Raw genomic sequence first — 57,671 nt, 5'->3', positions numbered from 1 at the left:
TCATATAGGACGACGTCATACACGTACTTTAATGAAGAAAATGGGCATTAATGCGTTATATTGCAAACCAAATTTAAGCCAGGCTAATCAAGCTCACCGCAAATATCCATATCTGCTCAAAGGATTGGCTATTCAGCGCAGTAATCAAGTGTGGTCTACGGATATAACGTATATCCCTATGGCAAAAGGCTTTGTTTATTTATGTGCTGTGATTGATTGGCATAGCCGCAAGGTACTTGCGCATAGAGTATCGATTAGTATGGAGGTTACATTTTGCATAGAAACATTAAATGAAGCTATTGAAAAATATGGTCGACCTGAAATATTTAATACAGACCAAGGCAGTCAGTTTACCAGTGATGCATTTATTGATGTATTGAAATCAAATGGCATTCAAATCAGTATGGATGGTAAAGGTCGATGGGTTGATAATGTGATGGTTGAACGATTATGGCGGAGCGTTAAATATGAAGAGGTGTATCTCAAAGCCTACAGCAATGTTTTGGATGCGAAGAAGCAATTAAACGCATATTTTGAATTTTATAATTTGAAACGACCTCATTCGAGTCTGGACAAAATGACTCCAGATGAGTTTTACTATGACCAGCTACCACAACAAAATAAGGTAGCTTAACTAGAGCAGAGTATCACTTATAAATAAGCTTTTAGTTGTTCAAACATGTGGGACCACCTCTCAACAATCAGTTGAGCAGTTAGTTTTTTAGCTGTGCAAGTGTTTGCACCATGAAGAATTGCGTTCATAGTCGTTTCCTTGTAGATAAGTTTTAATACTTACCTCCATTACTTCTCACGGTAATGGTGGCAGCAAAACAGGGGTGAGAATACCGTTCTACAAGGTACGGCCAGCCAAAAGCTGCCCTGTCAAGCTGCCATAACGACTGCTAAACAGTAGACAAAAAAATAGCCGCATAAGCGACATTAATTTGCGCTTGTAGAATATAACAGGTTCTCACGCCTGTACACAGATTTTGCTGTGTAAGATTAGCTTAACTGGGTATACCTTAACCTGTCAACGATTCAATTTGATGTTTTTACATATTTTAACATTAAATAATTTATTGATTAACCTGAAGATATTTTGGATTGCTGACGGCTAGGAAACTGTTTTCAGAAGTGTTTATGAACGATGGTCATTGTTCAATGTTTGTTGTTTTTCTTGCTTTGAGGACTCATCTGAATAGGTCTTATATGTGTTTAAGTCATAAAACTTAGAGTGACTGCTGTTAATCATGAGCTGAATTCATGATCGATTTGTCAGTGCCTCAACAATGTTTAAGGCTTTCACTAATCTTTTCTAATATGAATGGGTTGAATCAGAATACTACCCTTAGATGTATTGAATAAGTTCATAAAATGATAAGTCTATTCTGAATCATAACTTACATGACTAAACTCATTTCAATCAGCCAAATATTTAAAGGTGTGATTGGGAAATTTATTGATTTATTTTATTGTTTTATTTTACTAAAGAAGAAAAGTTCATTTTAGACCCATCCATAAAATCAAAATAAGCTAATCGTTTGGTTTAATTTGGTCTAATGCGAAAAATCAACAACTTAGATTAAATGCGTTTATTCCAAACTGATTGTCCAGATTTTAGTATTGCTAAAATTGACTAAAGCGCTGGATAAAATTAATATGGGCTCGCTGGCCTACATTGCCAGTCGGTTTTGACAGACCGTCCAACACAAGAACATTAAGGGACTTGTCCTTTAGTGTTTATCCCCTCGTGCCCCTCTGCGGTGGAACGGGAGGGGGACGTCTTCGGACGTGCTGGATTCTTGTGTTCCAGTCTGTCAACCCGCTCTCGTTCTGCCACCATTATTTGACAGTAATTGGTAGAACTTCTTTAACACAAGGAGCTTCTCATGCTGTATCTATCTTTTCTCATTTGTGCCACGCCACCTGTTCAACCTTGTTGTGCTTTTCAACGAGGACTATACGGCTAATTTAATTTTTAGGCTGTATTAAAAACTTTTAACAAGAACAATCCAACGGTGGATGGCTAAATCATGCCTATAAAAAAAATAGACCTTTTTATATTTATATCTGCTGGTGATTGTGAATTGCATTGAACATGCGGGGAACAACCATGACTGAATTAACCAAACCTAAAATCATTCCAATCGAAAACCGTCCTCAGAAATCCAAGCTATTTTTAAAGTGTGTGGTCTTGCCGATTGTGATCTTTCTGATCATTGGCAAAATCTTTTCCTTTGGTGCTTTCGGCTATATCTTCTTTGGATTTGACCTATTCTGGTTTGTGATCATTTACTACCTCTATCAATATGGAAATACCTATTTTGACGGAATGACCGAACAACTGAAACGTCAGGGTGAAACTTTTAATTATCAAAACCGTGGTGTCTGGATTAACTCTCAGGACAAAACCATCATCCTGTTTGATCAGCCTGATCAACGTCTAGTGAAATATCCTTTCGACTACATTACCTCTGTGGGTCATTACAATCTGGTTGAAGATCGCTTTAGAACGACAACCACGGTGATCAGTAACCCAATGATGGGAACTCATGTTAACCAACAAGTCCATCGGACACCGATGAAACGTGAGTTCCAAGTCAATATTGGAACACGGGATCAATTTAAACCAGATTACAGCCTTAAAGTGCTGTTTCCTTGGCGTAGCCCAAAAATGGCCAGTGAAATCCGTCAACTCCTTTCGGCTGATCATTATCAATAACAATATATAAATATAAGGCAGTCAATCATGATGATTTCAAAAACCTTTATGCCATCTGTGCTGATGATGGCAATCAGTACAGTCATGGTCGGTTGTGGAGGCGGTGGTTCGGGAGGAGAGTCCAGTTCATCCAATGGTGGTGGAACGGAAAATCCTAATAATGGCAGTACCAATCCTAAGCCTGTAACTTGTGCTGAAACTCAATATCTAGAAGAGGGGACATGTAGAAATAAGGCGCCGCAGAATATTCAGGCATTCTCATTGAGTAACCTGATCCAAGGTCAAAGCTATCCATTATCGCTGCAAACAGATCAAGGTCTGGCAGTGACTTTTAGCAGTAATACCCCCAACATCTGTAGTGTAAATGATAGTGAACTTAAAGCCCTAAAGGTTGGACAGTGTACTCTGGCACTGACACAGGCTGGTACAACAAAAGTTCTACCACTCAATAGCCGCATGACCGTCAATGTGACTTGTGCTGCCGATCAATATCTAGAAAATAATGTTTGTGTAACTAAGGTCGAGCAAACCATTACCCCACTCAAAATCAAATACATCCTGACGGATAGTGTGTATTCACTGGATACTGAATCCAGTGCCAAACTTCCCGTCACGATTAGCAGCCTTTCTTCATCAACCTGTACGTATAGTCAGGGCGAACTCAAGGGGATTGGGGCGGGTGTATGTACTCTTAAACTCACCCAAGAGGGTGATACCAAAACACTGGTAGCAGAGAGTAAAACCATCAGCTTTGATGTGTTTAAGGCTTCATCTATGAGTGATGCCCCCAATATTAATAACTGTTATGCGGGTAAGCTCAGTGCAAAGTTTAGAAATGAATTCTTGAGTGAAATCAATACAGTTCGCTCCTTGCATGGGTTGCCAAGTATTACATACGACGATGCCCGTGAAGATGAGATGATGCAGACCGCACTGGTTCTTGCGGCAAACAACATCTTGACCCATTACCCCGAAGCCAACACAAACTGCTATTCCGATATTGGTGCGGTGGGTGCAAGAACCAGTAGCCTAGAAATGGGGGTAAGACAGAATAAATATGACTATTCACCTGCGGAAAGCATTACCAATATGGTGCATGACAAATTAAATCTGTTTGCAGGAGATGTAGGACATCGACTCTGGATGCTCAATCCATTCTTGAAAAAATCGGCTTATGGTTCAGTCAATGCACCATCATTCAAGGATACCCGATTCCCTTATGTGGTCGGTACGTCCTACAAAGTGGTTTATCCCTTCGATAATCCAACCACTGCACCACTCGGTGTGATTGCCTATCCCTACCACAACTATCCAGCCAAATATTATATGGCGGGTTCAATTCTCTCGATTTCAGTTTTAACCGATCAAAAGAATTTCTTTGCCAATCGCAATGTGGACTACGCCAAAGCTAACGTTGTTGTCACTGAACGAAGTAGTGGTGCTAAACAGAAGATCAGTAATATCCGTTATGAAAATATCGGAGTTCCCAACCATATCCAGTTTAACTTTGACGATTTGAAATTGAACGTGATCTACGATGTCAAACTCAGCAATGTCTTGGTGAATGGTCAGCCTAAAGAATATTCCTACTGGTTTAACGTGAATGATCGGTAAGCGAAAATAAGGACAACAACAAAATGAGATGTATGATTAAAGAATTTCTTGTCACGAGTATCTCGCTGCTCATGATACACACCGCGACGGCTCAACCTATTTCTGCCTCATCTTTAACACTGGAGCAAGGCTTATCCTGTCTGGATTGGACTGAAAATGAACAATCTTTTAATAACCAACTGGCGTTGGGTGACAGGGCAGATATACCAACACCAGCGATCGCCAAACTTCAGAAACAATTTCAAAAGCAATATAGCAAGCAAAAGACGACCATTATCGATGATTCAGACGATGAAAATTTCTGTCAGGACTGCCCTGAAACAACCGTCTATCGTCCTAGAAACAAAAGCAATCCGATTCAACGCATTGAGACCTCAATGCATGTCAGTGTTGCAGGAGCAAGTACATCGATCTATCGTCGAGATGACATCGCCACAACTAAACAAAAAATTGAGAGCGGATTAAATATTAAATTCAGTCGCCATACAGGGCAGCAATTCAAAAGCTTTAAACAGCAGTGGGATAAAGCTTCTATGCATGATGATCAAAATAGAAGTAAAACCCAAAAAGTCTTTCAGCAATATCCACATTTAAAGGTCTTTAATGGCGAAGTCTTCCAAAATCAAAAGATCTATACACCCAAACAGATTTATATTTATAGCCAGCCCTATAAACGTGACACTTCTTATCTGAATGATATGATTGCTTTTATCAGTCTTTATGACAACCCAGTCAATTCTTCACAACACATTTTACAGTGTGGCTTTATTGACAATGTGTTTTAACTTCCAAATAAATAAAGAGTCAAATCAAATGAAAAAATTAATATTCGCAGGATTATGTTTAAGTCTTTCAACACTAGCTTGTGCTGGTGCAAAAGAAAGCCTAGTAGGAAAGCGTCTGGTCTTAGATTTGCCAGATACCGAATGTGCGGGATTATCTTTTGCCAAAAATGGTAAGGACGCAGCAATGTATGCCGAAATGGGGCAATGCCAAGATCCTTTACCACTTCGAGTAAAATGGCTAGATGACAAGACCTTTATTCTAATTGAGAAAGTACGAACGAATAATATTTCTCCACCACGTAGCTATTTATATAAAGTTCAAAGCGTTAATCAGCATTATGTAAAATTGACCCAGATATGGACGGGGTGGGGAGATTCAAAAGACGATACGCTAGGCTATTATTTTAAATAGCTTGATCTAAGGTAGGCTAAATATATAAAGCTAAAGCGATAATTGACCAGAGGTTTTTAAAACATGAATTACTACGCAGAGGATCCCTTCTAGATAATTTAAACTAGGAGGTAATATGCAAAAGCTGAAATTTCAGTACCAGCGCCCTGTAAAAATCGATCCTAATGATGGTATCCGAAAACGATATCCCCATATGAGGAATGCTTATTTTAAAAAGTTCAGTACATATCCAGAACGTAGTTTCTATTTTTTTCATTTGATCGAATATAAGGATTATCCTTTAAAACTTCGTGTTGCACGAGGTTCTGGTTTGCCAGAAGAATGGGATGATCTTCCATCTTCAGTCTACAAGGTAGCTAAAAGCTGGAAGCATAATTCCAAAAGAAAGCATCAGTACTTTAAAGAGGATGTTGCCTAAAATTTATTTTATCTAAAAATAAAGGAATAGTTTTTCCCTTATTTTTTGCTTAATGCCGAATTTAATAATTACATACTTATCTAGCAGTAGCGGATGATTTGACGACTGTAGAAAACTTAGCTCAAATTTAGCTTAATAGCTGCCCTAAAAAATGGGTAAGTATTAGATAGATCGGATTTGAGCTTATTCATACTCCTTTTGCTGATATTGGTAATAGTTTCGAACATATTCATTCTCAAATGTTGAGGAGAGAGATTTACTTTAATAAAACTTTTTAGTATTTTGTTAGCAAATCAGTAGTATTTCCATCGCTATGCGTTCAAGTAGGTTGTCTAAGCTTATACTCGCATTTATCCTGTTTTTGTTTACGATAACAATTACCGGAGTTCATGCGTGGGCGCCTGTCTTACTTGAGAATATTGAACACCAACATGAGTTAAGTATTGTCGTTGAGGATGATGCATCAAGTCATTGGTCTTTGCAGCATTATAGTGATTCTCTTAAAAACTCTACTGATCATGACGCTGAAGCACATAGCTGGAAGAACATTGATGAGCCAATTTATCATCATTCAGTAAAACCAATTTCTTCTGATAGTGATCTAAGCATAGATCCAGTCTTTATTCTGAGTTTCGCACTTCCACTAGTTTTATTCTTTTTCCAGCTTTTTGAAAAGCCTATTTATCGAGCCTTTTTAAAGCGGCGATCCCCTCTAATATTTAGTAATTCTTATACCTACTCTAAAAACTTAATCGTCCTACATAATTGATTTTTCTATACAAAAATTAATTTTAATTTTTTTGTATAGGTAAAGTCATGTCTAAAAAATATCAGATATTTCTTACCTGTGGATTTGTAGCAACAGCAGCAAATGTATTCGCAGAAACGAATTATGCTGAACTACAAAAGCAGGTAATCGCAAGTGATGCTGTACTCAATAGCTTAAAGCAGTCCGAGCAAGCTTATGAAATTAATCAAAAGTTTGCTGGTAGATTAAATAATCCGACTTTCAATGTGGAGTTGGATAATCTCGGTAATTCTAAACTGAAGGATTTGGATGGCCCAACAACCTTATTGGGACTGTCACAAGAGATTCCTCTTAGTAATAAACTTTCCTTGAGAAAACAGATTGCGAGTTTTCAAGGTGATCGTAATCAGTTCGAAATAGCAAAGCGTCAGGCTGAACTCAAAGCAGATTTAAGAATCTGTATGGCGAATTGGTATGTAGCTACTCAGCGTGCTGAAATTTATTCTTCTGAGAGTAAATTGAATGCCAGACAAGCTAACGTTCTTTCCGAACGGCTTAAGTACGGGCGAGTAATTCCTTCCGATGCTCAGCTAAGCATAGCACTTTCATCTGAGTCGAAATTGCGCCATCAAAATGAAGTGAAGAAGATTCAGTTCCAGAAAAATCTGTGTTCTAAGTTCACTTCCAACCTGCCAAGTAATGCATTGGAGGTTCCGTTAAGCTTTAATTTCACAAACAAAATAAGTTTGTCTGAGCAAGAAGCAACGCTGAGTTCGAAGCTGAAAAAGACTCAGTTTGAACTGGCCCGCAAAGAAGCAATACCAGATATTACTTTGGGAGTCGGGGTTAGGAACTACCAAGAAACCAATGACAAAGTCTTCCAAGTTTCAACGTCAATACCCCTCAATATCTTTAATCGAAATAAGGGCAATATTGCGATTGCTCAAGCAGAGCATACGAAAGCAGAAACACAGTCTATGCTTTTGAGTCGTAACTCTAAAATTGAATTGGAAAACAAATCTATTGAGGTTTCCAATTTAATTGATGCGATTAAGCAATATGATCAAACCGTTTTGCCCGCAACAAATGAAAGCCTGCGAATTGCAGAGATGGGTTACCAAGCAGGGAAAAACTCTTTACTTGAGTTCAATAACATCAAGCAAATTTGGCTAGACAAACATCTTGCTCGATTCGATTTGTGGTTGGCTTTGCAGACAGAAATTGCAGAAGTCGAGCGCAACTACATTACTCATTTAGATCAAGAATAAGGGCAAGAATATGAATAAACAAACCAATACATTGATTGCAACTGGTGTCGTTGCCTTACTTATCGTCTTATGTGCTATTGCTTGGTATAAAACCGGTAATAAGACACAAGTGAGTGGACATGGTGAGGTCGCCGAAGAAAAAGTAGCTGTAGCTGGAGATGAGAAAGGACCTCACGGTGGTCGGTTGTATCGAGATGGAGATTTCTCTGCTGAGGTTAAGATATTTGAAGAAGGAGTGGAACCACACCTCCGTGTTTATGGGTATTTGAATGACAAGCCGCTTAAACCTGAAGACTTAAAAGCGAATATATACATTAAGCGTTTAGATGCTGAGCAAAATATTCAATTTAAACCAGAGAGTGATTACTTGATTGGAAATGAAATTGTCTATGAGCCACATTCGTTTTTAATGGTTGTAAATGTCGATTATCAAGGGAAAAAACATACTTGGAAGTGGGATACGAAAGAAGGTCGTGTCACCATGTTAGACAGTAGTATTAAGAGCAGTGGTTTAGAGCTCTTAAAAGTTGAACCAATGATGTTTGAAAATGCTTTGGAACTGAAAGGTGAGTTGAAGTTTCCTGATAATTTTGAAAGCCTTGTTGCACCAAAAGCCAGTGGAACACTGATAAAAACCTACCGTAATATTGGGGATAAAGTAAGTCAAGGAGACTTACTTGCTGTTGTCCAAAGCCAAGATTTAATTCGTTTGAATGCGGATCGTAAAGTTGCTTTGGATACTCTACAGTTTGCTCGACAAAAAATGGAACAAGAACGAGCATTATGGCAAAAGCGTGTATCACCTGAGATTGATTATATTTCTGCAAAGAGAGATTTTGATGCTGCTCAAACTCGTGCAAATGAGTTGAATAACTTAATAAGCTCTTATGGCGGTTCAGGTAATGGAACAGTTGAAGTTCGTGCAGCAATGTCAGGAACAATATTAGAAATCCTTGGTGCTGTTGGATCTAATGTAAGCTCTTCAACCCCTATTTTTAAAATCGCAAATACTTCGCAACTCTTGGCGGTAGTAAATGTTCCTGCTGACAAGCTTAATGCTATAAACCCTACAAACAGAGTCAAAGTTAAACCTCAAAGTCCGACAGGCACAGAAGAGGCATTGGGCAAGATCAAATATATTAGTGATGTCATCGATACTAAAACACGTACAGCGAAGGTATTTATTGAGATACCAAATCAGTTTAAGTGGCGTTCTGGACAGTTAATCACGGCTCAAATTTTTGAAAATCAAAGTCAAAAGCCAATGGTTGTACGTGAAGATGCGTTACAGAATTTCCGTGATTGGGACGTGGTATTCATTCGTGTTGGTAACGATTTTGAAGCTCGACCTCTGGAGCTTGGCGATAAATACAATGGGTATGTGGAAGTTAAATCTGGATTACGAATAGGACAGGTTTATGCCGCAGGAAATTCATATCTTTTAAAAGCAGAGCTAGGTAAATCTGGCGCTACTCATGACCATTAAGGGGAGTAGCGAATATGTTTGATCAGATTGTTAAACTCTCGATTAAGAATCGTTGGCTTGTACTCATCGTATTCCTATTTGTCGGTGCATTGGGGGCTTATAACTATTTTAAGCTACCAATTGATGCTGTTCCCGATATTACGAATGTACAAGTTCAGATTAATAGTGAAGCTCAAGGACTCTCTCCAATGGAGATGGAGTCTCAGGTGACTTATCCTATTGAAACGGCTTTAGCTGGTATTCCAAATTTAGACTATACCCGATCAGTCTCTCGGTATGGCCTGTCACAAGTGACGGCAATTTTCAAAGAAGGGACGGATATTTATTTTGCCCGACAATTAGTGAATGAGAAGCTACAAGGGGTGACACCAAATCTTCCCGTTGGAATTGCAACTTCTATGGGGCCTGTTTCTACAGGACTTGGCGAAATCTTCATGTATACCGTTGAAAATGCCAAGAACAATCCTAATCCACTTTCACCAACGGAATTACGCACCTTACAAGACTGGGTGATTAAACCTCAGCTTCGAAATGTAGAGGGTGTTAATGAAATCAATACCATTGGTGGTTATCTCAAACAATTTGTAGTTCAACCTGATTATGCTTATTTACGTAGCATAGGGCTGGATCAGAAGGCGATTTTAGAGGCTATCTCTAAGAACAGCATGAATAAAGGCTCGGGGTATATTGAGAAAAATGGTGAACAGTATTTGATTCGTTCTGATTCTCAAATTAACTCAATTGAGCAAATCCAGAATATCCCGATTACGACGAGCAATGGTTATATCCTCAGATTGAAAGATGTTGCCAAAATATCTATTGGTCACGAATTACGTACAGGTGCCGCAACTAAAGATGGGCAAGAAATTGTACTGGGTACAGCATTCATGCTTATCGGTGAGAACTCACGAAATGTTGCTCATGCTGTTGATCAAAAACTACAGCAAGTTCAAAAATCATTACCAGAAGGTGTAGAAGCAAAAGCGGTCTATAACCGTACAACTTTGGTTGATGCAACGATACAGACGGTGAAAAAGAATCTTTTAGAAGGTGCGATTCTAGTAATCGTTGTTCTGTTTGTATTTCTTGGTCATTTCCGTGCTGCGCTGATTACAGCTCTAGTTATTCCATTATCCATGCTGATGACAATCACAGGTATGGTGAACCAAAAAATTAGTGCAAACCTTATGAGTCTTGGGGCACTAGATTTCGGGATTATTGTAGATGGTGCTGTTGTAATTGTTGAGGCTTCCTTAGCAAAGTTGGCAATTAAACAAAAAGAGCTTGGGCGAGTTTTAACAAGGCAAGAACGCTTTACGACTGTGTTTGAGGCGACTAAAGAATCCCGCAAAGCGATTCTCTATGGTCAATTGATCATTATCTTGGTGTATCTACCTGTAATGACTTTGACTGGTGTTGAAGGAAAGATGTTTACACCAATGGCTGCAACAGTGGTTATGGCTTTAGTGGCAGCAATGATACTTTCAATTACGTTTGTCCCTGCAATGGTGGCATTGGTCACTACCGGTGAAATTAAAGAAGAAGAGTCAAAAATCGTTCATGGTATCAAAAGGTTTTATAACCCAATTTTAGATTGGTCTTTAAATCACAGATATTTGCTAATTGCTTTTGTCTCTATTTTCTTTGTTTTTAGTGCAAGTCTTTCGACTCGTTTAGGTTCAGAGTTTATACCTTCCTTGGATGAGGGAGATGTGGCACTACATGCTTTGCGTATCCCTGGCACGTCGTTGACTCAAGCAATTGAAATGCAATACACGTTAGAAAAAGAGATTAAGAAAATTCCAGAAGTTCAGACTATTTTTGCCAAAGTAGGGACTGCTGAAATTGCGACTGATCCTGTTCCACCTAACGTTGCAGATAACTTTGTCATGCTGAAACCTCGTAGTCAGTGGCCTAATCCTGATAAGGAAAAGTCTGCGGTTGTTGCTGAAATTGAACGCGTATCTAAAGGCGTATATGGAAACAATTATGAGTTTACACAGCCGATTCAAATGCGTTTTAACGAACTTATTTCAGGTGTCAGAACCGATGTTGCCGTAAAAATTTATGGTGATGATTTGGAACAGTTACTTGAATCAGCAAACGCTGCCGCTAAGATTTTAGAGGGAGTCAATGGTACTGCTGATCTTAAAGTCGAACAGATGTCTGGTTTACCCATGGTTTCTGTTGAGCTGAAAAAAGACATGATTGCCAACTATGGGCTTGATGCAGAGGATGTGCAAAAACAGGTTTCTAGTCTAATTACAGGCGAGACAGCAGGTAAGGTGTTTGAAGGAGATCGAAAGTTCGACATTGTGGTACGCATGGACCAAAACTCGGTAACAGACCTAGAGAAGCTTTATCAGATTCCTGTGAGTTTAGCTGATGGTTCGAGTGTTCTTTTATCAGAATTGATCGAGTTAAAAAATGTTCAAGGACCAAACCAGATTTCTCGCGAAAATGGTAAACGTCGTATCGTCATTACAGCAAATGTTCGTGGAACTGATATTGGTAGTTACATTTCAGAAGCACAATCTAAGCTGACTGCTGATTTTAAATTACCAGATGGTTATTGGCTGACTTGGGGCGGTACGTTTGAGCAAATGGAATCTGCTTCAAATCGTCTTATGGTTGTAGTACCGATTGCTTTAATTCTGATCTTTGCCATGATCTATATGGCTTTAGGTAATGTTAGAAACAGTATCTTGGTATTCACAGGTGTGCCATTTGCACTAACAGGTGGTGTGATTGCTTTAGCACTACGTGATATCCCATTCTCCATTTCTGCGGCTGTGGGTTTCATTGCCTTATCGGGTGTTGCTGTGCTGAATGGTTTGGTTCTTGTTTCAGCCATTCAGCGACTTAGAGTTCAAGGTGAAAGTGTCATTGATGCAGTGAAACATGGTGCAATGGAAAGACTCCGTCCCGTGTTGATTACAGCTTTGGTCGCTTCATTAGGTTTTATTCCGATGGCCTTAAACGTAGGCATTGGCTCTGAAGTTCAGCGCCCAATTGCAACTGTCGTTATTGGTGGGATTATTTCATCAACCTTACTGACTTTGATTATTTTGCCAACCTTATATGTGTGGTTTAACCAAGGTAGGTCAAGAAAATCAAACGATGCTGCTGAACAGGTTGTTTAGGGGCATCTTTAATGACAAATATATTGCGAGATAAACAAAGCAAATTTGTGATGATGTGGCTAGTCTGCATGATCAGTCTCGCTTTATGTTTGCACTTTAATGAGCATGTAACTGTAAATGAATTTCAGAGACACGTTTCAATTGATGCAATTCACTCTCACCATCATGAGATAAGTCAACAACATTCACATAGTCACCAAGATAATTACTATGAACATTTTGTTGGCTATGACGCACTTAAATCGACCGCTTTAGCCCATCTCTTAAAGGGGATATCGATTCTAGATTGGTCAAAAGAATATGTTTATCTGATGGTGAGTCGTATTTTTAAACCGCCCAAAAAGTTAATGGATTTTCAATTCATTTTAAATTTTGGAGTTTGATATACATGCAAATTATTGCTTCACACATTGTGAAATTAAGTGCTTACATAAAGCTATTACTTGCTTTATTCATTACATTGGTAAGTCCTACACTTTTTGCTCATGGAGTAGCAGAAGGTGATAAGGGCTATATTCAAGAAATTTATGGCGTTCAAGTAATTCCATTCATCTATTTGGGTGCGAAGCATATGGTCACTGGATATGACCATCTATTATTTCTTGTTGGCATTATCTTCTTTTTATATCGAATGAAAGATATCGGCTTATACGTCAGCCTATTTGCACTTGGGCATTCGATTACGATGCTGGTAGGTGTTTATTACAACATCTCGATAAACGCCTACATCATCGATGCAATCATTGGTTTTTCAATTGTTTATAAGGCTCTTGATAACTTGGGGGCTTATCAACGTTGGTTTGGTTTTCAACCAAACACGAAAATCGCGACTTTAATTTTTGGTCTGATTCATGGTTTTGGACTCGCAGTAAAAATTCAGGAATATGAAGTTCCGAGTGATGGACTGTTGGCAAATTTAATCTCATTCAATATTGGGGTTGAATTAGGTCAGTTTATGGCTCTGTGCATCATCTTGTTATTAATGACGTTTTGGAGAAAGACACCTTATTTCTTTAAAACAGCTTATCAAAGCAATGTCTTCCTCATGTTTCTCGGTTTTTTACTTGTTGGCTATCAACTTACTGGCTTCATTACTCAATAAGGATCTAAATTATGTATAACGCTGAAATTCCAAAAGATATCGAATTACCTTCATCAAAAAAGTTAATTAAATCAAAAGCAATTGCTGCCGTAAGTGCTGTTGTTGTGCTAGTTACCTGTGTCATGCCTGCGGAGTATGCAATTGATCCGACAGGTATGGGTAAAGTGCTTGGTTTAACGAAAATGGGAGAAATCAAACAATCACTAGCTGAAGAGTCGGAAAATGGTATCAATGCTGCACAGGCAGTGAATAGTGTTGAACAAATATCAGTGGAAACTTCGACTCAAACGGCAGCTGATAATGCTCAAATGATTATGCCTGCTATTAATAAAGAGAGCATTAGTATTGAGCTTAAACCGGGCCAAGCAACCGAAGTGAAACTGACAATGCCACAAAGTGCAAGTGTCAACTTTGATTGGAAAGCAGTAGGAGGCGGTCTTAACTATGATACTCATGGTGATCCAGTGAATGCTCCTAAAGGGTTCTATCATGGCTATGGTAAAGGAAAGAATGAGACAACTCAGCAGGGCGTCTTAAAGGCAGCTTTTGATGGCAAACATGGTTGGTTCTGGCGTAACCGTACTGAAAATCCAGTGACTGTAACTCTACTTGTAGAAGGGCAGTTTAGTGAAATGAAGAAAGTCTTTTAAGTTTTGATCAATCTCCTTGGAATAATATTCCAAGGAGATTCAATTGCTAAAGAAGTCAGGTTCTAAAAGGAATCCATAAGATGCTAGAAGTACTAAAAAACACAACATATCGGCATTTGTTTTTGGCCCAAGTAATAGCGCTAATCGGAACGGGGTTAATCACAATCGCCCTAGCTTTACAGGCATACGATATTGCAAAGGGAGACGCAGCCCAAGTTCTCGGTATTGCATTGGCAATTAAGATGATTGCTTATATCGGTGTAGCACCTATAGCATCTGCATTTGCTGAGAGATTACCAAGAAAACAAGTATTGGTTGGACTAGATGTTATTCGAGCATTAACAGCATTGTGTCTACCGTTTGTGACGCAAATTTGGCAAATTTATATTCTCATTTTTATTTTGCAATCTGCTTCTGCTGCATTTACACCAACATTTCAGGCAATGATTCCAGATGTTCTTCCTGAAGAAAAAGACTATACCAATGCTTTGTCATTGTCTCGCTTAGCCTATGATTTGGAAAATATTATCAGTCCAATGCTGGCAGGTTTCTTACTCACTGTCATGAGCTACCATAATCTGTTTTTAGGAACAGTATTGGGTTTTATCGGTTCTGCTTTGTTTGTAGTAAGTGCAAAATTACCAGTTGCCAAAGTACCTGAATTTAGAGGTGTTTATAGTCGTATAAAGCAGGGAGCTAAAATTTATTTTAATACGCCAAGACTTAAGGCTTTGCTTGCTTTAAATCTAGCAATTGCATCGGCGAGTGCGGTTGTGATTGTAAATACTGTTGTACTGGTTCAATCGACATTTAAACTTACTGAAAATGCAACGACATGGGCATTTGGTTTATTTGGTCTTGGATCAATGTTATCGGCTTTTGTTTTGCCAAAGATATTGGATAAATTTCCTGATCGATCAGTTATGTTGACTGGTACAACAATTCTTGTAATCGGGCTGTTAAGTGGTTATTTCATTACATCCTATAATGGTTTGCTTGCACTCTGGTTTGTACTTGGTATTGGATATTCTGTTTCACAAACACCTACAGGCCGTTTAATTCGCAAGTCTGCATCGAGTGAGAATAGAACGTCATTGTTTGCTGCCCAATTTGCTTTCTCTCATGCTTGTTGGTTAATTACTTATCCATTAGTTGGATGGTTAAGTACCAATATAGGCACATTACAGACTTTTATTCCGATGGCTGTTATTGCGATTATTGCTCTCCTTCTTGCATTACGTTTATGGACAACTAAAGATGAAGATTTTCTAGCACATAGCCATGATGATTTACCCGCAGACCACGATCATGTGGTTCAGCACCAAGTCAATGGTGTACATGTGCATGAGTATGTGATTGATGACTATCATCAAAAGTGGCCTAAATAATTCTTTTCGACTAATGGCTTAGAAGTAACCCGTTTATTTGTTGTACAATTTCAAACTTGTTTTATCGTTCAATAAAAAAGGTGAACAACATGAAAAAACTAATCTTTGTATGTTTAATGGGGCTTGCGGTAACAAATGCTTTTGCTCATTCAGGTGGTACGGATTCTTCAGGCTGCCATACGAATAGCAAGACAGGGGATCGTCACTGCCACTAATGGTACAAAAAAGGAAGCTTAGCTCACTGCTGTCCCATAGTTAAACTTAAATAAAAAAACCTGAGTCCAAAGTAGTTAAAATATAAGTGCGAACAAACACTTCAACTACAAGGATTCAGGTTTTGTCACATCAGAATACCGTATTTCATCAATTACTCAAACCCATTCTAAGACAAGATTTTGAACGTCTGGCTAAACTGCACCACTCTGGGCAAAAATTAAGATCAGCCACCCGCTGGGATCAGTTTGTTGCCATATTGATGTCCCAACTTTCTTGTCGGCAAAGCTTAAGAGACATTCAATCCAATCTCGAATCCCAGCAGGAAAAGCTCTATCATCTTGGCGCGAAGAGAATTGCGCGAAGCACCTTAGCAAGACTCAACGAAGAACAGCCCGCCAGCCTGTATCAGCAATTGTTCACACAGCTGCTTCAGCGCTGTGAAAACTCTAAAACTGCACATAAATTTAGATTCAAAAATCCGCTGTATTCACTAGATGCCAGTCATATTGATCTTTCACTGTCATTGTGCGCATGGGCAAAAGTGCATGAATCCAAAGCCAGTATTAAACTCAGTGTTGGCTTAAATCACAGCAATACCATTCCTGAATTTGTAGCGCTTGGGGATGGTATTGAAAATGATATGGTGCAAGGCAGAGCATTTAAATTTCCTGCTGGCAGCATTATCGTCTTTGATAAAGGATATGTTGATTATCAATGGTTTGCTCAGTTGACACTTCAGAACGTCAGCTTTGTAACCCGGCTACGCCCAAAGACAGTTTATCAAGTTAAATCAAGCCGCAGCGTATTAGAGACTAAAGGGATTATTGCGGATGAATGTATTGAATTGAGCAGTGCGCATGCCAAGAAAAGAGGCGCACCTGAATTATTAAGACGTATAGAGTTTTATGATACAGATAAGAAAAGAACATTCGAATTTCTGAGCAACAACTTTCATCTGGCAGCATCCACCATTGCTGCAATTTATAAAGATCGCTGGAAGATTGAGTTATTCTTTAAAGCCATCAAGCAGAATTTAAAACTGAAGTCATTTCTAGGTCGAAGCCGCAATGCGATACAAACGCAAATATGGATTGCATTAATTGCCTATTTGCTGGTGAACTTCGCTAAACACATGGCACAAGAAGGATGGAGTGTTCAGCGTTTACTGAGAATTATTCAGGTCAATTTATTTGAAAGGAAACTTTTAAGGTCACTCTTTGTGCCTGATAAAAAATGGCGAAAACAAGAAGAACCTCAATTGAGGTTCTTCTTGTGATATTTGTGGGACAGCAGTGAGCTTAGCTTCCTTTTTTATTAAGAAATAAAACTATAAGTTTATGCACCAATATATAGAATCAAGCCACAGAATGCAGAGGCAAAAATCACATACATGACTTTGACTTCAAAATGGAACAAGGCGATGAATGCTGCAATTGCAATGAATGCGGCTTCATAGTTGAAAGAATGGTTGAATCCATTGGGCCATAAAACGTGATAACTGAAGAAGAGTGCTAAATTCAATATTACTCCTACAACAGCAGCAGTAATTGCAGTCAAAGGTGCAGTAAACTTTAATTCATTGTGTGTTGATTCAATCACTGGGGCGCCAGCTAGAATGAAAATGAAAGAAAATAGAAACGTAAACCAAGTAACAATGACAGCACCTAAGGCACCTGCTAAAAATACATGATCACTTCCTAAAAGTGCATGATTAAAGCCACCTAAAAATCCGACAAATGCAACAACCATAATCAGTGGGCCGGGTGTACTTTCACCTAGTGCTAAACCATCGATCATTTGTGTTGGACTCAACCAACCATAAAAATTTACAGCACCTTGATACACGTAAGGTAATACCGCATAAGCTCCACCAAATGTTAGCAGTGCCGCTTTAGTAAAGAACCAAGCCATTTGTGTATAGGCATGCTCCCATCCCAAGGTAAGAGTCAAACCTATAATGGGTGTAAACCATAAAATTGCACCGATAAATAAAATTTTTCCTAAGTGCTTCCAACTAAATATGGCATGTTCTGGGGTTGGAGTATCATCATCAATTAATGCTGGACCATAATCTTTTTTACCTTGCTGATGTGAACTTCCACCAGTAAAAAAGCTTGGATATTTTTTACTTGCCAAGTATCCAATGATTGCAGCGCTTAGAACAATTAAAGGAAACGGAAGGTTAAAGAAAAAGATAGCAACGAATGCAAGTGCAGCAATTGCCCATAAAAACTTATTCTTTAATGATCGGCTGCCAATCCGGTAAGTTGCATGAAAGACAATAGCAACAACAGCTGGTTTGATTCCATAAAAGAGACCAGCAATGATAGGAACATCACCAAACTTTACATAGACCCATGAAAGGGCGATCAGGATAAATAAAGAAGGTAAAACGAATAAGACACCAGCAACAATACCACCTATAGTCCTGTGCATTAACCAACCTATGTAGGTTGCTAATTGTTGAGCTTCAGGTCCGGGTAATAACATGCAGTAGTTGAGAGCGTGTAAGAAACGTTTTTCAGAAATCCAACGTTTTTGTTCAACGAGTTCTTGGTGCATGACAGCGATTTGTCCTGCTGGCCCACCAAAACTAATGAACCCCAATTTCAGCCAGAATAGAAATGCTTGCCAAAATGAAATTGACTGTATTTCTTGTTCTGGTTCTATAACAAGTTCTTGTTCCATGATTATTCTCTTGATAGGTTGGCATATAAGCCATCGAAAATGTGATTCGATAATGCAAATAATTGATCATCGTCACTTATCTGACTTCGAATTCCTTGAATAACTTTTTCAATACCGATTGCTTCGGGAGGTTCAATCCCACCTACATCAAGGTAATGAACAATTTCAGCGATTTTCTTTAATGCAGGTGTTTCTAGATCAAAACTATGTAAAAGAACTTCGAAGGTCACCCAATGATTGATATGACTGAAAGTTGCACCATCAAAATCGAATCCTAATGCCTCTTCTGGGCAGTCACTTGGCGTTTCTAACCAAATGAATGTTGGTGAGGTATCAATAAATGTCTTGATTAGCCATGCAGAAGCTAGGCGATCAATCCAAGGTCTTTTACGAGTTGCCCAAATTCTGTTTTGATAACTAGCTTTATCGAGAAGTTGAATATGAGCTTGTATTGCTAGTGGTTCATTCACTTCACCAAGACGTGCAATTGAAAGTTCTAAAGAGGAAAGCTCATTTAGAACCTGTGCTTGAGTTTCATCGGGGTAGTAGTCAATTTCTACAAGCGCATCGATACTTTTTCTTAATTTCCGGATTTGCTTGAGCAGCTCTTTCTTTTCATCTTTGGTCTGCCGATCTCTTAATTCAGACAGTTGTTTATAGAGAGCATCGTATTCTTCTTTCCGACTGAAAAAAGAAGCAAGCTCAAGATTTAAGGGTTGTTCTGCATGAAAGATATAAGCAGCCCCTTGTTCTGAGATAACATCATTAGCAATAGGATCAAACTTTTCACTATGGGAAATAGGGAGCAAATAGACGCCATCTCTTAGAATTGCTGCGCCGCTTGCTTTGAGAGATCGCCAGACTCTCATACGAGTGGTTGTATTCTGTGTAGGTAGCGAGGATATGAGCAAGGATATTTTCATGTAATATACTCAACTTATTTGTTTATTATATTACATTGCTTGTATCGTGGTACAAATATTAAGAACTGATTTCTTATATCAGGATAAATATTAAGACGGGCGGCAGACAAGCTTTGATTGAAGTAAAATTAAAGTTGAAAACTATTCGATGTGTTTACGTTACTGATCTATTGTGTTGAAAAAAGGCTCAGTCGTAGTTAGCTTGTAGAGATGGCAATTTCTATTTTGAAGATTATGTTAGATAGCTTTAAAAAGTTTATGCTTAAGTTGTATATTATTATTTTTAGAAATAATAATATCTTAGTTATTAAGCTATATTCATAGTCGAATTTTTAAAAGCTTAAAATAAATAATTGGGGATAATAATGCGCATTGAAAAAATTAAAGTAGAAGGTTTTAGGCTTCTTGAGAATGTCGAATTCGGATTGGAAGAGAATTCAACTGTAATTGTTGGACGTAATAATAGTGGAAAGACATCTTTTACCAGTATTTTTGATTGTTTTTGTGGTGAATCTGGAACAAGATTTCGGCTAGAGGATTTTTCAGTTTTATCACGAGAAAAATTTTTAAAAGCTAAAGAATTAAGAGAGGCGGGGGAAAGTTCAGAAGTAATATTCGAAACACTTCCTCGAATTTCTCTTATACTTACATTTCAATATAATAAACTTTCTCCTGATTTAGGTTCTCTATCCCCTTTTATTATTGATTTAGATGAAGACTCTACAACGGCTATTGCGCGAGTTGAGTATCGGCCTATTTTGAAAAATATGCATTTGCTTTTTGACCTTACCCCATCTTCCGCAGTGGTTGAACCTCGTACACATTTTTATAAAAATTTGAAGGGTAATTTGTCTAAAGCTTATGGGGTTCATGTAAGTGCAATTGATCCTACTGATAGTACAAATACGAGAGATTTTGAAGGCACATCTGCTTTAACAGCATTATTACAATGTAACTTTGTATTAGCTCAAAGAAATCTTGATAAAACAAAACTAGGGGATGCTGATGTAATAGGTAAATTGCTTAGTGAGCTATTTAAGACAGCTACAGCACCATCTGCTGCTGAGGCAGATCAAAATTTAGCTATAAGATTAAAGCAATCTGTTGAAAATATTGAGCATAATGTCCAACTCGACTTTGATGGCATGCTTAAAGAATTATTACCAGTTATGAACGTAATGGGATTTCCAAGTCTTAATGATACTGAGATAAGACCAGAGACATCATTAAACGTGGAATCATTATTATCAGGGCATACTAAGGTCGTTTATAGCGGAGTTGATGGAGTACATTTACCAGAAGGGTATAATGGTCTAGGAACCCGTAATTTGATTTACATGTTGCTACAGTTAGCAAGCTATCACAAAATCTATAGATCAAAATCAATTAGCCCCGCTACTCATTTAATATTTATTGAAGAGCCAGAAGCTCATTTACATCCTCAAATGCAGGAGGTTTTTATCAATCAATTAAATGTGGCTGTTCAAAAATTATCGGAAAATTATTCTAACAAAGATAAATGGAATATCCAGTTTGTTATCACAACACACTCCCCACATGTTGCGAATGCTGCAAAATTTGATGCTGTTAGATATTTTTATAATGAAATTCATAAGATAGAAAACGTACGTCAGACAAAGGTTAAAGATTTTAAGAAGGGGTTGAGTAGTATTTCTGTTAAAGATCAAAAATTTTTACATCATATGACCTTAACGAAATGTGATCTTTACTTTGCTGATAAAGCTATCTTAGTTGAAGGGACAACAGAACGTTTATTAATGCCAAAGTTATGTCAATTAGTTGATGAGTCTCTTGATGAACCACAAAAACTAGCCAGACAATATGTTACTTGTGTTGAGGTTGGTGGAGCACATGCGCATATTTTTTATCCACTCCTTGACTTTCTGGAGTTGAAAACGTTAGTAATCACTGATCTAGATTCAACAAAAAAAGGCAAAATAACTAAGAATGGAAAACAGGAAGATGCATGGGTGAAATGCCCAGTAGTTGATGGTCAGAATACATCTAATGCTGCCATTAAAAACTGGTTTTATCCTAAAGAAGTCGATGATACTGGTAAAGTTAAGAAAAAAGCTAAAAATGAGGATAGTCAAATTTCCCCGTCAGTCTTGATTGCTAAAACTGCTCAAGAGAAACAAATTAAGTTCCGTAGAATTGCATATCAAATACCAGAAGATCCAGAAACTAATATATGCGCTAGAAGTTATGAGGATGCTTTCATATTAGCTAATCTTTCTAAATTTGAATTACCTGAAGGACAAGATATTGCTGTTGCTGCTTGGGAAAAAGCACAAGGGCTTATTAAATCTGATTTCGCCTTAGAATATGCAATTCTAATAGAAGATTGGTCGGCACCAAGATATATCAAGGAAGGTCTAATTTGGTTATCTGAAATGGACACTATAAAAAAATCAAACTATGAATTAACTACAGGCGAATAAGTAGCATGAGTGAGATTCTAGACAATCCAGCAATAATTGCAGCTCAACTAGCTGAAGCAAAAATTAATGCAGCTATAAAAGCAGGACGAAGTTTCCGGCTAGAAGCTGGCGCAGGTGCGGGAAAAACATTTTCTTTAGTTCATGCTCTAAAATCCATTATTAAGGAGCGTGGTAGATCATTAACGCAAACAGGTAAAAAAGTAGCTTGTATTACTTATACGGAAGTTGCAAGAAATGAGATTGCCCAAGAAATTGAAGACCATCCAGCAATTTTAGTCGATACTATACATGGATTCTCATGGGCTTTTATGCGCCAATTTCAAAAAGCCATAAGAGAGATTCTTATTGAAGATGATTCAAGAAAAGAAAAAGTTGAACAAGGTGGTGGCATTGGGTCTAAATCAGTGGAATACGAGTTGGGCTTTTTTGGTGTTAATGATCAGAAAATTACACTGAGTCATGATGATATCCCAACGATGATGGCTAAATTACTAAGTAAAGAAAAGTTTCGGAAAATATTTAGCAATCAGTTTCCGGTAGTTTTTATTGATGAATATCAAGATACCAATCGCCAATTTATGGATGCTATTACAGAGTATTTCTTAAAACCAAAGGTGGGACCACTTTTTGGTCTTTTTGGAGACCATTGGCAGACTATTTATGGTAGTGAATATGAATTGGCAGAGTATCCAATCGAAGAGATTGCAAAGGGATCAAATTTTCGATCAGTTCCAGCAATTGTAGATATATTAAATAATTTAAGACTAGACTTACCACAAGCTGTCAGTTCGCCAGATGCAAAAGGTGAAGCTAGATTTTTTCATACTAATTCTTATAAGGGGAAACGAACAGATGAGAGAAGTTCTAAAGATGATTTACCAATAGATATAGCTCGATCTACTCGTACAAGTTTGATACAGAGGCTACAAAATGAGGGGTGGGATATTGAAAAAACTAAGATACTGATGTTAAGCCATAATGTTTTAGCATCTGAACAAGGATACCCTCAATTAATTAAAGTATTTGACGGACGTAATGATCAATTTGCTAAAAAAGAAGACCCTGTAATAAAATTTTTTGCAGAAATAGTTGAACCAATGAGTGTTAGCTATAGCTTATCAAATTATGGTGAGATGTTTAAAATCTTTGGCTCAAGGCCTGCAATAACGAAGCATGAAGATAAATCTTGTTGGCGACGGGATATGGATCAATTATTAAAACTAAGACAAGAGGGGACTATAGGGCAAGTGATAGATCATCTTAAGCAGACAAAACGTCCCTCCCCCCCAGATAGAGTGCTTAGACGAGACGATGAGCTTATTTCTCTAAGAAATTCACCTGACACGGAAATGTCTTCAACACTACTTCGTTATAATAAATTAAGAGAAATTCCATATAAAGAAGTAATCGAAGTTACAAAGTTTATTGAAAAGCAAACTCCATTTGCAACTCAGCACAGTGTTAAGGGGGCAGAGTTTGAGAATGTATTAGTAGTTTTAGGTGGTGGATGGAATAATTATAAATGGCCACAGCTTCTCGAGTTGCTTGAGACTAAAAAGTTGACTAATGCAAACACAAAAGGTTTTTATAGAGCTCGTAATCTTTTCTATGTATCGATTTCTCGCCCAATGACGAGACTGGCTGTGTTAGCTACTCAGACATTATCTGATACAGCACTTGTAACAGTGAATAATCTATTTGGAAGTGAGAATGTAATAGAATTAAGTTTAGATACATAGAGTTGTTTTCAACTTATGTATCTAACTTTTTAAACATATTTTTTGGGAAAAAATGAGCCTGTAAATTATTTTGTGTAAGTTCCATTTTTTATAAATGATCTTTTAATCGATCATCGAACTGAATCGTAAACCAATTCATTGCTAAACGCCAATTTTGAATTGGCATCGTCCATTTCTTCGCAGCATTTGATGTTGCTAAGTAAATGACCTTCTTTACTGAGTCATCAGATGAAAAGATTTTCCTTTTCTTCGTTGAATGGCGTATTACGCTATTCAACGACTCAATCGCATTTGTTGTATAAATTGCATGACGTATTTCGGCTGGATAGCTAAAGATCGTTCGGATATTTTCCCAATTGGCCCGCCAGGATTCTCCAATTTTGGGATACTGGTGATTCCATTGATCACAGAAGATGTCTAGGGATTTTAAAGCATTTTCCTCTGTACTTGCCTGATAAATCGCTTTCAGACCCGACGTAACAGCTTTGTAGTCTTTCCAGCTTACAAATCTCAGGCTATTGCGTACAACATGCACGATACACAGTTGAATATCAGTATGAGGGTAAACAGAGGCTATCGCGTCAGGGAAGCCTTTTAATCCATCTACACAGGCAACAAGAATGTCCTGTACTCCTCGATTTTTTAGCTCTGTCATGACTGACAGCCAGAATTTGGCACCTTCTGTCTGAGCAATCCACATACCCAGTAATTCTTTTTGCCCATCCATATTGATGCCTAAAGCAAGGTATACGGACTTGTTAATCACATTGGAGTGCTGACGGACTTTGACAACAATACAGTCAAGATAGACAACAGGATAAAGGCTATCTAAGGCTCTATTTTGCCACTCAGTCACTTGCTCAATCACAGCATCGGTAACTTTGCTGATGAGAGATGCTGACACATCGGCATCGTACATTTCTTTGAAGAAGGCTACAATTTCCCTATTAGTCATTCCTTTTGCATACAGTGAGAGGATTTGGTCATCCATACTGGTGATGCGTGTTTGGTGCTTTTTGATAATTTGTGGCTCAAATGAACCTTCTCGATCACGGGGAATATCTAAAGCCAGTTGTCCATCTTGAGTTGTAATGGTTTTAGAACTAAACCCATTACGGCTATTTGAGCCTTTCTTGGGCTGATGCTTTTCATAACCGAGATGGTCTGAAAGTTCAGTATTGAGTGCAGTTTCAATCATGAATTTTTTAAAGACTGCTGTCATTTGGTTTAAGTCTTCTGGTGTTTTTAGACCTTTAGCCAATTCGGCAGCCATACTTTTGATTGTTGCTTCATCCATGTGAAGTACCTTTTGTAATTATCCTCTGAAGGATAAATGAAAATTAAGTACTTACACAAAATTTAGAACAGTCCCGAAAAAATAAAGAATTTATACCTATACTATAGATTATTATTTTTATCCCAACTATCTACATGTTCAGCCCACCATTGCATCATCGTTTTACGATCATTTAACCATTGAGCATGATTGTACGATGCCCTTGTTTTATTATCTGAAACGTGGGCAAGTTGTAATTCAACCCAATCCTTATTAAAACCATTCTCATTAGCCACAGTGGATGCAGTTGCTCTTAGAGTATGCATCCTGAACTCTAATTTCATATTACTCAGGGCTGTATTCAATGTGGTTTTACCCATCATTTCCCCGTCTTCTCCTGCAAATATATATTCACTATCTGGATAAAGTGCAAATTGCTCTTTTATGATTTCAATGGCTTGGTCAGACAATGGTACAACATGCATTCTGTTCTTTTTCATATTGCGCTTGCCAGCCAAAATATCAGCCCTTGATACTGCTGGAATCGTCCATGTCTTATCTTCAAAGTCAATATATTCCTTTTTACCTCGACGTATCTCAATGCTTCTAAGCCATGTGTATATTGCGGCTTTAATAGCATTTCGTGTGCTAATTGAGCCACCGTATGCATTGAGCTTAAGCATAAGTACTTTTTTTTCAGACTCAGTTAATGGTCTGGCATGGGTTACATCTGGCTGTTTAATGTAACCCCTAAGAACATAAGTAGGATCTATAGAAATGCGTTTTGTGATAATTGCATATTCCATAACCTCACCAATGATTTGTCTTACAAAAATCCCTTTAACTTCTCCTGTGCCTCTTCCTGATTTTTTGATTCTTGCCATAGTGCTATCAAGCACAGTTTTAATATCAATAGAGTCAATCTCATGAATAGGTTTGTTACCAATAAGAGGGTAAACATCTTTCTCAAAATAACTGCTTCGGCGTTGTTCCCATTCCTTGGATTGTTGAGCTTTTCGGGAATTTATAAATTCACTTGCGACTAACCGAAATGTACCATTATTTGCTTTAATTGCTTCAAGGCGTTCATTTTTCTGGTGACCTATTGGGTCTACTCCTTTGGCAAGTTGCTCTCGATATTCAATAGTTTTTAATCGAGCATATGCTAAAGTAATTTCAGGATATTTACCGATTGTGAGCATTTTTGCTTTAGTAAGAAAGCGGTAACGATAACGCCAGAATTTGCTACCAGATGGGCGGACTTCTATACAGAGCCCTGAATGATCAGCCATGCGGTATAATTCTTCACGTGGTTTTAATCTTTTGATTTTTAAATCGTTCAGCATATGTTGTGAGTAACGCTATTTTTGAAAGGGCTTACTCACAATCTTACTCACAAAAATTGGTAATTGCATGTATTACATTGTTATGGAAGGTTAGAATAAAAATATCGTTGAATCAATTGGATAGGTTGTAATGTGATTTGTATTTATAGAAGGTTAGATTGTTAATTGGCATTATCCAATCTGGAATGCTTTCAGATTAATCCACTGATTAAGGATTATAACGGTCCTGCCTGTGCGTATGTTACTGGACCGCTAGGTGGCTACACCGCCAACAGTAAAGGTGAACGCTTTATTGAATGTGATTACTGGAGCGGACAGATGATGTGGGAATTTTATCAGGAACTTGAAAGTGGTAATGGTCCTGTATTCCTTAAAGTTGATCATCTGGCCGAAGAGACTATCCAGACGATTGAGGAGATTTTACATAGCAATGAGCGTCCGAGCCGAGGGCGTTTTCATCAAGGGCGAGGCACAAATTATCGTCAAGATATGGTCGAGATGCATATTTCCGAGATTGGTTTTTGTAGTGGGCACAGTGCATCCGGCGTATGGGTGAACGAGAAAGCGGAAACTTCGGTCAAAGGCTTATATAGTGCGGGTGATATGGCCGCTGTACCGCATAATTATATGTTAGGTGCATTTACCTATGGTTGGTTTGCTGGAGTCAATGCCGCGCAATACGTGATGGATGTCGAAGACAGCAAGCTAAATCAGGCGGAGATTGAACAGGAAAAAGCCAGAATCTATGCGCCGTTATCTCGTCAGGAAGGGTTATCACCTGAACAGGTCGAGTATAAATTACGTCGCTTTGTGAATGATTATTTACAGCCGCCCAAAACACGACAAAAGATGGAAATCGGTTTGCGCCGTTTTGAAGAAATCAAGCAGGATATTTTGCAGATTGCGGTCCACAACCCACATGAGTTGATGCGCGCCGCAGAGGTATCTGTGATTCGGGACTGCGCTGAAATGGCAGCTAGAGCATCACTCTTTCGGACTGAAAGTCGTTGGGGGTTATACCACTACCGTGCAGATTTTCCCGAAAAAAACAACGAAAACTGGTTTTGCCATGCGCATCTGAAAAAAGATGAACAAGGCAATATGGTGAGTTTTAAAAAGGCCATTGAACCCTATGTGGTTCCGATTCATGAAAGTGAAGCACAGTCCTATGATCAGCTTCGTATCCAGAAAACGCATAAAGAAACTGTGACAGGTTAAACAGAAGGATCATGACAAATGGCACTTATTTTTAAAGAAATTAATCATCGTAGCGTCGCTCCAGTTTTGGTCGATGAAGATAAATGTATTGCTGACAAGGGATGTACGGTTTGTGTAGACGTCTGCCCGCTGGATTTACTGGCGATTGATCCGCATACCCAAAAAGCCTTTATGCAGTTTGATGAATGCTGGTACTGCATGCCGTGTGAAAAGGACTGCCCGACAGATGCGATTCAGGTCAATATTCCATATTTATTGAAATAATTTATTGGAAGAATGACCTAGAGGGTTAACAGCTGCATTCATAACATCGAAAAAGGATAATACATGTCTATTCAATACCCACAAGTGCTTGATCTTGATGAAGATGATCAAGAATTTTTTAGGCAGTTGAACACGAATGATGAAAAAATTCGTTTCATTACCCTGATGCACATTGCAGAAGAAGAACGCGAAGAACTTTTACCATGGTTACATTATGCACTACAGCATGATCCCGCAGTGATCGTTCGTCAGGAAGCGGCAAAACGACTAGAGGGTTGGGAGGATTCAGCATCCTTACAGGCATTGGCAAATGCCTTGAATGATGACTCAATGATGGTGGTCGATGCGGCGACACAAAGCCTGAGTGAAGTAAAAAATCCTGAATCTGCCGAGATCCTTACACCTTATCTGGACTCCAATAATAGCATGGTAAAAATTGCCATATTGCGTGCGCTTAAACCATTACGATCAATTGCTTCATATGACCGTATTTTGCAACATACCCAACATCGCGATATTCATGTACGTCGCGAGGCAGTCAGTGCTTTAAGCTGGTTGCAACAACAGCAGGCCGTAGACATTCTGGCTGATATTGCTCAGAACGATATTGATCAAGAAACACGTCGTATTGCGACTGGGGGCTGAGCTATACTCAGCAGATATCGCCGCAAGTCAGCACTGCATTAGGAAGTGCTTTACACGCTCCTGATTGGCAATTGCGGGTCGAAGCAGCTTTGACCATCGGTAAACTTAGGGCAACTGCACTTGAGCAAGCCTTATTACCATTATTGCTGGATCCATACTGGCAGGTCAGAATTGCGGTGACCAGAAGTCTGGGATTGTTAAAATCAAGATTGGCGCTGGACGGTCTGGCAGAAAATTTCAAGCATGAGATCAGTAATTTACGTAAGGAAGTTGCACTGGCACTGGGTGAGATTGGTGGCGAGCAATCTACGCAACTACTCCGCGATCATGAACAGGATTCTGATCCTGAAGTGCGTAAAGCAATTCGTATCGGTCTGGATCAGATTCGGGAATATGCGCATGCAACTTAAACCGAATATCCATGTCGATGTACAACAACATACCGTTGCATTCAAATGGCCCGATAAGGATCTGTTCATCACCCATCAACAACTTCGCGAAATCTGCCCTTGTGGTTTCTGTAAGGCCAAACGTCTACGTCACCAAGCGGATGTAGATGCACATACTGTGCAAGTTACCGCTATGTTTGATCAGGGGTATGGCGCTCAAATCTGTTTTAGTGATGGACATGATCAAGGTATTTTTCCATGGGTATTTTTGAAAAATCTTGATCTATAGCTGATTTTTTGTTTTAGCCTATTGGCTAAAAGTTTAGGGTCTCCTTATTTACTTTTTTCCTTGCTAAACTTTGTAAAATATGGCTTTGATATTGGGATGTTTATATCTTACTTAAATAGGTATAAGCATCTTTGATTTTTTTGCCTTGCCCATCATAAAATTAGAGATATTATTTTTATCACCATAAAACAATCAACCAAGTGATTGCGATCAGGCTTAAGGCAACAAATTGAGCAGCGCTGCCCATATCTTTGGCATTTTTAGACAGTTCATGTTTTTCAAGTGAAATTCGATCCACCACAGCTTCAATCGCAGAATTAAATAATTCAACAATAATGGCAATGAAACCAACGCCAATCAGTAAAATCCGTTCAACTGGGCTGAAATCCAGACTGAAATTCACCACCAATAACACAATATTCAGCAAGATAATTTGTCTAAATGCGGCTTCGAGTTTAAATGCAGCTTTAAAACCCGAGATGGAATAGCTTGTCGCATTGAGAATGCGCTTGATGCCGTTTTGACCCTTGTATGGAGAAGGAGAGGTGGTTTTCATGGACATTTACCGTTATCAAATGATGCTTTGAAGTTTGAAGAATTTTACTTAAGACTATATGAGGAATGTAGAAATTTTTTGATGATTGTTATCGATCTTCAACAACCTGATTTAAAAAAAGGTTGATTGGGTAGCATGCCGATATAATTTGACAGGGTGATGACGTTTTGATGTTTTTTTGATGAAGAAAAGCCCTTAAAATCGCAGTCTTTATACATAATCTCCATGATTTATCCGTTTTTTTTCTGCTCTGAAAATTTATATTAAAAATACTTGTATTTAAATAAAGACTCATTGATTATCAATAGATTATTCAAGTTGATCATCGTTGCAACTGAACATTTTTATTTGACATTTCGCTCCCTTACATTGGAAGTAAAGCGCTCATGCTCTCCAGATTTTTTATTGATCGTCCCATTTTTGCTTGTGTACTTGCCATTATTGTCATGGCGGTGGGTTTGTTTTCAGTTTTAAATTTGCCTGTTGAGCGTTATCCAGATATTGCGCCACCACGGATTACGGTTTCTGCAAGCTATAGCGGTGCCGATGCACAGGCTGTTGAAGATAGCGTGACTCAAGTCTTGGAGCAACAGATCAAGGGAATTGATCATTTACTGTATTTTAGTTCCAGTAGTGATGCCAATGGTAGCAGTCGCATCAGTCTGTATTTTGCGCAAGGGACAGATCCTGATGAAGCACAGGTTCAGGTGCAAAATGCCGTGAATGGTGCGATTAATCGTCTTCCAGATGATGTACAGCGTCAGGGGATTACGGTTCGTAAATCCTTAAGTGATTCATTTATGGTGATTGGATTGGGTGACCGTTCTGGTCGCTCAAGCAATATTGATATTTCTGATTATTTAAGCAATAACTTTGAGCTGAATCTAAGCCGTATCGAAGGTGTCGGTGAAGTTAATGTTTTTGGTTCGCAATACGCGATGCGGATCTGGCTAGATCCAACCAAGCTTAGACAATATCAACTTATGGTCAGTGATGTCCGTACTGCAATTGAAAATCAAAATACCCAAGTTGCGGCAGGGGCAATTGGTGAATTACCAGCTGGTAATGATCAATATCTGAATGCCAAAGTGACATCGGGTTCACTGCTGCAAACGCCAGAACAATTTGAAAATATTATTATCAAAGCCAATCAAAATGGCAGTTTTGTTTATCTTAAAGATGTAGCAAGGGTCGAGGTCGGTGCTGAAAACTATCAGGTGTTTAACCGACTCAATGGTTATCCAGGTTCAGGATTATCGATTTCTCTTGCAGTAGGTGCAAATCTGATGCAAACCGCAAAAGCGGTGTATGCCGAAGTCGAAACTCTCAAGAAAAATTTACCAGACGGTTATTTTGTGATTTATCCACGTGATGATACACCGTTTGTCAAAGAGTCTATTTCCCAAGTCGTTTCAACATTGGTAGAAGCCATCGTATTGGTGGTCTTGGTCATGTTTTTGTTTTTACAAAATTGGCGCGCCACCTTAATTCCAGCCATCACCGTCCCTGTGGTGATATTAGGGACATTTGCGATTTTGTCCGTTTTGGGGATGAGTATTAATACTTTGACCTTATTTGCTATGGTACTCGCAATTGGTTTATTGGTCGACGATGCCATCGTGGTGGTTGAAAATGTCGAACGGATTATGCATGAGCAACAGGTCGATGCCAGACAAGCCAGTATTCAGTCCATGCAGGAAATTGGTGGTGCTTTGGTGGGGATTACTTTGGTACTCACCGCGGTTTTTATTCCGATGTCATTTTTTAGTGGCGCGACAGGGATTATTTATCGACAATTTTCGATTACCCTTGTCGCAGCGATGGCACTGTCTTTAATGGTCGCTTTGATCTTAACGCCTGCTTTATGTGCTGTACTTCTCAAACCTCAAAACAAGCAGTTCCGATGGGCGCAGTGGTTTAATCGCAGTCTAGATAAACTTAAAAGCCATTATTTAACACTTTCTAAAAAATCCATTGATTTTAAATATATTTCTGGTGCTGCTTTTATCCTCTTGATTGTCAGCTTTGTTTTAATTTATCGGGCATTGCCGACGAGCTTCCTGCCGCAGGAAGATCAAGGTGCCTTAATGGTTCAATTCACTTTACCTGAAGGGACGCCATTGAGTAAAACTGAAGAGGTTGGTAAACAAATCTCTGATTATTTTCAGACCACTGAAAAGAACAATACCAATGGCATTATGGTGATTAATGGCCGTAATTTCTCAGGAACAGGGCAAAATCTAGGGCAAGCCTATGTTTCTCTGAAACATTGGGATGATCGTAAGGGTAATCAAAATAGCGCACAACAAATTCGTGCCAGAGCTTCGAAATATTAGACTTCCTTCATAAATCATTTTTCAATCAATTTAATAGTTTATCTTTCACCCAATCTAAATTGTATATGCCAGCAAGTAAATTAAACCGCAGGTTTAATCGTTTACGACGATTTCTATATACACAAGATAAAATCTTAAAACATTTCATCCTTCCAAATACATGCTCTACTTGAATTCGTCTACGACCAATCTCTTTATTTAACTTTTTTAATTCAGAATCTAGTTTTTCAGTTTTCTTTGCTTTAGATGGCATGAGGCATCCAAAACCCAATTTCTTTATCCCTAAATACCCCTTATCAACGATAAAAAAGGGCTTAAATTTTAATTTCCTCATGCTTTTTTTAAATATTTTAAAATCATGCATGCTTCCATGACTTCCACATACACTCAGTATTTCACCTGTTGTATAGTGCATAGATAGCTGAAATTTAAAGGTATGTCGCTTTTTTTTACCGCTATACCATTTCTTCTGTTTTTTTTTGGACGTTGAACTAATATTTCAGTTGCATCAATCACAACAACTTCCCAATCCACTTCATCTCGATTAGGAAGTTGTTTTGGCAAGTTAAATTTTCCAGAACGGATTAAGGTATCTTCAATAACACGTGTGATACGAATTGCACTCGTTTCAGATACACCGTAACTCATACCAAGATGGAAAAATGTTCGATATTCTCTCCAATATTCTATACATAAGAGCAAACGATCTTCCAACGGTAATTTATGCGGTCGTCCTTTACCAATATGACGGGGTAACTGCTTATTTATCTCGGCCAGCATGAGGTTAAATGTAGCCCAACTAACACCGGTAAGCCTACGAAACTTAACGTCTGATAATTTTTGAATATCTTTGAATTTCATCCAAGGATTATCCCTTGAATTAAATAATTTTGCTGATTAATTTAAGATCAAATAAATTGTACGTTTTTTGATTTATGAAGGAAGTCTATTTTTCAAAAAATAATCAGGCACGAATTAATGTCTTAATGCCGTCAGTGATTCGTGGTTTGGGGAATTCAGATAAAGTGGATTTCTGGATACAGGATGTCAAAGGTTTGGGTCGTGACAAACTGATTGCTAGTTTTCAAAATCTGCAACAGCAAAGTGCAAAGAGTCAGCAAGTCAGCAATCTTGATAAAAAAGGTAATGATGATCAGGCGGTATTAAACATTAAAATTGATCATCGGATTGCGATGGCAAATGGTGTCAATGTCAATGATATCAATCGAACTTTATCGACTGCGTGGAGTGGAACCTATATCAATGATTTTATTGATCGTGGTCGTATCAAACGGGTTTATTTGCAAGGTGATGCACCGTATCGTTCTAAACCTGAAGATTTAAGTTACTGGTTTGTCAAAAATACCAAAGGTCAAATGATCCCGTTTAATCAGTTTAGTGCTGTGCAATGGCAAGGTGCACCGCCTTTGTTGGAGCGGTTTATGGGGTATCCTGCGATTGAACTGGAAGCCGATGCCGCTAATGGTTCCAGTACAGGTCAGGCGATGCAGCAGATCAGCCAAATGGTTGCTGATATGCCAGATATCGGTTTGGCATGGAGTGGGCTTTCATATCAAGAATTACAATCGAGTCATCAGGCGATCTGGCTATATATTATTTCGATTGCATTTATCTTTTTATGCTTGGCTGCACTCTATGAAAGTTGGTCGATTCCAACCGTGGTAATGATGGCGATTCCATTAGGCATTGGTGGAACAATTTTGTTTAGTTATTGGTTTAACTTTGCCAATGATATTTATTTTCAAATTGCTTTACTGACCACGATTGGCTTGTCTTGTAAAAATGCGATTTTGATGGTCGAATTTGCGGCGAACTTGCAAGAGCAGGGTGCCAGTGCAATTGATGCTGCCTTAAAATCTGCGGGTTTGCGCTTACGTCCTATTCTCATGACTTCACTGGCTTTTGGTGCAGGTGTAGTCCCGTTGATGTTTTCTACGGGCGCAGGTGCGCTCAGTCGTCAAGCCATTGGTTATAGTGTTTTTGGTGGGGTGTTATTCGGCACGATTCTGGTTCTTCTATTCATTCCATTGATGTATGTCGTGATTCGCTCTATGTTTAAATACCAGCCAGCTAAACGATGAAATCAAAAAGATTATCTGATGAAAAACAAAACCAAAAATTGAACGGCTGAATCTTGATTGAAAATTTGATAGCCGTTCAAGTCATCGTTACCTTTTTGATATGTATTCGATCGATTAATTCAGGTAAAAAATGAAATTAAGCCAGACAGAATAGTCTAATTTTTATTCGTGTCTACGCATACTTTATAAGCATAAACAGATGAAGTTTGAAGCACTGCTTCAGTTTTTGAGGGTCGATCATGAATGCTGCGCTTTTGTCTCAAGTCTACGAAGCGATGACTCAATTTGATATTGAGCGAGCTATTACACTGGTTGCGGGCATGAAAAAGGCAGATATTGCCGAAGTGTTAGAACACATGCCAGCACAATTCAGTTGTCAGCTTTTAGAACACTTGCCGCGCCGTGCGAAAATCTTTGCCAAAATTGATCCTGCTTATCAAGCTAAGTTGGTACATGAGTTTTCACGAGCGAGTTTAGCTGAAATCGTATCTGAAATGCCCTCAGATAAGCGCACCGATTTATTCAAACGTCTGGATTCTCAAGAACAACAAGCTTTGCTACCCGCGTTGGCTCAAGCACAACGCGAAGATATACGCCGTCTTTCGACTTATCAGGAGGAAACCGCTGGCGCAATCATGAGCTCAGAATATGTCACACTAAATCAGGACATGACTGTTGCTGAGGCGATGCAGACGATCAGGTTACAGGCACCTGATGCAGAAACCATTTATGAATCTTATATTATTGATGAAAAACGTCATCTGATCGGGGTTGTTTCATTGCATGAACTCGTTTTAGCGCCCTTACAACAGTTGATTCGAGAGTTAATGAATACTGATGTGATTAGTGCCTATGTGGATGATGATCAAGATGAAGTTGCTAAGAAAATCGCGCATTATGACTTAATTGCACTTCCAGTAATTGACCATCAAGGGACTTTGTTGGGTATTGTAACTTATGACGATGCTATGGATGTCGCCAGTGAAGAAGCCAGTGAGGACTTTTTAAAAGTGGGTGGGGTAGAGGCTTCAGCCCCCAGTTTAAATATCAAGGAAGCATCGCTTTTCTTACTTTATCGTAAAAGAGTATTTTGGCTGGTGATCCTGGTCTTTGGCAGTTTGTTATCAGGTTTAGGGATTTCACATTTTGAATCGGTGATTCAATCTAATATTGTATTGGTTTTTTTCTTGCCATTACTGGTTGGAAGTGGAGGGAACGCAGGCTCGCAATCGGCAACTTTGATGGTTAGAGCTTTAGCCACGGGTGACGTGGTCATGAAAGACTGGTTTAAATTGCTTGGTCGAGAATGTCTGGTCGCCTTAGGATTAGGAATTACCATGGCGATTGCAGTCGCAATATTAGGCTATATTCGTGGCGATGCGATGGTCGCATTAGTGCTCATTTTAAGCATGATCGGCATTGTCTTGATTGGTAGTATCATTGGAATGAGTTTGCCTTTTATTTTAGATAAACTCGGTTTAGACCCTGCTAGTGCATCAGCTCCATTGGTCACTTCGATTTGTGATGCAACAGGAGTGATCATTTATTTATTTATTGCTGCTCAGTTGTTGAATCAAGTGAACATCTAGAGAATTAGGATCTAATGACATTTCATTCCTAGTTGCAATATCTGTGAAAGATCACCAGACTCTTGATGAAAGTCAGAACAAAAATACTGGAATGCATTAAACTACTTCAATCCATTTGATTTAGAGTTTTTATGACGGAACAAAAAAAATTAACAGAACACGAAGTCATTAAGCTTGAGCGCGATTTGGCCAAGTTCGCCAATATGATGGATAGCGTGGTGCGTATTCCTTTTACCAAGCAAGGCGTAGGAGCAGATGCCGCCTTAAGTACAATTCCTTTTGCAGGCGATGCAGCAGGATTTGCGTTGACTTGTTATGCCATTTACAAAGCCAAGCAAATTGGCGTACCGCAACATAAGTTGAATCCAGTAATAAAGCTGGCTGCGATGGATGCGGTGGTAGGCTGTATTCCAGTCGCAGGAACATTATTTGATATTTTTATTCGCCCGAGTCGTAAGGCGCTGGATATCGTACATGAACATATTCGTGAAGAATACCAGATTCAAAGTCAATCACATGTGATACACCCGTATCTGCATGAAGCGCTGGAAAGAAAACAGCAACAGTCTGCATTTTGGCGAAATCCTGTGGTGAGCTGGATTTGGTTGCACTTACCAGATTTGATTGGGCTGATTTTTCTAATATTCTTAGTTGCGGGTCTGTGGATGGGAACGCATTATCTTTGGTCACTGTATCAAGGTCGTTAGTGATTGTGATCCCATCAATAAAAAATGCCAGTCAATCAGGACTGGCATTTCTCTTTTCATTGTTTCATTAATTTATGGACAATTTAATTGTTGTAACGCAGCAACACGTTGTTCAATGCTCGGATGAGTATGAAACAATGCGGCTAAACTAAAGCCTTGTTCTTTACCTTCAGCAATCGCAAATGCTTTCATTTCTTTTGGCATTTGATCAGGCAGTTCAGATTCAGCTTGTAGGCGTAACAACGCAGAGATCATGGCTTGTTTACCTGCTAAACGTGCACCTGCTTCATCGGCACGGTATTCGCGTTGGCGTGAAAACCATAGCACAATCGTTGAAGCCAAAATACCAAACACGATGTCCAGTACAATGGTCACGACAAAATAACCCATACCCGGCGCTTCGCCATCTTGACGACCAAATACGTTACGATCGATAAAATCACCAATCACGCGAGCAAAGAACATCACGAAGGCGTTGACGACACCTTGAATCAGAGCAAGTGTCACCATATCACCATTGGCAACGTGACCAATCTCATGTGCCAGTACTGCACGTAATTCGTCTTTATTCATCCGCTCAAGCAGACCACTTGACACAGATACAAGCGCATCGTTTTTGTTCCAGCCGGTTGCAAATGCATTGGACTGGTAAGAGGGGAAAATTCCCACTTCGGGCATTTGAATGCCTGCACGTTGCGAAAGTTCTGCAACCGTTTGCAATAACCATGCTTCCGCCTGATTACGTGGAGCATTCGGATCGATCAATTCTGTGCCTGTGGTTTTTTTCGCCATCCATTTAGACATGAACAGTGAAACGAGAGAGCCAACCATACCAAACACAAAACAGATGACCAAGAGGTTGCCTAGATTTAAGCCACCCGCGCCATGGTAACTACCGACACCGAAGAGTGACAAAATAATGCCAGCTACAACCAGTACCGCGAGGTTGGTTAGCAAAAACAAACCAATCCGCATCATTGAGTAAATCCTCTTTTAGGGTATTAAAATAAAATACAGCATGATCCTAAAATCATTAGGCTAAATATGAGGGGCTTTTCTTAAAAATTCAAGACCTATTATTTTATTTAAGGAATTTTTAAGTTAACTATTGTATGCGATCTAACTCTCTAATTTGAAATATGAATTCTGGCAGATGCTGTCGCATTATCAGTCACATAGGTGCCTGGAGCATCAGTAAAACTGTTATTCGACACAGAAATAACCTGACGACTATATTTAGTTGGGTTGTCGGTACGTGGATTAGCGGCTGTCGCTGAGCTATTATAATTGGCAGACTGGGCGATAATTTGAGGCGCTGGAGTGGTCGTCGAACTATTACTCACCCCTGAGGCGTAAAGATTGTTAAAGCGACTGGTCACACGGTGCACATAGTCTTGTGTTTCACGAAAAGGGGGAATGCCACCATATTTATCGACATTACCTTCGCCTGCATTATACGCAGCCAATGCGAGTTGAGTATTACCATTAAAGCGTTTCAGCAACCAGCTTAAATATTTGGCGCCGCCAAAAATATTTTCGTAGGGATCATAAACATTAGACACATTAAAACGCTTTGCTGTCGCAGGCATCAGTTGCATTAAACCTTGTGCACCTACAGGCGAGCGGGCATTGGTATTAAAGCCAGATTCAGTATGCATGACGGCTTTAATCAAACCTTCAGAAATACCATGCTGTTGAGCCGCCTGACGAATAATTTGATCAAATGCATTCTTATTTTTACTATAGCTTGGTAAAACGGCGGCTTCAGAGCTGCCCCAGTTGCGATAAGAATGAATATTACTATCTGGATAATACGTGGCTTTAATTTTTGTCAGTGAGCGATCCGAACTTTTTCGATTGGTCAGTAAGGTGCCGCCCTCTCGATCCTTATAAATGTAAATTTGTCCAGCATGCGTAGCTACAGTCATTATACTGGTAACGACTGCCCCCAAAATAAAATGTAAAGAAAAATGCACACTCTTTTTCATTGTATATTATTCACTGTATCAAAATGTGTAACGTCACGTAATTTAGTTTAACAAAAAAAGTAAATTGGCTAGATTTGATGTTAGTTTTTTTAAAGCTGTTTGACAAATAAAATCAAGTTTTTTTGTCTGAATCTTCATCAAAAAAAAATTAAAAAATATTTTAGAAAAGTCTGCTTGACATGTTTAAAATGTTGAAAAATATAAATAAAAATAATTGATTAAAAAATGATCAATTTAAACAAAAGCCTTATTTTCACATCACAATACTTTGTCAAGCCTAAAGAAATCCACAATTTTATCCACAGGTTTTGTGGAAAACTGTGGAAAAGTCCAAAATATAAGCATCTTGACCAAATCTTACTCAATCAGGCTTAATTTTTTCTTTAAAGCTCACCAGTATAAATCTTAAAAATGACAAAGCTGAGAAATTAAAATTCTTTAGGTGCGCTTCATGGATGAATCGGATAAAATTATGCGGTATTTTTCTTATGGTAACGTGTGTCTATGTACTCGCCAGTTGAGTCCGATCAGGGATTTAATTTTAAACCTGAGCTGCCAACCAGTTCAGCATATTATCGTTTGCTCAAAAAACTTCGCCGTCAGGTGGGTCATGCGATTCGTGACTTTAAGATGATTGAGGATGGCGATAAAGTCATGGTGTGTGTGTCTGGTGGCAAAGACAGCTACACTTTGCTGGATATTTTATTGCAGTTTAAACGTATCGCGCCGATTAATTTTGATATCGTTGCAGTAAATTTGGACCAGAAACAGCCGGGTTTTCCAGAAGATGTTTTGCCACGTTATATGGAAGAAAATCATATTCCCTATTACATTTTGGAAAAAGACACCTATACCATTACCAAGCGTTTAACCCCTGAGGGTAAAACGTATTGTGCCGTTTGCTCACGGTTACGTCGTGGTTCGCTTTATGGTTTTGCTCAGGAAATAGGGGCGACCAAAGTTGCGCTTGGACATCATCGTGATGATATTATTGCGACTTTCTTTTTAAACCTGTTTCATGGCGGTAGTCTGAAGGCGATGCCACCCAAACTTTTATCTTCAGATAAAAAGAATATTTTGATTCGTCCTTTGGCGTATGTTGAAGAAAAAGACATCATCAAATATGCCGAAATGCGTCAGTTCCCAATTATCCCATGTAATTTGTGCGGTTCTCAGGAAAACCTGCAACGTGCCATGTTGAACGACATGTTACGTGAATGGGACAAACAGTACCCAAAACGCCTACACAGTATCTTTGGTGCTTTGCAAAATGTCTCACCATCACAATTGGCAGATCGTGAATTGTTTGATTTTGAAGTACTTGATTCACAACGTGAATTGGATTTTAAAGACCCTGAAGAAATCAAGAAAAAACTGGATGTTGTTAATCTTAGTTTTGCCGCTGAATAAGCCATTTAAATGCTAACTTACTTATAAGTTAGCATTTTTTTACTCAATGAGTTTGAAAATAATCAGAAATGAATGGTGCGTACAAAAAAGGTTAGCTCAAAATAAAAAGAACGTGCTATAACAATGCACAAGCAAATTGCTTCAAAATGATGTTGTCTATGCTTGATTTAGTCAACACAAGGAATTGAACAAATATATTTGAGGAAAAAACATGCCTGCATTTTTAACTGATGACTGGTTTTCTACTGTCGACCAATTAACTGCTGAGGCAGGTGACTTAAATTTACCACCAGCATTGGCGAATTTGGCAATTAATCTTGTTGTTACCGATTCTACTGGCAACACCGAATTAGCTTTAGATGGCGGAAAAATTCAAAAGGGTTTGTCATCAAATGCAAAAACAACGTTGAATATGGATGCTGAAACTCTTCGTAAAGTGTTTCTAGAGTTTGATATGGCTGCGGCTATGCAGGCATTTATGACGGGTAAAATTAAAGTACAGGGTGATATGTCTCAATTGATGGCATTACAGACTGCTAAACCGAGTCAGGAACAAAAAACTTTGTTCAAAAAAGTGCTTGAACAAACAGCATAATAGTGCGGTATAAAAAAGCTTAGTCCGTCTGGACTAAGCTTTTTTTCTAAACAGCAACAGACTTTAAGATAAATCCAAATATTAAACATCAATCCAGCGTTCACTGGTTTTAATGTGCTCTACATAGGCTCGAATGCGAGTGACATACTGTACAGCCTGACGATAACGACCATTACTGGCTTTATTACGATTTAAATAATCATAAAAACGACCCAGTTATTTGGGTTTTTACCTTGGTTTTGTAAACGCTTCTGGATCTGACTAACGGCACCTGGCCCCATGTTATAAGCCACTAAGGCATACCAGTTACGGTCTGGGTAGGGGATATCCTGATATTGACTGAGCATCAGATCATAATATTTAGCGCCACCTTGAATACTTTGTGCTGGATCAACACGATCGGTTACACCCATCGCCCGTGCGGTATTGTTGGTGAGCATCATCAGCCCACGGACACCTGTAGGTGAAACTGAATTAGGTTTCAGATACGATTCCTGATAACCAATTGCAGCCAGTAGTTGCCAATCCAAATCATACTTTTCAGCAGTTTTCTTGAAACTTGCCTTATAGATCGGTAAGCGATTATCTAAATCACGTTTAATGGTGGGCCATGATTCAGGCGTGACCACGTTGCGATTATAAAATGACGCTAATTGGCCAGTAATACCGTTTTGTTTGCTTTGACAAATAAATCCACTGGCTGTTTGTGAAAGTGGATCGTCGGCATATTTAAATACCCAATTCAATTGAGTATTTAGACCATTTTTGGCCAAATTGGCGTCGTCACCGCAACTGGCTGAAAATGAAATCAAATGCTTATTTTCGACCGTTTTAAAAGTTGCAGTAGTCATGGCAAAGTTTGCTTTGCCTTGTGCAACCATATTTAAGGCGGTCGCATTGTCTTTCACAGTTTTAAAATTCAGCTTAACATTTAAACTTTTTGCATACTGTCTGGTAAGGTCATAACCAAAACCATGTAAAAACTGACCTTCTTTGAACACAGTCGTGGGAGATTCAACTGCGACAACGGTGAGTGTACTGCTATTTACGACATCATTATATTGATGTGTTTTCCCCGCATTAATACTATGAAAAGGAATGAGGGCGGTGCTTAGCGCTAAGGCTCTAAATGGGATGGACGGAAATAGTGAATTTAGGCCAAGCCTCGATCCAGTGGTTGAACTACTGTGCATGTTGTCTCCGCTACAGATAATTTACGCCCTAAAAATCCAGACAAAATGCTTCCAGATTTTCAACAAGTTGGTAAATCCAAGAGGGTGGGCAGTCATGACGTCATTCAAAAAATGACTATAGAAAAACTGACACTATGTAGAAATACTACATAGTTTAAAAAATGACCAAATGTAAGTCAGGGCGAATAATAATCACCTTGAATCTAAATGTCAAATATTCTGCATAAAAAACATACCGACCAATTGCTAAGTTAATGATTTAAAAAAGAGATGTATTTATATAATTTCTACATGTTGAAATCACGGATAAAATGCTAATTCTTGTAAAGACAATGTTGTGTTTTAGTTGGTGGAGATCATGAAATTTCACTTAAAGAGCATCGTCGGCGCAAAACCAAACCAGTTGGCTTTTTTTAAAGGGCTGGTATGAGATTCATGCAGATGGATCTGAGTAACTGATCCCAATGATATACCAGTTTTTCTTGCCAGAAGGGGTTAAGACCTGTACTTCATCATCGATGCTTTTTCCTAAACACGCTTTTGCCATAGGTGACTGGAGGGAAATGTAATCTTTGCGACCATAAATTTCTTCATCGCCGACAATACGAAACTGAATGGTTTCTCCGTCATCATTTTCTAACGCCACCCATGCACCAAAATATGCTTTACCGTCTTGTTCGGGACTATATTCAACTTTGTGTGCAATCTCAAAAAGTTTGGTCAAGTATCTGATTCGACGATCAATTTCTCTTAATTTTCTTTTATTATAGTGGTAGTCTGCGTTTTCAGAGCGATCGCCGAGACTGGCTGCCCAAGACACAATACTAGTAATTTCAGGTCGTTCTTTACGTACCAGATGATTTAACTCATCTTGCAAACGTTGATAGCCTTCCGCTGTTAATAATTTTCGGTTCATCCACCCCTCCATATTTAAAAAAAGTAACTGATTGTACCAGTCCGCAAACTGGTGGTCATTTTTATCTCCAACAAGTTAAAACTGCATTGTAAAGTTTTGACAAGTTTTTTATGTTTTCAGCACTTTGAATAATGGAATGATCACAACCCGAGGTATCTTAAGCATAGGCTGTCGAGTTAAAGCCTGAGCTATACATCATACTGTATAGCGTTTACTCAAGCCTAAGTCCGCCAAGATACGACGATACATCGTTGAAGAGCGATCGGCTTCAAAATGTGCTTCCATCATCAAATCAAGCGGTAATTCTTCAGGCTTTTGTGCTTCCACCATGTCTTGATCCTCTGCAAAAATTTGTGCATTAAAGTCGTACACAGCTTGTAAATCACCTGTTGTGTCAAAATTACGAGTGAGTGGTACAAATAAACGAGTTTTATTATGAGAGATTGGACAGCAAGCATTTAAAATCTTGAGGATCCCATCATGAGGAAAATGAACAGTTAATATGGCCGAAAATGGTGGATAAACATCAAACACACGTTTCCATAAAAAACCTTCAGGAGCTAAATGCTGCAAACCGTGCGGTAGTTACTTACATCGCTGACATATTCTGTTTGGAGGCCATAATCTGTTTTGATAGTTGAATATTTAGGAACGACAGGATTTTCACGGCTCGCAAAAGCTTCGTGATGTACCCATGCAAAATGTGCCACATCAATAAATCCTTCAAGCTGACGACCACTCGAACCTGCGATATCTACATAAGGTGGTAAAATGGCTTGATGAGCTGGATCTTCCATGTATCAAGCACTGGGAAATGAGCAGATTCGACATCGTGGTTTTGGATGCTGGTCCAGATCAGCCCATATTTTTGCACAACAGGAAATTTGCTTAGACGAAATCGATCTGAAATCTTGGTGAGCTCTGGCTGTGCAGGTATTTTTGTACATTTGCCTGCTGCGTTATAGCGTAAACCATGATAAGGACATACAATTTCTTCACCTTCCACCCATCCTTTTGTTAAAGGAACACCACGATGTGGGCAAATATCCCGTACCAGATGAATGTCGCCAGATTCAGTTTTATACAATGCCATTTTGACATCTAACAATGTCACTTGTTGCGGTTGAGTTGAAACATCTTCAATGCGAGCCACTGGATACCAATGTTGAGAAAGAATTTCCCAATCCCGATCTTCGAATTGGCTATTGCACGGTTTATTGATTAAATTGATCACTGGGATGGCATTCATGGCTGCACCTTGTAGATAATTTTGCTGAGATTGGATGCAGTATTGAATAGATGCTGTATATTATCTATTAGAATGATTTGTATAAACTGTTCTAAAAAACAGAATGATCTTAAACGTGATGCATTTGCTAGGCCATGACATTGATGAACGTTCCATTTTCACGCTTTGCTGAGTACTTTTTGGTGGTGGCTGAAACCGAAAATTTACACAAAGCGGCAGAACAGCTTTTTATTTCTGTGTCAGCAGTGCACCGCCAAATAACGCTCGCTGAAGAACAATTAGATATTGCACTTTTGAACGTTTGCCCAATGGTTTAAAACTAACGCTCGCAGGCGAATTACTTTATTCAGATTTATTACGTTGGAAAAAAGAATTTCAGCAAACCCGTATTCGTTTTGATGAGATACAGGGGCTAAAGCGTGGTTCTATCGAATTAGGATTGATTTCTGCTTTGAGTGATGGCTTTGTGATTGAATCCTTAGCCGATTTACAGCAGCAATATCCGTGGATTAGCTTCAATATTCATACCCATGAAAGTAAAGTGATTATTCAAAAAATTATCAACACCGAAATCGATTTTGGTTTGATTTTAGATCCTATCATTCATACTCAACTTGAGGTTTTATCTTTCATTGAAATTCCAATCGGTTTTGTCATGAGTCCAGATCATGCTCTTGCTACCCAGTCCAAACTCACACTGGCGGATACCTTTGAAAGTCGTCATATCATGGCAGATGCTCCTTTAATTATTCATGAGCGAGTGATGGCTATGTATAAAAAGCAGCATATCGTGCCTATACATCAAACCCTGACCAATGATATTCGTCTTATGATTTCCATGTTAAAAAGAAATATGGGCATTGCAATTTTAAGTTATCTGGATGTTTACACAGCGGTTGCAAATAAAGAGTTAGTGTTTGTTCCGATTCATGAAAAGGGCATTCAGCCTTTAACACTGGCGCTTTGTGCAGGGCAACGTCGTCAACTTTCCAGAATTTCTCAATCTTGATACAACAATTGAGTCGAAAGATGGAAACATTAAAAGTCCATGTTAACGACCAAAAATAGTTTGTAAGCCTACTAAAGGCTTCACATGAATTAAAAATATCGGTTACTTATGGCTGATTTTGCTTAATGGCTTGCAAACCAGCTAGAGAGAACGTCATGAGATGTTGAAGTAATTGCTGTGAGTCCATCTGAGAAATATTTTGTAGCGGTGTTGGAACATTGTTGCTGGCAATAATCAGCATCATACATGGTGCAACGACACTTAGCACACAAGGCAAAATTGAGGATGGTTTTCATCTAGTCCTGAGACCTGACTGATAATTTGGCGAATATAATGAAATTTTCTGGCACCATCATGTGCCATGAATTGTTCTAAATAAGGGGAAGGGCAAATAACTCACGAATAAAAACTTTACTATGCCAAAGATCTTTTTCAACCAATTTCTGAATGAGTGTTTCAAAAAAACTTCCAGTTTCGAGTAGGAGAGAGTGAGCTTTGTACTAACTCCGCCAATTGCTGTTCGTCGATATAATGTCGATGGGCTTCTACCAAAACTGCTTTATATAAGCCATCTCGTCCTTCAAAATGATAATTAATTGCGGCAAGATCGACCTGAGCCAGTTGGGCAATTGCTTTATTGGTGGTTTGAGCTAAACCTTCTTGCGCAATTAAATGACCTGCTGCTTCAATAATTTTCGCTTTTGTTAAATCACCATCGCGGCGACGAGATCTGGACATAAGATAACCTAAATCAAATTTTGCTTTTAAGTATATATTTTTTTGTCAAGTTGAGGTAATTTAAATTTAAATTGAATTTAAACTTTAATAATTTTATTCAAGGCGACTCACATGAAGAAAAGTGTCATTTGACTATATTGGTCGTTCTGATCATTGCCCTAGCATTTGTAGCCTATTGGTATTGGAATAAAGATAAATCTTCAGAACAGGAGTTGACCTTGTATGGCAATGTTGATATTCGACAAGTGTCATTGGCGTTTGAACAGGCGGGGCGTATTCAGCGCTTAAATGTTCAGGAAGGTGATCAAGTTCATCAAGGGCAAATATTGGCAGAGCTTAATACCGATGCACTTGATATACAAAAACAACAAGCACAAGCGCAATTGAATGTACAAAAACAAGCCGTTATTGCACAGCAAGTAGGCACTCGACCTGAACAAATTACCCAAGCTCAAGCACAGTTGGCTTCTGCACAAGCACAGCTTGAAAAAGCCACTAAAGATGTTCAGCGTTTACAGTCATTGAGTAATAGTACCGCAGGGCAAGCCATGAGTCAGCAGGAACTCGATTTGCTAGAGCCAGCCAGAAGACTGCTGCTGCCACGGTCAAAGAACAACAAGCCAATCTTGTTTTGTTAGAAAAAGGGGCAAGGGCTGAAGATCGGGCTGCCACCAAAGCACAATTTGACGTCAGTCAGGCGAATCTGAATTTGATTGAATATCAATTAAGCCAAAGTGTATTACGTTCACCAGTCAATGCTGTAGTACGCGCTAGATTACAAGAAGTAGGGATATGACCACTGCTCAAAAAGTCGTTTATACACTGGCACTCACAGATCTAAATGGGTACGTGTCTATGCAATGAACAGCAATTGGGTTTAATTAAAATGGGAAATCAGGCGCAAATTTTTCGTGATTCACAACCAAACCAGCCGATTTCAGGCAAGATTGGTTACATCTCTTCTGTAGCAGAATTTACACCAAAAACAGTGCAAACCGAGGATATTCGAACCACTTTGGTTATGAGGTTCGAGTTTATGTAAATGATCCTCACGACCAATTAAAAATGGGTCAACCTGTGACTGTTAAAATTGCCAAGACGCAGTGAGTAATTATTTATGAATGACTTGCTAAACCATACATCTGATGTGGTGATTACGCAAAATTTGCGACAGGTCTTTCGCGCAGAAAATAAAAAAATGCCTGATATTTGTGCTCTTCAGGATTTAAATATACAAATAAGATCAGGGCAACTGACTGCTTTGGTCGGACCAGATGGTGCAGGAAAACCACATTTTTGCGTTTAATCGCGGGGTTGTATCAACCCACTTCAGGTTCTTTACAGGTACTAGGGATTGATATTTGCCAAAATCCGCAAGCCGTACAGAATCGTATTAGTTATATGCCACAACGATTTGGTTTATATGAAGATTTAACTGTTCAGGAAATTTAGACCTCTACGCAGATTTGCATGGCGTTCCCTTGAAATACGCAAACAACGTTTGCTCGATTATTAGAGATTACAGATCTTAGTAAGTTACCCAAAGACCCGCGGGCAATCTATCTGGTGGTATGAAACAAAAACTGGTTTAGCTTGTACTTTGGTCCGATCACCCGAGTTATTACTTTTGGATGAACCCAGTGTAGGGGTTGATCTTTGTCCAGACGTGATTATGGCTGATTATTGAACAGCTAGTGAAAGAAGAAAGTTTAAGCGTAATTATCAGTACCGCATATATGGATGAAGCCGAACGCTGCGCTGAAGTTTATGTGATGTATGACGGGAAAATACTGCAACAAGGAACGCCACAGTATTTAAGCGAGCAGGTTCGAGGACTAACGTGGCAGGTCAAGCCGCCCGAGCAGATGAAAGCACGAGAACTACAAGCCCATTTATTGGACAATCATTCATATATTACGGACGCGGTACTAAAGGAGATGAAGTTCGATTTATTACCCGTCCTGATCATCCTAAATTACCCGATGAACAATTACCAAAGGGCGCGGTAGTTTCAGCTCGAGAACCTGAACTTGAAGATGCTTTTATGTGGTTTTTACATCAGGCACAGCAACATGCTCCTACCACGCTTCAGTCCGCACATGATTCGGTTTCTACGGTGCAAATGACGGATGTTCAAGTGGCTAATGTGCAAGTGGCTAAGGTACCAGTTGAGTCTGTAATTGTCGTTAAAGATTAGTACGAAAGTTTGGGGATTTACCGCTGTGGCTAGCACCTCTTTTGATGTCAACGAGGAAAATTTTTGGTTTGCTTGGCCCAAATGGTGCGGGTAAAACCACGACATTTAGAATGCTATGCGGGTTGTTACCTGCAACAAGCGGACACTTGAAGTTGCTGGATTAAATTTGCGTCATGCTCGAGCAAAAGCACGGGCGCGTATTGGTTATGTTTCCCAAAAATTCGCACTCTATGGAAATTTAACAGTTCTGGAAAATTTAAAATTTTTTGGTGGAGCTTATGGTTTATCGGGCAATAGCTCAAACACAAATTGAAAAAGCCTTACAACAATTTGAACTTCAGCCACAAGCCAGAAGTGGTGATTTACCCAATGGATTTAAACAGCGCTTGTCGATGGCAGCTGCTTTATTGCATCAACCAGAAATTGTCTTTCTGACGAACGACAAGTGGCATTGATCCTTTAGCCAGACGAGCCTTTTGGTACACCATTGGGAAACTAGCTGATCAGGGTATGACGATTATTATTACTTACGCACTTTATGGAAGAAGCAGAATATTGTGACCGTATTGCGATACAGGATGCTGGCAAGATGCTGGCTTTGGGTTCTCCAAAACAAGTTCGTCGACAAGCAGGCACAGGCAGTAGTAGTGATATGAATCGCGCGTTTATTGCAATTGTAGAGCAATCTCGTGCCCATCAGCAGGAGCCGGTCTGATGAAATGGTCAGCTTCCATTTTACGTGTGGCTGCTTTAACGCGTAAGGAAATCCAGCAACTACTCAGAATAAAAGTAGTTTAGCAATTGGTCTGATTTTACCGCTAATTTTGATTCTATTATTTGGTTATGGCTTATCTTCGACTTAAATAATGGCCGGGTAGGCGTGGTCGCACAAAAATATTACGCCTCAAAGTCAGCAATTACTTGCAGGTTTAAATGGAACGCCCTATATCACCGCAACGCCTTATAGCAGTTTTTATCAAGCTGAACAGGCGATGGGACGCGCTGAAATAGATGCTATTGTCAATTTACCTTCTGATTTGCACAGCAAAGCGCACAAAATACTGCAACCATACAAGTCATTACTAATGGTCGATCAACCACCATTGCCTCTGCTTTACAGGATATATTTCAGGTGCATTGCAAACAGCGCAAATCATTCAGTCTGATCGAAATAATATGGGCTCAATGCTGGCCTGATCAGTGTCGAACAGCGTATGTGGTTTAATGAGTCAGCAAATAGTACTTGGTTTTTAGTTCCTGGATTAATGGTATTGGTATTGACCTTGATTGGTGCATTTCTCACTGGATTATTATCGCGAGGGAGCGAGAGCGGGGAACGCTCGAAGCTTATTTGTGACACCAGTTCGACCATTGGAAATTGTTTTATCCAAATTGATTCCTTATATCGTGATTGGCATGATCGATATTGTGATGTGTTTATTGGCTGCCAGTTTGATTTTGATGTTCCCATTCGTGCTCATTACTTTCGATTATGAGTGCTTCATTTTTATATTTATTGGTTTCATTGTTATTGGATTGACGATTTCAGGTTTTTCTAGCAGCCAGTTTCAAGCTAGTCAAATCGCTTATTGGTCAGTTTTATGCCAGCAATGATGTTATCGGGATTTGTTTTTGATACACGAAATTTACCTTGGTTGGTGCAAACGATTAGCCAAATTTTGCCTGCGACTCATTTTATGTCTTAATTAAAACGCTATTTTTAGGCGGAGATGACTGGGACTTTGGCTAAAAGAATGTGGCATTTGATGGTGTATGTCGTGATTTTAATGACAGCATCCTGTCGATCACTCAAAAAACTCTGGAGTAACAGCCATATACATAATTTCGTGATGTGGTTGAATTACTTGATGGTATTAGTCAAAAAGGAATTCCTGACCATTTTTAGTGATCCTCCAATCGGGTCATTTTATTTGCACCCTGCCTTGATTCAGGCTTATTGTTTGGCTATGCGCAAATTACGATGTAAACGAGTGGATTATGCGGTCTGGATCAAAGTAAGACGCAAGCTTCTCAACAGTTATTATCACGTCTGGATGGCTCTGGTATTTTTCATCGAACAGCCACTCTCAGATCATTCACAGATTAAAGAAGTAATTGATCAGCGACAGCTTTAGCTGTGATTAGTATCCCTTCTGATTTCGAGATAAGCTCAACCGTGCTCAATCCTCACCTATACAGGTAATTTTAGATGGACGTAATTCCTCAACCGCAGGAATGGCAGGCACTTATATCACTAATGTTGTGAGTTCTTTAAATCAGGAGCGTTTGGGAAATATAACGCCTTTTCAACTGGAAATACGCACATGGTATAACCCAAATCAGGAGTCCAGATGGGGGATTATGCCTTCATTAATTGCTGCTTTGAGTATGATGCAACTTTATTATTGTCCTCACTTTCAGTTGCGCGAGAACGCGAACAAGGGACATTGACCAGCTTTTAGTGACTCCTTATACCCCGCTTCACATCATGATTGGTAAAGCATTACCCCCTATTTTTATGGTTTAATACATCGACTATTATTTATTGATTATTATGTTCTGGTTCGATATTCCCATGAATGGTTCTTTGGGACTTTTATATTTTGGTTTGTTGTGTTTTAACATTGCGGTAGTGGTGTGGTTTATCAATTTCTGCAATTTCCCTCAATATGCAACAGGCGATGTTATTTACTTTCTTTTGATCATGCCTTTAATGTTGTTATCCGGATTGCTAACCCCTATACAGAATATGCCACATGTTCTACAAATTGCGACGTATGCCAATCCTTTACGTTTTGGAATTGATTTGGTGCAAAGGTTTATCTGGAAGGAGCAACTTTAAACAGGTAAAAAATGATTTTGTACCTATTTTGTCTTAGCAATTATTACTTTGCCATTGGCTGCGTGGCTATTTAGAAATCGTTTATCTAAATAATGTTTGGATAGTTTTATTATTTTTCATACTGTATTTTACTAGCTGAGAATAAGGATTAAACACGTTTTGTAAAAACCGACTTCATAGTTTAGCCATTGTTCATTGAGTTGAATTTCTCATTTTACATGAGTTTAAACAAGGATGTAAAACTATGAAGAGGACACTTCTTTTTTTAGGATCAATAGGGCTTTTTAGTAGTATGCCAATGTATGCCTCGGATTTAAGCATTGCGATCCAAGCACAGATATAGGTCAATTGAAACTTTCTGGCGCAATTCGCACTCGATATATTCATAAGGATTATGTGTTGAAGCAAATGAAGGTTCAAAAAATGATGACTGGCACTTGCTGATATTAAAACAGTTTTAATCTATGAAAATCCAGATTGGATTGCATCATTAGATTTGCGTTGCTATCAATATCATCGATTGTGTGACGCATTATTTTTAAAAGATGCATGGGCAGGTTATAAAATTTCAAATCAGCAGCGCATCTCAGTTGGTTTTCAATCAGTCGATTTTGGATTTGGACGACTATGGGGCAATAGCTATTATGAAACTTTGCTCAATACTGTAGGGCTAGAAGATATTCAAAATTTAGGGATGAAGTATCAATTTAAGGATGATCAATACAATTTTATTTTAGGTTTTTATCCTACTGATGGTGGAAATTATAAAGGGACTTCTAAAGATTCCAGTCGTTATAGTGGTAACTTCGTTGAAGCTGATGATTTGACTCAAGGTACTGATATTAATGAGAAAAATATGTGGATCACACGTTTTTCACGGAAATTTGAATTGAATGCTACAGAAAACTTTTCGACTGAAATTGGAGGATCGTACTGGTATTCAGAACTGCAAAATCATCGCACTGATCAACATGGAAATCGTCGTACATGGAGCATTTTTAGCACCACTAATTATCAGGCGTGGCAATGGTTATTTTTATTTGGAGAGCAAAATATCAAAAATGGAGATGATTTGCTGCCAAACACTTCAACGATTGGGGCATTTGATTATCCTTATCAAGTCGCCAATAAAGGCCAATATATGGCTAATGAGATTAATTATACTTTTGCCAAGCCCTTCCATCAGTTAGAAAATATTAAGCCATATGTATCTTATAGTCGTTTCTATAAAGATGAATCTGGATATCAAGATTCTGATCGTTTAATTGCGGGTTTATATTTTAACTATAAAAAAGTGGGAATACAGGGAGAATATATCTTGAGTCGTAATGATCCCATGACAGGTAGTGGTGCAGATGGACTTGCTCAAGGTGATAGTAATCAATGGAATAAGTTATTTTATTTATCGATTGGCTATTATTTCTAAAGCCGTCAATCCCATGTATAAGGCCAGCCAAATTTAATCATGAGGCTGGCTTCTTTGCTACAAAAAGACTTTTTCTGTCTGTTGGGTGATTGGTTCAATCGGTTGGATCAACTGACCACGACTTAGATTCTGAATATGTTGTAAACGGTTGATCAGTTCATTTTGAATAAATAGGATACAGGTCTGTAGTTTAGATGAACTTTTTAAACGTGAAGGATACACCGCCCAAACATCAGCATCTTGCCAGTACTGAGGCAAGATATGCTGTAACTGACCGCTAATCAATTCATCAGCCACATCCCAGATTGAACGTAGGATAATACCATGCCCCTCGGTTAATTGGTGAATAATTTCACCGTTATTAGATACGAAACGTGGAGTAACGTGTACTGACCGATCTTCTGACCAATGACGAAGTTTCCACAGCACTGAGGATTGGTCACGTTCACTAATAGTTAAACAATCATGAGTCCGCAGATCTTCTAGACTTTCAGGTATTCCATTTTTCATTAGATAGCTAGGTGATGCACAGAAAATCCGAAAATTAGATGCTAATTTTTTAGCGATCATATTGGGGGCAATATCATTGCCAATGCGAATATCCAGATCAATGCTGTGTTGAATCAGGTCTTTGGTGTTATCGATGGTATCAAACTGAATTTCGAGTTTGGAATACATGGTCATCAATTTAGATAAGATCGGCGCAATATGCTTTCGCCCAAAACCGAAGCTGCTGACAATGTCGAGATGACCTGTGGGCGTGCTTAAGGGGTTATTCACCAGTTCACTGATTTCATCAAATTCATCCAGAATATTTGATACACGATCCAAAATGAGTTTGCCATCTTCAGTTAAGCTCACGTGTCGAGTACTACGATGAAACAGTTTGCAGTTCAGGTTGGTTTCTAAAATATTGATGCGTTTACTGATAAATGCAGGTGAAGCACCCAGCTCCTCAGCTGAATCGACAAAACTCTTGCGTTTGGCGACTGTGCAAAAAACCTTTAAATCCGATAGGTTAGGTAGATTATTCACGATCCGTGTCCATTGGGGTGATAGTTTTCTTATTGATCATTGTTGCTGAAAACAGCATGTTTACAGCTAAGGATATTAACCAAAGGTGTAAGGGAGCGTTATGGCAAAAAAGTATAAAGTTGCCACGATTGCGGGTGATGGGATTGGTTAGAAGTTCTACCAGAAGGCATCAAGGTTGTAAAGGCGGCAGTAGATAAATATGGCATTCAAGTTCAAATGGATAGCTTCGATTGGGCCAGCTGCGATTATTACCTTGAACACGGCAAAATGATGCCAGATAACTGGTTCGAAGTCTTACAGGAATATGATGCTATCTTCTTTGGTGCGGTGGGTTGGCCTGAAAAGGTGCCTGATCACATTTCACTATGGGGATCATTACTCCAGTTCCGTCGTTGTTTTGATCAGTATGTGAATTTACGTCCTGTTCGGTTAATGCCTGGGGTGAAATGTCCATTGGCTGGCAAGCAACCGGGCGATATCGATTTTTATGTGGTGCGTGAAAACAGCGAAGGTGAGTATTCTGCCATTGGTGGTAAAGCCTTTGAAGGTACTGATCGTGAGTTTGTCTTGCAGGAAGCGGTGTTTACCCGTCATGGTGTTGACCGTATTTTAAAATATGCATTTGAATTTGCTGATCAGCGTGAGGCTAAAAAAATCACGGCTGCGACCAAATCCAATGGCATTGCAGTCAGCATGCCGTACTGGGACGAACGTGTCGATGAAATGGCAAAACGCTATCCACAGATCAAGGCAGATAAACAGCATGTCGATATTTTAGCGGCACGTTTTGTTCTACAGCCTGAGCGTTTTGATGTGGTGGTGGCATCGAATTTATTTGGTGACATCTTGTCGGATTTAGGCCCTGCATGCACGGGTACCATTGGTTTGGCGGCTTCGGCAAACCTCAACCCTGAACGTAAATTCCCGTCATTGTTTGAGCCTGTACATGGTTCAGCACCTGATATTTACGGTCAGCAAATTGCCAATCCGATTGCGGCGATCTGGTCGGGTGCGATGATGTTGGATTTCTTGGCAGATGGAGATGAGCAGGTCATTCAGGCAGGACAGGAAATCATGCAGGCAATTGAGCATGTGTTGGTGCATGGCCCGAAAACGCCTGATGTCGGTGGAACTGCCAAGACCTATGAAGTGGGTGATGCGATTGCATCCTGTTTGACTCAGCAAAAAATGGATTTATTCGCAATGGAGTAAGTACCCCTGAGGGAATAGTCACTATCCGAGATGGATTGAATAGATATGGATAATCAAATTACAAAACCTTATACAGATAAGACGCTTGCGATCACCAGTCTTGCCGTTGTATTTACATCGGTGGCTGGTTTGGCAATCTACTCATCTGAATCAATACAACTGGCTGCAAAATGGATGCAGTGGACCACGTCGGTGTTTACCACGCCAGTGCTTTTATTTACGTTTTTATCAATTATTTTTACCTTCGGTTTGGCCTTTAGCAAATACGGCAAAATCAAGCTTGGTGAAGGTAAGCCCCAATACAGCACCATGTCATGGATTTTCATGTTCATTTTGTCGGGGATTGGATCTTCTACCTTGTACTGGGGATTTCTAGACTGGGCCTATTACTACCAAACTCCGGGTTTGAATTTAGCCCCTGAATCGGCTGAAGCACTGAAATACAGTGTGGCTTATTCCTTCTTTCACTCCGGTTTGAGTGCATGGTCGATCTATGCTTTGGCATCGATTTCACTGTGTTACAGCTACCATGTCAGAAAGAATAAAGGCCTGAGCTTAGCGTCAATGGTGGAAGCGGTCACTGGCTTTAAAGCGACAGGACCTGTTGGACGTGTCGTTGATCTGATGTTCTTGCTGTGTATGTTTGGTGCCTTGACCATTTCACTGGTTTTGACTGCGGTCACTTTTACCAACATTCTGTCGCAACTCACGGGTATTCCCAATACCTTCATGACCAAAGTCATCATTATATTGGCGGTGTCGGTGTTATTTGCACTCAGCTCCTATGTCGGTATGGATAAAGGCATGCAGCGTTTGAGTCATATGGTGTGCTTGGGTGTGGTGCTGTTCGCGATCTACGTGCTCTGCTTTGGGCCAACCCAATTCATTATGAATAATTCATTGATGAGTTTTGGTCTGATGGCGACTAACTTTGTCGATATGAGTCTGTTTACCGACCCGATGGGCGATGGAAAATTCACCCGTGAATGGACGGTGTTCTATTGGTTATGGTGGATTTCTTATGCACCCGGTGTCGCGCTATTCGTAACACGTGTCTCAAAAGGCCGTACCATTAAAGAAGTGATTCTTGCCATGGTCATCGGCGGTAGCGTTGGTTTATGGTTCATCTTTGGCGTATTTGAAAATTACAGCGTTCATAGCTTTATTCACGGCATGGTCAATGTGCCGCAAATCTTGAGTCAGCAAGGCGGTGAAGTGGCAATTGGTCAACTGTTGGGCTTATTGCCAGCAGGCAAGCTGATGATGTGGTTGTTCCTTGGCATTATGGTGATTTTCCTTGCAGCACATATGGATGCGGTGGGCTATGCGGTTTCTGCAACCTGTACCCGTGGTTTAAGTGAAGGGCAAGATCCATCTCCGAATGCGCGTTTGTTTTGGTGTCTGATGTTAACCCTAGTGCCGATTGCGATGATCTTCTCTAAGGCGCCGTTAGACACCATGAAAACTGCGACGATTGTGACTGCCTTGCCGTTTATTGTGATTATTCTGGTGCAGACTTATGGTTTGGTGAAGTGGCTGATTGAGGATTATTCCAAGGTGCCATCACATTTGATCGAGCAGAGTAGCTTTAGTGAGCTGGAAGCCCTTGAGCATACTGATTCAAATCAACAGATGCAGATTGATATTGCTGCAACACCACTTGCACATAAAAGTAGTCAAAAGGAATTGTTATGACACAGCAACCGAACACGCGCTATGAGTTAAGCGAAGAAATGCAAAGTCTGGTGTATTGGAGCAGCATTTATTCAGCAGCGGATAACGATATTGATTCAATTCGTGCAGCCTACGATGCCATGTGCCTGCATTACACCTTGCCACGCGATGGTGCGGTCAATATTGAAGATAAAACCGTTGCGCATGCCACTCATCCCGTCAGTGTTCGGTTGTATTCCCCACTGGGTGAGGCACCTGAAGCGGGTTGGCCTTGTATTCTGTTTATCCATGGTGGTGGCTGGATGCTGGGTAATCTAGATTCACATGAATTTATTACTCGCTATTTATGTCGTGATCTGAATGTTGCAGTACTGAGTGTGGATTATCGTTTGGTACCAGAACATCATTTTCCCGCTGCTTATGAAGACTGTGAAACGGTCTATCACTGGCTCCGCGCGCATGGCGCAGACTGGAACATTGATCCAACGCAGATTGTGTTAGCTGGCGACAGTGCAGGAGGCAATTTAGCTGCGGCATTGGCGGTTCAGTTACAACATACAGGTGTGCAGGCTTGTGGTTTGGCTTTGATCTATCCATGTTTGGGCAGCAGTTTTGATACTGCGTCTTGTCAGCAACATGCACGGGCGCCGTTACTGACACTCGAGGAAATGCATTATTACTTAAGTGAATATGCACTGAATGCAAGCGACTGGCAGGACACTCGTTTAACACCACTTTTGGCAGAAGATTTGAGTGACATGCCACGTAGCTTTGTTGCGGTGGCTGAATACGATCCACTGAGTGACGATGGGCGTATTTTTGTGGACAAGTTAAAACAAGCCAATATTGCCGCCGAGTTTTATCTCGGCAAAGGATTACTACATGGCAGTTTACGTTTAGTACGGGATTGTCCTGTGGTGCAGGATTTATATCAGCAGATGCTGAGTTCGTTAAAGCAAATGTTCAAGTGATTTGAACATCAGCCAATTTTGATAAAACGGTCTTTAGGACAAAACATTTTAATGGAGTAAAACCATGAATGCAGTTGAAAAATTACCAGAAGATTTCTGTTCAAACCCAGATGTGGCATGGACATTTCCAAAAGTGTTCTATACCTCATCTCAGGTGTTTGAGCGTGAAAAAGAAGAAATTTTTGCGAAAAGTTGGATTTGCGTGGCACATGGCAGTGAAGTCGCCCAAGCCAATGACTATATTACCCGTAAGGTAATTGGTGAAAATATTATCGTGATTCGCGGCAAAGACAGCGTATTACGTGCATTTTATAATGTCTGCCCGCATCGTGGCCATGAGTTGTTAAATGGCAGTGGCAAAGCCAAAAATGTGATTACCTGTCCGTATCATGCATGGACATTCAAGCTGGATGGGAGTTTGGCATTGGCGCGTAACTGTGATCATGTCGAATCTTTCGACAAGCAAAACTCAAGCATGGTGCCGTTAAAAGTTGAGGAATATGGTGGTTTTGTCTTTATCAATATGGATGAAAATGCCACTTGTGTTGAAGATCAGTTGCCAGAGTTTGCACAAAAACTGAATGAAGCTTGTGCGGTCATTAAAGACTTGAAACTGGCTGCACGTTTCGTAACGGAAACACCTGCCAACTGGAAAGTGATCGTGGATAACTATTTAGAATGTTATCACTGCGGCCCTGCACATCCGGGCTTTGCCGACTCGGTACAGGTGGATAA

Annotated in this window: 38 protein-coding genes and 14 pseudogenes (1 of these 52 running past the window's edge); 38 read left to right on the top strand and 14 right to left on the bottom strand. The window is 39.3% G+C overall.

All coding sequences use genetic code 11. The features are described 5' to 3' along the window. From EGS47_RS01870 to EGS47_RS01790, 16 genes are all read left to right on the top strand, one after another. The gene (locus tag EGS47_RS01870; protein WP_223235881.1) for an IS3 family transposase occupies positions 1 to 634 on the top strand; it begins 499 nt to the left of the window's first position. Within the gene, positions 1 to 634 belong to an annotated coding region that runs on past the window's edge; the region does not span the whole gene. 1,479 nt (positions 635 to 2,113) lie between these two features. Continuing rightward, entirely contained in the window at positions 2,114 to 2,722 is a 609-nt protein-coding gene (locus tag EGS47_RS01860; RefSeq protein ID WP_004885548.1) for a hypothetical protein, read from the top strand. Between the two features lie 27 nt (positions 2,723 to 2,749). Beyond that, positions 2,750 to 4,336 carry a CAP domain-containing protein gene (locus EGS47_RS01855; protein WP_004885549.1) on the top strand — a complete coding sequence of 529 codons (1,587 nt, stop codon included), beginning with the start codon at positions 2,750 to 2,752 and terminating at the stop codon, positions 4,334 to 4,336. 23 nt (positions 4,337 to 4,359) lie between these two features. Further along, positions 4,360 to 5,121 (top strand): hypothetical protein, encoded by a 762-nt coding sequence (locus EGS47_RS01850; RefSeq protein WP_004885551.1) that lies wholly within the window; start codon positions 4,360 to 4,362, stop codon positions 5,119 to 5,121. Between the two features lie 28 nt (positions 5,122 to 5,149). Beyond that, positions 5,150 to 5,533, top strand: coding sequence for a hypothetical protein (locus tag EGS47_RS01845; RefSeq protein ID WP_004885553.1), 384 nt, complete (start codon positions 5,150 to 5,152; stop codon positions 5,531 to 5,533). Positions 5,534 to 5,648: 115 nt separating this feature from the next. Beyond that, entirely contained in the window at positions 5,649 to 5,951 is a 303-nt protein-coding gene (locus EGS47_RS01840) for a hypothetical protein (protein ID WP_004885555.1), read from the top strand. Between the two features lie 313 nt (positions 5,952 to 6,264). Then, a complete protein-coding gene (locus EGS47_RS01835) occupies positions 6,265 to 6,720 on the top strand; it encodes a hypothetical protein (RefSeq protein WP_004885556.1) in 456 nt (151 codons plus the stop codon). Between the two features lie 47 nt (positions 6,721 to 6,767). Beyond that, positions 6,768 to 7,967, top strand: coding sequence for a TolC family protein (locus EGS47_RS01830; protein WP_004885559.1), 1,200 nt, complete (start codon positions 6,768 to 6,770; stop codon positions 7,965 to 7,967). 10 nt (positions 7,968 to 7,977) lie between these two features. Beyond that, positions 7,978 to 9,453 (top strand): efflux RND transporter periplasmic adaptor subunit, encoded by a 1,476-nt coding sequence (locus EGS47_RS01825; RefSeq protein WP_004885562.1) that lies wholly within the window; start codon positions 7,978 to 7,980, stop codon positions 9,451 to 9,453. Positions 9,454 to 9,467: 14 nt separating this feature from the next. Then, entirely contained in the window at positions 9,468 to 12,596 is a 3,129-nt protein-coding gene (locus EGS47_RS01820) for an efflux RND transporter permease subunit (RefSeq protein ID WP_004885564.1), read from the top strand. Between the two features lie 11 nt (positions 12,597 to 12,607). Next, complete coding sequence (locus tag EGS47_RS01815) at positions 12,608 to 12,979, top strand: hypothetical protein (protein WP_004885566.1); 372 nt, start codon at positions 12,608 to 12,610, stop codon at positions 12,977 to 12,979. Between the two features lie 5 nt (positions 12,980 to 12,984). Next, positions 12,985 to 13,698, top strand: a complete 714-nt coding sequence (locus EGS47_RS01810) for a HupE/UreJ family protein (RefSeq protein WP_004885567.1) — start codon at positions 12,985 to 12,987, stop codon at positions 13,696 to 13,698. Positions 13,699 to 13,709: 11 nt separating this feature from the next. Further along, positions 13,710 to 14,348 (top strand): hypothetical protein, encoded by a 639-nt coding sequence (locus EGS47_RS01805; protein WP_005003442.1) that lies wholly within the window; start codon positions 13,710 to 13,712, stop codon positions 14,346 to 14,348. A gap of 80 nt (positions 14,349 to 14,428) precedes the next feature. After that, entirely contained in the window at positions 14,429 to 15,736 is a 1,308-nt protein-coding gene (locus tag EGS47_RS01800) for an MFS transporter (RefSeq protein ID WP_125269132.1), read from the top strand. Positions 15,737 to 15,825: 89 nt separating this feature from the next. Continuing rightward, entirely contained in the window at positions 15,826 to 15,951 is a 126-nt protein-coding gene (locus tag EGS47_RS01795) for a YHYH domain-containing protein (protein WP_016541229.1), read from the top strand. A 122-nt stretch (positions 15,952 to 16,073) separates the two neighbouring features. Further along, positions 16,074 to 17,228, top strand: a complete 1,155-nt coding sequence (locus EGS47_RS01790) for an IS4 family transposase (RefSeq protein WP_005003123.1) — start codon at positions 16,074 to 16,076, stop codon at positions 17,226 to 17,228. A gap of 59 nt (positions 17,229 to 17,287) precedes the next feature. Here EGS47_RS01790 and chrA read toward each other — a convergent pair whose 3' ends face one another. Both chrA and EGS47_RS01780 read right to left on the bottom strand, forming a co-directional pair. Then, positions 17,288 to 18,640 carry a chromate efflux transporter gene (gene chrA, locus EGS47_RS01785; RefSeq protein WP_004885570.1) on the bottom strand — a complete coding sequence of 451 codons (1,353 nt, stop codon included), beginning with the start codon at positions 18,638 to 18,640 and terminating at the stop codon, positions 17,288 to 17,290. A 2-nt stretch (positions 18,641 to 18,642) separates the two neighbouring features. Next, positions 18,643 to 19,563 (bottom strand): chromate resistance protein ChrB domain-containing protein, encoded by a 921-nt coding sequence (locus EGS47_RS01780; RefSeq protein WP_004885571.1) that lies wholly within the window; start codon positions 19,561 to 19,563, stop codon positions 18,643 to 18,645. Between the two features lie 365 nt (positions 19,564 to 19,928). On the opposite strand from EGS47_RS01780, the gene EGS47_RS01775 reads away from it, so the two are divergent. Both EGS47_RS01775 and EGS47_RS01770 read left to right on the top strand, forming a co-directional pair. Continuing rightward, on the top strand, positions 19,929 to 22,025 hold the full coding sequence (locus EGS47_RS01775; protein WP_005003443.1) for an ATP-dependent nuclease: 2,097 nt from the start codon (positions 19,929 to 19,931) through the stop codon (positions 22,023 to 22,025). A 5-nt stretch (positions 22,026 to 22,030) separates the two neighbouring features. Beyond that, positions 22,031 to 23,764 (top strand): UvrD-helicase domain-containing protein, encoded by a 1,734-nt coding sequence (locus EGS47_RS01770; RefSeq protein ID WP_004885574.1) that lies wholly within the window; start codon positions 22,031 to 22,033, stop codon positions 23,762 to 23,764. Positions 23,765 to 23,852: 88 nt separating this feature from the next. Here the strand turns inward: EGS47_RS01770 and EGS47_RS01765 are convergent, their stop codons facing one another. Continuing rightward, positions 23,853 to 25,061, bottom strand: a complete 1,209-nt coding sequence (locus EGS47_RS01765) for an IS256-like element ISAba26 family transposase (protein WP_000343018.1) — start codon at positions 25,059 to 25,061, stop codon at positions 23,853 to 23,855. Between the two features lie 101 nt (positions 25,062 to 25,162). Continuing rightward, complete coding sequence (locus EGS47_RS01760; RefSeq protein WP_004885576.1) at positions 25,163 to 26,386, bottom strand: tyrosine-type recombinase/integrase; 1,224 nt, start codon at positions 26,384 to 26,386, stop codon at positions 25,163 to 25,165. Between the two features lie 171 nt (positions 26,387 to 26,557). Here EGS47_RS01760 and EGS47_RS01755 point away from each other — a divergent pair. The 4 genes and pseudogenes from EGS47_RS01755 to EGS47_RS01740 all read left to right on the top strand — a co-directional run. Beyond that, positions 26,558 to 27,604: pseudogene (locus EGS47_RS01755) on the top strand (fumarate reductase/succinate dehydrogenase flavoprotein subunit); the annotation flags it as partial. Between the two features lie 18 nt (positions 27,605 to 27,622). Beyond that, positions 27,623 to 27,868, top strand: coding sequence for a 4Fe-4S dicluster domain-containing protein (locus tag EGS47_RS01750; protein ID WP_004990164.1), 246 nt, complete (start codon positions 27,623 to 27,625; stop codon positions 27,866 to 27,868). A gap of 63 nt (positions 27,869 to 27,931) precedes the next feature. Then, positions 27,932 to 28,923 (top strand): annotated as a pseudogene (locus EGS47_RS01745) (HEAT repeat domain-containing protein). After that, the gene (locus tag EGS47_RS01740) at positions 28,913 to 29,191 is read left to right on the top strand and encodes a gamma-butyrobetaine hydroxylase-like domain-containing protein (protein ID WP_005003454.1); all 279 of its coding nucleotides are present in this window, start codon (positions 28,913 to 28,915) and stop codon (positions 29,189 to 29,191) included. Before EGS47_RS01745 ends, EGS47_RS01740 begins: the two are co-directional and overlap by 11 nt. A 178-nt stretch (positions 29,192 to 29,369) precedes the next feature. Here EGS47_RS01740 and EGS47_RS01735 read toward each other — a convergent pair whose 3' ends face one another. Then, entirely contained in the window at positions 29,370 to 29,747 is a 378-nt protein-coding gene (locus tag EGS47_RS01735) for a diacylglycerol kinase (protein ID WP_005003455.1), read from the bottom strand. A 386-nt stretch (positions 29,748 to 30,133) separates the two neighbouring features. Here EGS47_RS01735 and EGS47_RS01730 point away from each other — a divergent pair. Continuing rightward, positions 30,134 to 32,080 (top strand): annotated as a pseudogene (locus EGS47_RS01730) (efflux RND transporter permease subunit); the annotation flags it as partial. 28 nt (positions 32,081 to 32,108) lie between these two features. Here EGS47_RS01730 and EGS47_RS01725 read toward each other — a convergent pair. Then, on the bottom strand, positions 32,109 to 32,579 hold the full coding sequence (locus tag EGS47_RS01725) for an IS5/IS1182 family transposase (protein ID WP_077165880.1): 471 nt from the start codon (positions 32,577 to 32,579) through the stop codon (positions 32,109 to 32,111). Continuing rightward, complete coding sequence (locus EGS47_RS01720; protein WP_171455400.1) at positions 32,471 to 32,863, bottom strand: helix-turn-helix domain-containing protein; 393 nt, start codon at positions 32,861 to 32,863, stop codon at positions 32,471 to 32,473. The genes EGS47_RS01725 and EGS47_RS01720 overlap by 109 nt, the downstream gene beginning before the upstream one ends. Before the next feature lie 167 nt (positions 32,864 to 33,030). Here EGS47_RS01720 and EGS47_RS01715 point away from each other — a divergent pair. From EGS47_RS01715 to EGS47_RS01705, 3 genes and pseudogenes are all read left to right on the top strand, one after another. After that, positions 33,031 to 34,185 (top strand): annotated as a pseudogene (locus EGS47_RS01715) (efflux RND transporter permease subunit); the annotation flags it as partial. A gap of 239 nt (positions 34,186 to 34,424) precedes the next feature. After that, on the top strand, positions 34,425 to 35,774 hold the full coding sequence (gene mgtE / locus EGS47_RS01710) for a magnesium transporter (RefSeq protein ID WP_119686969.1): 1,350 nt from the start codon (positions 34,425 to 34,427) through the stop codon (positions 35,772 to 35,774). A gap of 131 nt (positions 35,775 to 35,905) precedes the next feature. After that, positions 35,906 to 36,481 carry a DUF4112 domain-containing protein gene (locus EGS47_RS01705; protein WP_119686968.1) on the top strand — a complete coding sequence of 192 codons (576 nt, stop codon included), beginning with the start codon at positions 35,906 to 35,908 and terminating at the stop codon, positions 36,479 to 36,481. A 72-nt stretch (positions 36,482 to 36,553) separates the two neighbouring features. On the opposite strand, the gene htpX is transcribed toward EGS47_RS01705, so the two are convergent. Both htpX and EGS47_RS01695 read right to left on the bottom strand, forming a co-directional pair. Further along, a complete protein-coding gene (htpX, locus tag EGS47_RS01700) occupies positions 36,554 to 37,459 on the bottom strand; it encodes a protease HtpX (protein WP_004990141.1) in 906 nt (301 codons plus the stop codon). A gap of 149 nt (positions 37,460 to 37,608) precedes the next feature. Next, entirely contained in the window at positions 37,609 to 38,469 is an 861-nt protein-coding gene (locus EGS47_RS01695; RefSeq protein ID WP_119686967.1) for a lytic transglycosylase domain-containing protein, read from the bottom strand. A gap of 504 nt (positions 38,470 to 38,973) precedes the next feature. Here EGS47_RS01695 and ttcA point away from each other — a divergent pair. Both ttcA and EGS47_RS01685 read left to right on the top strand, forming a co-directional pair. Next, positions 38,974 to 39,879, top strand: a complete 906-nt coding sequence (gene ttcA, locus EGS47_RS01690) for a tRNA 2-thiocytidine(32) synthetase TtcA (RefSeq protein WP_004990137.1) — start codon at positions 38,974 to 38,976, stop codon at positions 39,877 to 39,879. 211 nt (positions 39,880 to 40,090) lie between these two features. Next, positions 40,091 to 40,474, top strand: coding sequence for an SCP2 sterol-binding domain-containing protein (locus EGS47_RS01685; RefSeq protein ID WP_004990135.1), 384 nt, complete (start codon positions 40,091 to 40,093; stop codon positions 40,472 to 40,474). Positions 40,475 to 40,555: 81 nt separating this feature from the next. Here the strand turns inward: EGS47_RS01685 and EGS47_RS01680 are convergent. The 3 genes and pseudogenes from EGS47_RS01680 to EGS47_RS01670 form a co-directional block, all read right to left on the bottom strand. After that, positions 40,556 to 41,667: pseudogene (locus EGS47_RS01680) on the bottom strand (transglycosylase SLT domain-containing protein). Positions 41,668 to 42,100: 433 nt separating this feature from the next. Then, positions 42,101 to 42,583 (bottom strand): transcription elongation factor GreB, encoded by a 483-nt coding sequence (gene greB, locus EGS47_RS01675; protein WP_005003461.1) that lies wholly within the window; start codon positions 42,581 to 42,583, stop codon positions 42,101 to 42,103. 195 nt (positions 42,584 to 42,778) lie between these two features. Beyond that, positions 42,779 to 43,832: pseudogene (locus tag EGS47_RS01670) on the bottom strand (Rieske 2Fe-2S domain-containing protein). A gap of 143 nt (positions 43,833 to 43,975) precedes the next feature. Here EGS47_RS01670 and EGS47_RS01665 point away from each other — a divergent pair. Beyond that, positions 43,976 to 44,900 (top strand): annotated as a pseudogene (locus tag EGS47_RS01665) (LysR family transcriptional regulator). Positions 44,901 to 44,947: 47 nt separating this feature from the next. Here EGS47_RS01665 and EGS47_RS01660 read toward each other — a convergent pair. Beyond that, positions 44,948 to 45,579 (bottom strand): annotated as a pseudogene (locus EGS47_RS01660) (TetR/AcrR family transcriptional regulator). A 149-nt stretch (positions 45,580 to 45,728) separates the two neighbouring features. On the opposite strand from EGS47_RS01660, the pseudogene EGS47_RS01655 reads away from it, so the two are divergent. From EGS47_RS01655 to EGS47_RS01630, 5 genes and pseudogenes are all read left to right on the top strand, one after another. Continuing rightward, a pseudogene (locus EGS47_RS01655) lies at positions 45,729 to 46,686 on the top strand (biotin/lipoyl-binding protein). Between the two features lie 10 nt (positions 46,687 to 46,696). Beyond that, a pseudogene (locus EGS47_RS01650) lies at positions 46,697 to 48,491 on the top strand (ATP-binding cassette domain-containing protein). Then, positions 48,491 to 49,593, top strand: a pseudogene (locus tag EGS47_RS18835) (ABC transporter permease); the annotation flags it as partial. The pseudogenes EGS47_RS01650 and EGS47_RS18835, both read left to right, overlap by 1 nt. A 758-nt stretch (positions 49,594 to 50,351) precedes the next feature. Beyond that, positions 50,352 to 50,618: an ABC transporter permease gene (locus EGS47_RS01635; RefSeq protein WP_171455405.1), complete on the top strand. Its 267-nt coding sequence runs from the start codon at positions 50,352 to 50,354 to the stop codon at positions 50,616 to 50,618. 244 nt (positions 50,619 to 50,862) lie between these two features. Then, a pseudogene (locus EGS47_RS01630) lies at positions 50,863 to 52,044 on the top strand (hypothetical protein). A 57-nt stretch (positions 52,045 to 52,101) separates the two neighbouring features. Here EGS47_RS01630 and EGS47_RS01625 read toward each other — a convergent pair. Then, a complete protein-coding gene (locus EGS47_RS01625; RefSeq protein ID WP_125269128.1) occupies positions 52,102 to 53,079 on the bottom strand; it encodes a LysR family transcriptional regulator in 978 nt (325 codons plus the stop codon). A gap of 100 nt (positions 53,080 to 53,179) precedes the next feature. On the opposite strand from EGS47_RS01625, the pseudogene EGS47_RS01620 reads away from it, so the two are divergent. The 4 genes and pseudogenes from EGS47_RS01620 to cntA form a co-directional block, all read left to right on the top strand. Beyond that, positions 53,180 to 54,291: pseudogene (locus tag EGS47_RS01620) on the top strand (tartrate dehydrogenase). Positions 54,292 to 54,330: 39 nt separating this feature from the next. Further along, a complete protein-coding gene (locus EGS47_RS01615) occupies positions 54,331 to 55,986 on the top strand; it encodes a BCCT family transporter (protein ID WP_162897688.1) in 1,656 nt (551 codons plus the stop codon). Continuing rightward, positions 55,983 to 56,936: an alpha/beta hydrolase gene (locus EGS47_RS01610; protein ID WP_125269127.1), complete on the top strand. Its 954-nt coding sequence runs from the start codon at positions 55,983 to 55,985 to the stop codon at positions 56,934 to 56,936. Before EGS47_RS01615 ends, EGS47_RS01610 begins: the two co-directional genes overlap by 4 nt. Positions 56,937 to 57,000: 64 nt before the next feature. Then, positions 57,001 to 57,671 (top strand): annotated as a pseudogene (cntA, locus tag EGS47_RS01605) (carnitine monooxygenase subunit alpha); the annotation flags it as partial.

Source organism: Acinetobacter sp. FDAARGOS_515 (assembly GCF_003938865.1).
GTDB lineage: Bacteria > Pseudomonadota > Gammaproteobacteria > Pseudomonadales > Moraxellaceae > Acinetobacter > Acinetobacter ursingii.
Note: the sequence above shows the minus strand (reverse complement) of the source record. Positions and strands in the feature narration are given on the sequence as shown.

Bases quoted from the DNA above. Each gene is read 5' to 3' on its own strand.
- EGS47_RS01720 (WP_171455400.1), bottom strand. From the start codon at position 32,863: ATGCTGGCCGAGATAAATAAGCAGTTACCCCGTCATATTGGTAAAGGA.
- EGS47_RS01815 (WP_004885566.1), top strand. From the start codon at position 12,608: ATGACAAATATATTGCGAGATAAACAAAGCAAATTTGTGATGATGTGG.
- chrA (WP_004885570.1), bottom strand. From the start codon at position 18,640: ATGGAACAAGAACTTGTTATAGAACCAGAACAAGAAATACAGTCAATT.
- htpX (WP_004990141.1), bottom strand. From the start codon at position 37,459: ATGATGCGGATTGGTTTGTTTTTGCTAACCAACCTCGCGGTACTGGTT.
- EGS47_RS01850 (WP_004885551.1), top strand. From the start codon at position 4,360: ATGAGATGTATGATTAAAGAATTTCTTGTCACGAGTATCTCGCTGCTC.
- EGS47_RS01805 (WP_005003442.1), top strand. From the start codon at position 13,710: ATGTATAACGCTGAAATTCCAAAAGATATCGAATTACCTTCATCAAAA.
- EGS47_RS01830 (WP_004885559.1), top strand. From the start codon at position 6,768: ATGTCTAAAAAATATCAGATATTTCTTACCTGTGGATTTGTAGCAACA.
- EGS47_RS01740 (WP_005003454.1), top strand. From the start codon at position 28,913: ATGCAACTTAAACCGAATATCCATGTCGATGTACAACAACATACCGTT.
- greB (WP_005003461.1), bottom strand. From the start codon at position 42,583: ATGAACCGAAAATTATTAACAGCGGAAGGCTATCAACGTTTGCAAGAT.
- ttcA (WP_004990137.1), top strand. From the start codon at position 38,974: ATGTACTCGCCAGTTGAGTCCGATCAGGGATTTAATTTTAAACCTGAG.
- EGS47_RS01845 (WP_004885553.1), top strand. From the start codon at position 5,150: ATGAAAAAATTAATATTCGCAGGATTATGTTTAAGTCTTTCAACACTA.
- EGS47_RS01695 (WP_119686967.1), bottom strand. From the start codon at position 38,469: ATGAAAAAGAGTGTGCATTTTTCTTTACATTTTATTTTGGGGGCAGTC.
- EGS47_RS01860 (WP_004885548.1), top strand. From the start codon at position 2,114: ATGACTGAATTAACCAAACCTAAAATCATTCCAATCGAAAACCGTCCT.
- EGS47_RS01770 (WP_004885574.1), top strand. From the start codon at position 22,031: ATGAGTGAGATTCTAGACAATCCAGCAATAATTGCAGCTCAACTAGCT.
- EGS47_RS01810 (WP_004885567.1), top strand. From the start codon at position 12,985: ATGCAAATTATTGCTTCACACATTGTGAAATTAAGTGCTTACATAAAG.
- mgtE (WP_119686969.1), top strand. From the start codon at position 34,425: ATGAATGCTGCGCTTTTGTCTCAAGTCTACGAAGCGATGACTCAATTT.
- EGS47_RS01760 (WP_004885576.1), bottom strand. From the start codon at position 26,386: ATGCTGAACGATTTAAAAATCAAAAGATTAAAACCACGTGAAGAATTA.
- EGS47_RS01800 (WP_125269132.1), top strand. From the start codon at position 14,429: ATGCTAGAAGTACTAAAAAACACAACATATCGGCATTTGTTTTTGGCC.
- EGS47_RS01835 (WP_004885556.1), top strand. From the start codon at position 6,265: ATGCGTTCAAGTAGGTTGTCTAAGCTTATACTCGCATTTATCCTGTTT.
- EGS47_RS01750 (WP_004990164.1), top strand. From the start codon at position 27,623: ATGGCACTTATTTTTAAAGAAATTAATCATCGTAGCGTCGCTCCAGTT.
- EGS47_RS01780 (WP_004885571.1), bottom strand. From the start codon at position 19,563: ATGAAAATATCCTTGCTCATATCCTCGCTACCTACACAGAATACAACC.
- EGS47_RS01840 (WP_004885555.1), top strand. From the start codon at position 5,649: ATGCAAAAGCTGAAATTTCAGTACCAGCGCCCTGTAAAAATCGATCCT.
- EGS47_RS01685 (WP_004990135.1), top strand. From the start codon at position 40,091: ATGCCTGCATTTTTAACTGATGACTGGTTTTCTACTGTCGACCAATTA.
- EGS47_RS01820 (WP_004885564.1), top strand. From the start codon at position 9,468: ATGTTTGATCAGATTGTTAAACTCTCGATTAAGAATCGTTGGCTTGTA.
- EGS47_RS01705 (WP_119686968.1), top strand. From the start codon at position 35,906: ATGACGGAACAAAAAAAATTAACAGAACACGAAGTCATTAAGCTTGAG.
- EGS47_RS01735 (WP_005003455.1), bottom strand. From the start codon at position 29,747: ATGAAAACCACCTCTCCTTCTCCATACAAGGGTCAAAACGGCATCAAG.
- EGS47_RS01825 (WP_004885562.1), top strand. From the start codon at position 7,978: ATGAATAAACAAACCAATACATTGATTGCAACTGGTGTCGTTGCCTTA.
- EGS47_RS01775 (WP_005003443.1), top strand. From the start codon at position 19,929: ATGCGCATTGAAAAAATTAAAGTAGAAGGTTTTAGGCTTCTTGAGAAT.
- EGS47_RS01765 (WP_000343018.1), bottom strand. From the start codon at position 25,061: ATGGATGAAGCAACAATCAAAAGTATGGCTGCCGAATTGGCTAAAGGT.
- EGS47_RS01635 (WP_171455405.1), top strand. From the start codon at position 50,352: ATGAATGGTTCTTTGGGACTTTTATATTTTGGTTTGTTGTGTTTTAAC.
- EGS47_RS01610 (WP_125269127.1), top strand. From the start codon at position 55,983: ATGACACAGCAACCGAACACGCGCTATGAGTTAAGCGAAGAAATGCAA.
- EGS47_RS01855 (WP_004885549.1), top strand. From the start codon at position 2,750: ATGATGATTTCAAAAACCTTTATGCCATCTGTGCTGATGATGGCAATC.
- EGS47_RS01795 (WP_016541229.1), top strand. From the start codon at position 15,826: ATGAAAAAACTAATCTTTGTATGTTTAATGGGGCTTGCGGTAACAAAT.